This is a genomic window from Brevibacillus centrosporus (assembly GCF_046622605.1).
Taxonomy (GTDB): Bacteria; Bacillota; Bacilli; order Brevibacillales; family Brevibacillaceae; genus Brevibacillus; species Brevibacillus centrosporus.
The window spans coordinates 2,622,499-2,680,169 of sequence record NZ_CP176856.1 but is presented as its reverse complement, the minus strand read 5'-3'; the positions used below and the strand labels follow the sequence as shown (position 1 = coordinate 2,680,169).

The following is a 57,671-nucleotide window of genomic DNA, read 5'->3' as shown; positions in this document are numbered from 1 at the left end:
CGCCAGCTGCGATGATGCCGTGGTCGATCTGATCACGCGCAGGGAACATATACCCCGCCCGCTTCCCGATATTCGTTACATAGGAGTCACCGTAGTCGTAAATAAAGGCGGGATTGGGGATCGGCACAACTTGCAAACGAGCCATCCTTTCCATCAAGTCCGGGGCTGATACACCTGCATGCTCAATCCGATGCCGGTGATTTTCACGCGGATGCGCTGCCAACGCCGCCTCAAAGCAGTTCAGCAGCATCTCAATCGCTTTGTCCCCTTGCGCATGCGCTGTGATCTGGAAACCTTTCGCATGCGCCTCTCCTAAAATCGTATTCAACTCGTCCTGTTCGTAGTAGAGAATTCCGCAATCATCCGGTCTGCTGTCGAAAGGTTCGCGCATCGCCATCGTGGGTGCAATGCTCGCCCCGTCTGTAAAGACCTTCGCTGGCCCGATTCGAAAGCGTTCATCTCCGGTGCCGGTCACCATTCCCGCATCAATCATCTTGCGAACGAAATCCTCCGATTGATTGAGCGCACATATCATGGCGTAAATCCTCACCTTTACGTCCCCTGCTTGGACTGCCTTTTGCATCGCCCTGTAGTTGTCCGGCCCGTACCCGCCCGCGTCATGCACACTCGTGATGCCGTGAGCGACAAAATCCTCGGAGGCCAATCGCAGCCCTTCTTTGTACTCTTCTTCTGTAAAGGCCGCGAGCTCAAACATCTTCATATGCGCCGTTTCAACGAGAAAACCTGTCAATGCTCCGGCTGCATCCCGATCAATTCTTCCCCCTTGGGGATCAGGTGTATCCCGGTCGTATCCCGCGATTCCCATCGCCATGGAATTGGCAATGGAGTGATGTGCGCATGTCCGCATGACAAAAATCGGATGCTCTGTCGACACTTCGTCCAGCTCTGCTAGGGTGGGATAGCGTTTTTCGATCATGAGGCTCTCATCAAAGCCGCATGCTCTGACCCACTGGCCTTTTGGAGTCTTTTGTGCTTGGTCCCTGAGAGCCTCCAGCAGGTCGCTAATCGAAGCGATGGAACGAGCCTTGCAATCTACCCCGAGCTTGTTCGTACCGTAGATCGTGATGTGCAGGTGAGCATCGATAAAGCCTGGCAGGAGGCTCTTCCCTTGCAAATCTATGACCTTCGTCCGGGGGCTGATATAGGACTCCACTTCGGCGTTGGTCCCGACAGCTATAATCCGGTTGCCACGTACCGCGACCGCTTCTGCCACGGAATTGTCTTGCGCCACAGTAATGACTTGTCCATTGAGAAACACAGTATCTGCCATTTATTTACCTCTCCTTTTCACTGCCTCGTTTTTATCGTCGGAAGATCAGATTTCGGGGTCCCCTTCGTATTCGCCAGCTTGATCAAACTGTCGGGGTCCCCTCCGTATTCGCCGGATGACGGCCAGTTGTGAGCAACGTGCGCGTCACGAACGTCACACCAAACATGACGATGATATTGACCAACAGAGCAATCACTCCGATGTTTAGATCCTGGATCACAGCCGGCCAGTTCGGAAATACGCTGGCGATCGTCACTTTCGAAATCGTCACGTACGCTACAGTCAGCACACCGGCTGTTATACCGGCAAAGGCTCCGTATTTATTGACCCATGGCTGCCTATGAAGGCTAAACAGCAAGGCGGGAAACAGCTGTGTGACCAGACTGTACCCCATCAACAGCAGCGTCACGAGGGTATCCCCACCGCTTAGCGTAAAATACAGAGAGATTAGAGACAGGACTGGCACCAACAGCTTCGCTACCTTGGCTACCCGTGCCTCCGAAGCTGTAGGGGCCATGACTTTGTATACATTCTTCGCAAGCAGTGTGGCTGCGGTCATGAGCAGCATCGATCCCGGTACGAGTGCAGTCAAGAGTCCTGCCGCTCCAATCACACCGACGATCCACGGATCAAAGGTCTTTAAAGACAGCCGCAAAAGGGACAGGTCGCCATCTGCACCTTTCAGTCCAGGAACTTGCAGAATCGCAGTAAAGCCGACGAAAAAAACAAACAGCAGCATGATCGTATACAGCGGAAGCATCACCGTATTTTTGCGAAATACATTTTCGTTCTTCGCGGAGAAAACGGAACCAAAAGTGTGGGGCCACATGTAAAAACCAAAAACCGTCACCAGCACAGTGGAAATGTACCAAGAGACGCTCAGCCCTTCATCAGGGAACGTCAGGAACCCGGGATTTGCCGCTTCCACTGCTTCAAACATGGGTTTTATCCCACCGTAGTAGTGAAAAGGCAAGTACAGACCCATGAAGACCACGACAAAAAAGATCAGAATATCTTTGATAGCAGCCGTCCACGCGGAGCCATGGATACCGGAGATCATGACGTAGATGGTAACGCCGATTACACCGATCCATACCGCTGCCGCCGGTGAAATGGATCCATAGGAAGCTTCGGAGACGATGATGCCAAGTCCCTTAAACTGCAGGATCAAATAGGGGATGATCGCGATAACCCCTACGGCCGCGACCAAAATGCCGAGAATGGGACTGTTGTATTTGCTGACAAAAAAATCCGATTGGGAGACGAGTCTGTGCTGCTTGGCATAGCGCCAGATCGGCGGCAGGAGCCAGTAGGAAATGACGTAGGCAAGTGCAATGTAGGACAAAACGTAATAGGAGGGGGCTCCTTTGGAGTAGGCCCAGCCACTGCCGCCAAGGAACGTGAATGTGGTGTAAATCTCACCGGCCACGAGCAGAAAAATGAAGATCGAACCAAAGCCTCTTCCGCCTACAGTCCACTGCTCCATGGTCATTTCTTTTCCCTTTTGTGCGCGGATGCCTGAATAAATCGCCAGAAGAAGAACCGCAAAAATGATGATCAGTGCACTGTTCATCCGTGGTGCTCCTCCTCTCTTGTACGAGGGTCGAGCCGATTCACGATCGCCATGATCACGGACGTCAATACGACCCACAGCACGATCCAAAACAGGACAAACGGCATTCCGAGCACGTATGGTTCGACTTGATTCACAAACGGTACGCCGCCCAGCATCCCTACGAACGGAAGTACGCCCAGCCAGTCTCTAGCTTTCATGCAAATCCCCCTGTTTTGTACGATTTGTCCCATTGCTGTTAGACACTTGGGACATGTAATCTAAGATTATCGAAAGATTCGCTCTTTTCCTTTGTTCGATTTGCCAGAAAAACGGTCTTCCCTTTGTCCATTTCCGATAAATGAACGAAACGAGAGGAGGATAGGAATGATCACTGTACGTGAACTCATAGCAGTCGGAGGCTTTGACGAAAATGCAATCCTCGCTGGCGATGCCTTTTTGGAAAAAGAGCTGCTGGGCGTTACCTCTTTCGACTCGCCTGACGGCCATCGCTGGCTGCGCCAAGGAGAGTTTGTCCTGACAACCGGCTTTCCTTTTCTCTCGCAAACGGAAACGATTGAAGCAGGACTGATCCAGCTCATCGATTCCCTAGCCGATGTAGGAACACCCGGCCTCGCGATCAAACTGGGGCGCTATATCGAGTCCCTCCCTTTCGCTGTCATCGAACATGCAGCCCAGAAGCAGATGCCCATTCTCTCTTTTCCCATGGAAAAAGCTTGGTCAGACGTAATCGTCCCAGTGGTACGCTACATCGTTGACAAGCAGCGATCCGAGCTCGAGCAGACCCATGCCATTTACGAGCGGTTTCATCGGCATCTGACGATCGGTGCCCCCGTCTGCCAGCTCGCGAAGCTGCTGCAAGAAGCATTGAACACGTCCGTCACCATTTATTCGCCATCCCATCGGTGGAACTGGACATCCCCTTTTTCAGAGCTGTCCCAGAACATCGCCTGGATCGAGAGACAATGTGGTCACCCCGCTCCCCCTGCCATCATGAATCAACCGCTTGTACCTCTGGAAAATGGCTCCTACCTCCGCTGGTTGCTATGCGGACAACACAAACAGGGTGGCATTTTAATCGATGGCCTGCATCGCGATTTGCATAGCTGGGAAAAGGTCGCCATCGAGCAAAGTGCTGCACTGCTCTCGCTCGAAATGCAGCGCCAGCAAACGGTGAATGAGACCTATCAGCGCTTCCGCAACGATTTTTTGCAATGGCTGGTAAGCGGACATGCCGGCCCTCGCAGTGTGGTGACTCGCAGGGCACAAGAAGTAGGCTGGGAGCTTGATGATCACTATTTCGCCGTATTACTTCGTGCCGATGTGGCAAGCCTGACGACCTTGACCTCCTGGCAGGAAAATCATTCGCTGCTCGAGCTGATCAACAGGTATTTCTCCAAAACACCCCATCGCATTTTATCAGGACTCGATCGAAACAATCACCTTCTGCTGCTCGTCCCCTTCGCTGAACAGCAAGCCCGCCATGCGGACAGCGAAATCTTCTCCTTGTTGCAGCAAGCGCTCTTGTCCACCGACGTAATACCAGCAATATCGATTGGCATCGGTCGCCATCACCTCGGCTGGGAAGGCATCTCGGAAAGCTATCGGGAAGCACAGATCAGCTTGCGTACCGCGTTTCATACAAACAGCCATACGCATACTATGGGCGATCACTCCCCGCTGCGTATGCAATCCTATCGGGACCTCGCTCTGGAGCGCATCCTGTTTGCCGAACAGCCGAACGTAGAAGCCCGCGTGCTCGCAGAGGAGTGCCTCAGTAAAATCGTCCAATACGACGCTGAGAAAAACGGGCAGCTGCTGCAAACACTGCAAGTCTTTATTCAGGCGAATGGCAATCATGTCGATGCAGCCAAAAGTCTCTTTGTACACAAAAACACGATCAAGTATCGTCTGCAGCTCATTCGCGATCTGACAGGGCTTCATCCCGAAAGCGGACAGGACCAACTGCTGTTTCGGATCGCCTTGACGGTCCATGCCGTTGGGCGTCATTCTTAAGTCTGCTATAATGGGTGCATGTGATGAGCAGGAGGAAAAAAGATGGATGATTGGTTGAACAAACCGGTGAAGACACGAGAGCGGCCGAAAAAGCGTGGCATTGTGGAATATGTCGATGCAGAGCACATCGTGGTTTACTTTACGGCTCCACGAAAAGAACGGCTCATTTTTACGAGCAAAGAAGCTTTTTTGCACAAGCTAGAATTCATTGAGGAAACACCAACCTAAACGGCGTACGACGTACATAGAAAAGAAGCCCTCAACCGTAAATTGGTCTTACCCCTGTCAAGTAGACAGTTTGAAACAAGCCCTCGTTTAGGTGTTCGTTGAAAATTGAGTTTTAGACTATGACCAATACATGAAACAGCGGCGACTTAAGACCTGATAATAAAGTCTTAAGCTCACCGCTGTTTTTATTAAACTATCGAGCCTGTTAGTTGAATTACTTTTTATCGATAATGATTTTGGTAAAAACACCCAATTTATGTTATGTTTAGATGTGAAATGGCAATAGTTAGAAAAGGGTGGGGATTAATGAAATTACCAACTTCTTGTCTAGTATTCCTATTTTTATTTGGTTGTGAAACCGTTGATCGCTTTAATTCAATGAATGTTAATTCTGCTATTGATCGGGATAAACTTGTAGATCAATATTCCATGATTCATGACTTTAATTCTGGTGAGGAGTTCGAGATAGAAAAGCTTATAGAATTACAGGATGAATCAGATCGGAAAGATTATAAAAAAGTACTCGGAAATTTTTTCGCACAATATTTGCAAAAAGAAATCGAATCTTTCCAAACAATCAATAAGAGCGGACATGATCGCCACATACTAGTTATAACAAAGGACAGATGGTTATATAGAGTGGACATAAAACAATGGCTAGATTACGGTAATATTTGGACTGTTGATATGTATGGTGGTTTTTTACTAACTCAGTAGCATTCAAGATCCTAACATGTAGTGGTCTTCTCTTAAACCGCAATGTGTCCCAAGGATCGCTTATCATGGACCGTGCGTATTCGTTATTTGGTGTTTTATTAATCTCGTTATATGTAGCCCCTTGTTCAAATTTTTCCACTACATGGTGTTTGAATTCAAGGGAGTAGCTCTTTTTTATTTGGCCCATAAAAATTCCCCTCCAAGTTAAACAGTAAAGGGCTTTCTAATTACTGTCTACTTAAAGGGGATACTATCAAATGGTAGAGGGCTTTTTGGGCCAAGCGCAGCAAAGACTCCGCCACAAACCTGGCAGAGTCCGCTCCTAACGAAATGGCAGCTTATGCGTAATGCTCTTCGCGCAAACGATTGATTTCGTCGCTCTCGAGGTATTCATCGTAGGTCATCATTTTGTCGATGATGCCTTTTGGCGTGAATTCGATAATGCGATTCGCAATGGTCTGTACGAACTGATGGTCATGAGATACGAACAGCAGTGTGCCATCGAAATCGATCAATCCGTTGTTCAGTGCGGTAATGGACTCGAGGTCCAAGTGGTTCGTCGGTTCATCCATGATGAGGACGTTGGCGCTAGCCAGCATCATTTTGGACAGCATGCAACGAACTTTTTCTCCCCCGGACAATACGTTTGCCTTTTTCAGCGCTTCATCCCCGGAGAACAGCATGCGTCCCAGGAACCCGCGGATAAAGGTTTCGTCTTGCTCTTTGGAGTATTGACGGAGCCAGTCAACCAGGTTGAGATCCGTCTGGAAATACTCGGCATTGTCTTTAGGGAAATAAGCCTGGGAGGTCGTAACGCCCCATTCGAACGTACCGCTGTCTGGCTGAATCTCGCCCATCAGCACTTGGAAGAAGGTCGTTTTTGCCAGCTCATTTGGTCCGACAAATGCAACTTTATCTCCTTTGTTGATCGCAAGGTGCAGCTTGTCAAACAGCTTTTCGCCTTCAATCGTTTTGCTCAAGCCTTCGATTTGCAGCAGGTTTTTGCCCGCTTCACGCTCAGGCTTGAAGTTGATGAATGGATACTTACGGCTGGACGGACGGATGTCTTCCAGTGTAATTTTCTCCAACAGCTTTTTACGCGACGTCGCCTGCTTGGACTTGGAAGCATTGGCGGAGAAACGCGCGATAAACTCTTGCAGCTCCTTCATCTTTTCTTCTTTTTTCTTATTCTGATCACGAACCATTTTCAATGCCAATTGGCTGGACTCGTACCAGAAATCGTAGTTACCCACGTACATTTGAATCTTGCCGAAGTCGATATCGGCGATGTGCGTGCACACTTTATTCAGGAAGTGACGGTCATGGGAAACGACGATTACTGTGTTTTCGTAGTCAGCTAGGAAGTTTTCCAGCCAGCGAATCGACTCGATGTCCAAGTGGTTCGTCGGCTCGTCAAGCAGGAGGACATGTGGGTTTCCGAACAGAGCTTGCGCCAGGAGCACACGTACTTTTTCCGTACCAGACAGATCCTTCATCAGCTTGTCGTGCAGATCTGTCGAAATGCCCAGACCGATCAACAGGCTCGCTGCATCCGCTTCCGCCATCCAACCGTTGAGCTCCTCGAACTCCCCTTCCAGCTGGGAAGCGCGGTTACCATCGGCTTCAGAGAAGTCCTCTTTCATGTACAGTGCTGTTTTCTCTTCCATGATTTCATAGAGTCGCTTGTGACCCATGATTACCGTCTTCAGCACTTCAAATTCGTCAAACTCAAAGTGATTTTGTTTCAATACTGCAATCCGTTCGCCTGGAGTTACAGAGACATGTCCACTGGTAGGGTCAATCTCTCCGGAGAGAATTTTGACAAAGGTGGACTTACCCGCACCGTTCGCGCCGATGAGGCCGTAACAGTTACCTGGGGTAAACTTAATGGATACATCTTCAAACAGTGCGCGTTTGCCGTAGCGCAGCGTCACGTTCTGAGTGCTTATCATCGTCGCAATACCTGCCTTTTTTGAATCGTTCAAACACTTATCTTACCAGAGTTGACCGGATAATGCAAAAATCGCGGAGCATTTTATCAATAGAAGGAAGCAAACAAGGGAAAGCTAGCACAGAACTTCCAATCCAGCAAGAAAGAGGTAAGGAATATGTCCAAGAAAAATGGCGTGAAAAATGAAATGGGCAACAAGGAAAACCCTTCTCAAACCCGTTCATCCAACACCCTTGGAAAAGAACAGACCCAGTCCAAGCAGCGCGGCGAATAACACAAGCCATCGACACAGGAAGAACCGGATTGCACACAAGCAGTCCGGTTCTCTCTTTTCTATATACTCGCCTGCAGCGGGATAAAGGCCGGCGACGGTGCTTGAGCAGGTTGGGAATCTACGTAAAACGACAGATTGTGCAAGGTTACGTAGACGATTGCTTTTTCTGCGAGCCCAAGCTCTGTAAAACGTTGACGAGTCAGCTCTGCTTCGAACACTTCTTCTGTATCGAGTCTTTTCAAATCCAGACGGACAATCGGACCGAGCGGGGAAATATGCCGGATTTGTGCTTGCACTGACTGCTCCCACTTCGGTGTCAGGGAGACCTCTACATCGTGTGGCCGCATATAGCCAATGGCAGGGTATTCGCCTGGCTGTTGTACACTGTCCGTCTCGAATTCTGCTTCTCCCAGCTTCACGATGCCATTCTGGATTCTTCCCCGAAACAAATTCACTCGTCCCAGGAAGCTGTAGACAAACGGGTTTGCCGGATAGTTGTAGATTTCTTCAGGCGGCCCTACCTGCTCGATTCTCCCCTCATTCATGACCACTACCTGATCAGCCAGCTCCATCGCTTCCTCCTGATCGTGCGTGACGAACAGAATGGTCAGTCCGAGCTTTCCATGCAAATGACGCAGCCATCGTCTCAATTCCTGCCTGACCTTTGTGTCCAAGGCACCGAACGGTTCGTCGAGCAGCAGGAATTTGGGCTCTACCGCGAGTGCACGCGCCAATGCCACCCGCTGCCGCTGTCCTCCAGACAGTTGAGACGGATAGCGATGTGCCAATCCTTCCAGTTGGACCAGCTTGAGCAAGGAATGGACGCGCTCGTGAATTTCTTGCTTGCTCGGCCGTGTCTTGCGCGAACGGACTGTCAAGCCAAACGCGATGTTGTCAAAGATGTTCATGTGCCGAAACAAAGCGTAATGCTGAAACACAAAGCCGACTCTCCGTTCCCGCACATCCCGATCTGTGTTGTCCTCGCCATTGAAGAGAATGCTGCCTTGCTCCGGCTGTTCCAATCCGGCAATCAGTCGAAGCAATGTCGTTTTTCCTGACCCGGAAGGACCGAGCAGAGCCACCAGCTCACCCTCGGGTATTTGCAGGCTGACATCCTTCAATGCCGTAAAGTTCTTATAGGATTTGGTAATGTTGACAACCTCTATGCTCATACGGCCCTCTCTCCTGACCCCTCGTAGTGATAATGCTCTTCCTCGGTGGCGTGCTGTCGCTCAGTCCTCCACTCAATCAGGCTTTTGACGATTAGCGTCACGAGTGCCAGCACGGCGAGAAGTGTGGCTACGGCAAAGGAAGCCGCAAACTGATATTCGTTGTACAAAATTTCAACATGCAGAGGGAGCGTATTCGTCATGCCCCGAATATGTCCCGACACGACCGATACTGCTCCGAACTCTCCCATCGCACGGGCATTGCACAATATGACGCCGTACAAAAGGCCCCACTTCACATTGGGCAGCGTCACGCGGAGGAAGGTTTTAAAACCGCTAGCTCCAAGCGAGACAGCTGCTTCCTCCTCATCCTTTCCTTGCGCTTCCATGATTGGAATCAGCTCGCGGGCAACAAAAGGAAACGTCACGAAGGTGGTCGCCAGTACAATCCCCGGTACGGCAAAAATGATCTTGATGTCGTACACTTCAAGCAATGGGCCGAGTACGCCCTGACTCCCGAACAAGAGCACAAAGATCAGACCCGCAATAACGGGGGAAACAGCGAAAGGAAGATCAATGAGCGTCAGCAGCACGTTTTTTCCAGGAAAGGAAAATTTGGCAATGGCCCATGCCGCCGCTATGCCAAAGACGACATTGAGCGGGACGCTGATGGCAGCCACGAACAGCGTCAGCTTAACGGCAGAAAGTGTCTCAGGCTCCGCTATGGAATCCAGGAAAACTTGGGCTCCCTGCTTGAATGCTTCTGTAAATACGGCGATCAACGGCAATATCAGAAACAAGGCGAGAAATATAAAGGCTATCCCAGTCAGCAGCCAGCGAATGTAACGCGGCTCGGTCAAATGCTTCAAAATTTGCACCTCCTATCGTGCGGCGTCAAATTTGTTGATTCTCCACTGCAGGTAGTTGATGATGAGCAGCATCACGAAGGAAGCGATCAGCATCACCGCTGCAATCGCCGTTGCCCCTGCGTAATCAAATTGCTCCAGCTTGGTCATGATCAGCAAAGGAACAATCTCCGTCTTTAATGGCATATTGCCGGAAATAAAGACGACCGAGCCGTATTCTCCGAGCGCACGGGCAAAAGCAAGCGCAAAGCCGGTGAGAATGGCGGGCATCAGATGCGGCAGGATCACACGCACAAAGGTACGCAAGCGGCTCGCTCCCAAGGTCGCTGCGGCCTCCTCCATCTGGAGGTCCCAGTCTTGGAGAACCGGCTGGACGGTACGCACCACAAACGGCAGCCCAATGAAGGTCAAGGCTACCCAAATGCCCAAGGGAGTGTACGCAACCTTTATCCCCCACTCCGCCAAATACTGTCCGATCCAGCCGTTTTCCGCATAAATTGAAGTCAGCGCGATCCCGCCGACCGCCGTAGGCAAGGCAAAAGGCAGGTCTACAATCCCATCGATGATTCGTTTTCCGAAAAACTGATAGCGTGCCAGAACCCAGGCTACCAATACGCCAAACACAGCATTTACACAGGCAGCGAAGAAAGAAGTCAGGATGCTTACACGAATAGAAGCAAGCACCCTGCTATCGAGGATCGTGCCAACAAAATGTTCCCAGCTCATGGTCGTCGCCTTTAAAAACAATACAGACAGAGGGATCAACACCAGCAAACTAAGGTAGACGATCGTATAGCCCATCGTCATTCCAAAGCCAGGCAAAAACCCTCTGTTGCGTAATGATTTTCTCATGGAGATAACTCCTCTGATGGTTTAGATGATTAAGGCTTGTAGATTTGGTCGAAGATGCCTTGATCCGAGAAATGATCCTTTTGGGCTTTTGTCCATCCACCGAACCATTCGTCGATGGTGTACAGCTTGATCTCTGGAAATGCAGGGGTATGTGCCTTAAGCACTTCTTTGTCACGTGGTCGGTAATAGTGTTTGGCTGCAAGCTCCTGCCCTTTTTTGGTGTACAGGAATTGCAGATACGCATCAGCCACTTCTCTTGTCTTGTGTTTGTCGGTATATTTGTCGACCACAGTTACAGGTGGCTCTGCGAGAATGCTCAGCGACGGATTAATAATCTCAAACTTGTCTTTGCCCAGCTCGTTTACAGCGAGATACGCTTCATTTTCCCATGCGATCAGTACATCCCCGATCCCGCGTTCCACAAAGGTCGTGGTCGAACCACGTGCACCAGAGTCCAAAACGGGAACATTTTTAAAGAGGTTTGTCACAAATTCCTTGGCTTTTGCCTCGTCATGGTTATTCTTTTCCAAAGCATATCCCCAGGCAGCCAAATAGTTCCAGCGTGCTCCCCCAGAGGTCTTTGGATTCGGAGTGATGACGGAAATGCCCGGCTTGATCAAATCATCCCAATCTTTGATCTGCTTCGGATTTCCTTTTCGCACGAGAAAAACAATCGTCGATGTATAAGGAGAGCTGTTGTCAGGAAGCTTCTGTTGCCAGTCATTCGGAATCAAGCCTCTCTCTGCGATCGCATCGATGTCGTAGGCGAGTGCGAGTGTGACAACGTCGGCTTCCAGTCCATCGATAACAGAGCGGGATTGCTTACCAGAACCGCCGTGAGATTGCTTGATGGTGACTGTCTGACCCGTTTTCTGTTTCCATTCCGCTGCGAACTCCGTATTCACATCCTGGTAAAATTCGCGGGTCGGATCGTAAGAAACATTCAACAGCTCAACCGCAGGAGCAGCAGCCGCATCCGTGGTTTTGGTTTCTCCTCCCGTCGGAGCTGTTGACGAGCACCCACCAATGGCAGCTGCCAATAAAATAAATCCTGCTCGTTTCCACCACTTCTGGATGGGACTGATTGCTTTGCTCATGTAGGTTTTTTCACTCCTCTTTAATCTATACTATTTTAATCGGAATACTTAGTTATTAAGAATTATACCTGCCTTTTTCTTCCTGTCAATCATATTTCCATGTACATTATGCCGAAGCCCTAGGCAAAGTTCGGGTGGCATTTGCCTAGGGAAGAAAATTAGGCGCATTCCGGGGACAGGAGCAAGTCGAGTGCAAAAGTGCAAAAAAACTCCTCCGCAAGCGAAGGAGCTCTTCGTAGTTAAGCTTTGGTACTCATGATCAGCGCGTCCTGCAATTCTCGAATTTCCCTTTCCAGCTGTGGGAATCCACTGATTAGCGGGATCGTTTTTTTAGCGAAAGAGGTTTGTCTCTCCGCTGATTTCGCCATGTTCTCAAAGACGAGCAAAAGCTGTGATAGCGTTTGGTCCGGGAGAATGGGGCACTGAGCCGATTTCAAACAGGATTCGAGCAGGTAGCCGATCTGCTCGATGGAGAAAATGACAGGCCAGAGAAATTCCAGCTTCGTTTTATCACTGGGGATTTCTCCTGTTGCTGTCGTATAAACAATCCGCAAATTGCTCAGGTTCGTCTGCATTTTTCTTCGTTCCATCGACGCTCTGAGATCGGAATGATTTTTCTGCTCGGAAAAAAGCGTTAACAAATATTGCTGCTGGCTGCGAATCGTTTTAGCGATATAGTGCGGCAGTAATGCTGATGCCTGGCGCCTCCCGATAAGCAAGGTCCCAACAAGTCCAATCGCACAGCCCAAAAGCACATCGATGAGCCGTGCCGAAGCATAAAACGAGAGGCTTTGTTGCTGTCCCATACTCTCTGCCAAAAGCAAGGCATTTGGTGTAAGAAAGAAGGCAGCAAGCCCGTAGTTGAGGACGATTGACAGCTCCGTCAATGCGGTCAGAAGCATGATGAATACGGCGATGAGAAGTCCGTGTGGATGCGCAGCCAAAACGATGATAGCCACTAGAATTCCGACGACTGTACCGATCGACCGTTGAATCGCACGATGAAATGTGGCAATAATCGTCGAACCGGACATCACCGCTGCACAGGTTAACGTCACCCAATACGATCGGTTCAGCTCAAAGGAATAGGCGAGAATCGCTGCGACTGCTAATATTAGTCCAAAGCGAACCGATGTGAGAAACACAATCGAATTCTTATCAAATGAACCGCCAAGCACCACCCAAAAGGATGGCCGCCTCCCGATCCTCTCTTGCTCCAGAGCGGCGACAGGTGCCTCCAGCACCGCCAACGCCTCACGGATACTGGCCTGCAGACGTTCTGTCACCTCGCTTTGCTCATATGGCTCTTCTCGCTGCTTCTCCTCTTGCTGCTGCCTTTTTTCTTTTCCCCCAGTGCAGATGCTATCGCTCGTACAGACCGTCCCAAATGCGTGGGGAGCCTGTCCTTCGATTGATCCATATGGGCAAGGATGTCAAGGAAAATGGCATTGGCCTGATCATTCAAGGAATGAAGACGCAGGTATTCACCGGATTGCTGCCAGGAGACGTGCCCAGCATACAACGTTTCCTCAGCTGATTTGAGTAACAGTACCAGTTTTTGCCTCTCCTCTTGTGCCTCTGCACTGCCTACTGAGTCCATAAATTTGGCGAGCTCCAAATAAACCTTTTTCATCGCGGTAGTCTCCGGTCCATGTGGATTGCGGAGCCAACCACTCATGCCCATCACCCAAGCCAAGGCTCCCCCAAGCAAGACCAGCCCTGCCCGAAGCGGAGCTGCCGACTGGTCAATCGGCATTCCGGTTGCAAGGGAGAAGCCCAAGACAAAAAAAATAGCAGCAGGTCCCGCTACTTTGTATGCTCCAAAGATAAAGGTTGCAACGGCGCCGATCCATCCCACTGTAATCGCTGCCGCCAAGGGGTGGGGAGCCACCAACGTCCCCAAGCCGACAGAAAAGGCGAATCCGAGCATGACAAACAACAGTCTTTTTGCACGTTGGGCGTAAGGAATATTGAATACGTACAAATATGTAAAGCTGCCGATCCCGGCGAGCATCCCGTAGGGCAGATTTCCCGCTAGCAATCCAAGCAATACGGGGATTCCGGAGCAAATACCAGCGCCGATCACCCTGCCCCACGGAAGCGGGTTCTTTTTCAATTGGAAGGCTTGCGAAATGGTCGTAAGAAGAGCTGTGTACCATTGTTTGGAGGGCACGATACATCTTTTTTTGTGCATGCTCTTTTGCATAGACCTACCCCCTCCCCGCGAGAAAAGATAGACCTATCTTGACTCATTCCAACTCCTTCTATTCACCGTCCCCTCCCCAACCCAAACAGCGCGTGCACTCGGGTTCCCATCCGAAAGCTCGCGCTGCTTGGTGATAGAAGCACCTATTCCGTGACATGCTTCCATACGTTGATCGCAAAAAGCAGAATGCCTATCCCGAGTACCAAAGAACCAATAATGGCCCCCACAACGAAGGATTCTGTCCCCGTTAGGATCATGAGGAACAAGGATCCCTGCATAACCGGCAGGCCGAGATTGTGCAGCCAAAAATGCCAATTCGCAAGCCTGCTCCCAGCTGCTTGGGGATAAGCTTTGTAAATCAGTCCGATGATTGCAAGCGTGACCCACCCCGCCAGATTCAGGTGGGCGTGGACAGATGCATAGGCAAAAACATGCGTGATTCCCATACCGATTCCTAAAATAATGGCTAGAACAAAGTAAATGGTAGCGATTTTCAAAAAGCGAGCCGCCATATCTTCACCTCCTTTCGCGGTCACACTCTAACCTTATTTCCGATCCTAGGAACTAAGTACCAGAAAACGTTGCCTTCCCCGATTCTTTTGCCCAGCACAAAAAAACGGATTGTCGCTCTTGACGAAATCCGTTAGAAATGGCTCGGCTTTGGGGCGGATGAAGCGAATTTCGGGCGATCAAAGGAGAACAGGGCTGCGTCTGCATTTTCTCCCTTCACAATCAAATCGGCAATGATCTGCCCGCCAATCGTTGAATAGACAGTGCCATTTCCCCCATAGCCAAGCGAAAACAGGCAATTCGGGTAGTTTTCTTGTTCCCCGAACATAGGCAGGCCATCGTGGGTGGAAGCGAATGCAGCGGACCAGTAATACTCCACTTCCAGAGATAGCTGCGGAAATAAAGCCTGTACCTTGTCAAGCAGCAGATCTCGCTTGCTCAGCACTGTCATTTCTCGATGTTTGGGGTCTGTATTCGGCTCGTCCAATCCTCCTACGATGATGCGTCCTTCCTCGTTTGCCCGTATGTACATGTAGGGTCGGGCTGTCTCCCAGATTAGGCAGGCTTTCGGCCATCCGAGAAAGCTTTTGACAGGCTTCGTCACAATCGCAGAGGTGCTGGATCGGATTGCGTTTGGGTTGCGTTTCAAGACCTGTGCTTCATAGCCGGTGGCAAATACAATCCGTTTGCACCGGATCCGGCTTCCCTTTCCTGTCAGGATGAGCATATCTCCTGCTTCCTCTTTTTGATGGACGACCTCTGTATGCTCGTATACCCGCATGCCTTGAGCAGCAGCATCGGCTATCAATCCCACGGTCAGCTTGTATGGATTGATCTGCGCATCTCCCTTGGAATAAATGGCCGCGGGCTTGGAGAAGGAAAAATGGCTCTCGATCTCTTCCTGCCCCCAGTAAGAGACGGGGAATCCATGCTGGATCAGGTTTTCGTACTCGGTACGAAGCGACTCGATATCCTGCGGCTGACTCGCAAAATAAAGGCTGTCTTTGCGTTGAAAATCAGGAAAAATCGTCAAGGAACGGGAGATGATCTCGAGCTGATCAAGTGCTTGACGGCATAATTGATAAAATCGCCTTCCTCTCTCCTCCCCAAAGGAGCGCATACAGGAAGTCAACGATTTATCATTTGCGAATTGCAGCATCCCCAAGTTGGCTCGGCTGCTTCCTTCCCCAATCCATCCTTTTTCTATTAACACGACATCCACATCGTGCTTCATCAAATAAAGGGCGCATAGACCTCCGGCAATCCCTCCGCCCACGATCACGACATCGCAAAGCAAGTCTTCCGAAAGTTCTGGGTATCGTGGCGGCACGGCAAGTGTTGTCGGCCAATACAATTTTCCTGTCATCAGGTTCATGTCCATGTCCCCTCATTCGTGATCCCTTTTAGGATAACCAACGCCCAATGGCTAATCCGTTGCTATCGCGCCTTTTGTCCTTTTCGGGTATGATGAAGGTCAAAGGAGTGGTCGAGCATGATTCACGTGTACGTCAAACGCCCGCACGAAGCAGCCTTTTCCTACGAGGTAAACGGACAGGACGAGCTGCAGGAGTTGGTTGGAGGTGAGATCGAAGTCGTAGTAGACGACAGTCTTGCCGGAATCTCCCTGGTCGTCAATGAAGATGCACGCGGAGTGAAAGCCAATAATTTTCCAGTCACCTCAGAGGGGTATCTGGATTGGGTATATGGCACCTGTGTTTTTGTCAAAGAGGATGGGCGATCCCTGTCCGAAGAAGACCTGCTGCGGATCAATCAATTTTTGACAGCGAAAGTTTAACCGGCGAAACAGGAAAGCCCCTTACATCGGTAAGGGGCTTTTGTCATGCTGATTGAGTTAAAAGGCACGCCTAGCCTTTGATGCCGCTGCTTCCAAAGCCGCCTGTACCACGCTCGGTCTCATCGAGCTCGTCAACGAGTTCAAACTGGGCAACCGGAACAATCGCGATCACACCTTGAGCGAGTCGGTCCCCTTTTTTGATCAAATAGCTATGCGTGTCCACTTCTTGATCTACAGTGACTTCTTTTTCGCTAGCATCCAGACAAACGTTTTTGTACGTTCGGCTAGCTTCCCTTGTATTGTCAACGAGAATGGCCACTTCCCCGCGATAACCGGCATCGATCGTTCCTGGCGCATTGGATAGGCGCAGCTTTGTTTTTGCACTGATTCCCGAACGGGGACGTACCTGCAGCTCAAAACCTTCTGGCAAGGCAAATGCCAAACCAGTCGGTACCTTCACTGATTCGCCCGGTGCAACCAAGACATCCTCTACTGCCACCAAGTCAAAGCCCGCATCCATTGCGCGTGCATACTGCGGGATGACTGCATCGGGATGAAGCTTCTTTATTTTTACCTGTGCGGTTACGCGTTCACCTGTTACCATCATGATTCGTCTCTCCTTTTTCTCTACCTATGATCCTCTCATAGTGTACAAGAAGGCTCTTCTCCCAGCAAGGCAGCTTTTCCACACATTTTTTTCATAGAAAGCTCACAAATCCCTGTCTTTTTCTACGCATTTTCACATTCGGTGTGGTATACTCTCCGTTGTATCAAAAAAATTAATATCGCTAAAGAAAGGTGGATTGTACCTTGCAAGTACAAAAACCATATCGCATTCTCCTGTATTACAAGTATACTCCGATTGAAAATTACGAGGAGTACGCTGCCGAGCATTTGCAGTTCTGCAAAGACAACGGCCTCTTGGGACGGATTATCGTCGCTCCGGAAGGAATTAACGGAACGGTTTCCGGTACCATTGAACAAACAGAAGCTTACATGGAATACGTACGCAAAGACCCGCGCTTCGCGGATATGTGGTTTAAAATAGATGAGTCGGATGAGCATGCCTTCAAAAAAATCTTCGTCCGTCCAAAGAAAGAGCTCGTTACCTGGCGTCTGGAAAATGACGTAGATCCTAACGAGAAGACAGGGAAGTACCTCAGCCCAAAAGAGTTTTACGAAATGCTGCAGCAAGATGACGTAGTTGTCCTCGATGGCCGCAACTACTACGAGTATGATCTCGGTCATTTCCGTGGCGCGATTCGCCCTGAGGTGGATTCCTCCCGTGAATTCCCTGAGTGGATCCGCGATAACATGAGCCAATTCAAGGACAAAAAAGTACTGACCTACTGCACTGGCGGTATTCGTTGCGAAAAGCTAACAGGTGTGCTGCTGGATCAAGGCTTTGAAAATGTGTATCAGCTTCACGGCGGAATTGTCACTTACGGGAAGGATCCGGAAGTTCAAGGTCGCCTGTGGGATGGCAAGTGCTACGTGTTTGACGAGCGCATTTCCGTGCCGATCAACCACACGGAAGAAGATGTTGTCATCGCACGCTGCTACTACTGCGGCAAGGTGGAAGACCGCTATGTAAACTGCGCGAACCCATTCTGCAACAAACAGCATTTCTGCTGCCCTGAGTGCGAGCAAACCTACAAGCGTTCTTGCTCGGATGAATGCCGTGAGCATCCTCGCAACCGTTTCGTGGAAGCGGAAGAAAAAGCGAAGCTCGAGGCTGCCGGAGTAAGTAAATAAATAGAAGTGTACACCCAGCTGATTCCTTTTCGGAGTCAGCTTTTTTTATACCTCTTCTCTTACCCTGAAAATCGTTACAATCCTCTTCTTCTTTAGTAAAATAGAAACTGTCAAAACTGAATGAAAAAGGTGAAAAAAATGGAGCTTAGCCATGAGTCTACGATACGGGAATGGCAACAAGCAATGGAAGCAGGAACGACCACTTCTCGGGAAATGACCCTCCTGTTTTTAAAGAGAATCGCCCAATACGACAAGCAAGGAATCGCCGTCAATGCGATCAGTGAAATCAATCCGGATGCCCTCCATATTGCAGAAGCTCTCGATCGGGAGCGGGTGGAAAAAGGCAGCCGCGGCCCACTTCACGGTATTCCTGTCTTGATTAAGGACAACATCGCAACCGGCGATTCCATGCACACAACGGCAGGCTCACTCGCCCTAGCAGATTCCTATGCTGCTGCTGATTCGTCCGTTGCCGCTCGCCTACGCGAGGCAGGGGCTGTGCTTTTGGGGAAAACGAACTTGACCGAGTGGGCCAACTACATGACGGAGAATATGACAAACGGCTACAGCTCTCGCGGCGGACAAGTCTTGAATCCATATGGCCCTGGTCAGCTGGACGTCGGGGGGTCCAGCTCAGGCTCTGGTTCTGCGATCGCTTCCGGCTTTGCTGTTGTTTCAGTCGGGACGGAAACATCCGGCTCCATCCTGCACCCTTCTGTCAAAAACTCACTGGTCGGCATCAAACCGACTGTAGGACTCATCAGCCGAAGAGGAATCATCCCTATTTCAACAAGTCAGGATACTGCCGGCCCCATGGCTCGCACGGTGGAAGATGCGGCCATTTTACTCGGCGCCCTCACAGGTGTAGACGAACAAGATCCTGTAACAGGCAAAAGTCTCGGCCTCTCCCATGCGGACTATCAGCCTTTCCTTGATGTGAATGGCTTACAGGGCGCTCGTATCGGGATCATCCGCTCCTTCTTTTTGGACAGGTACGATGATGAGGAAAAGAAATTGTACGAGGATGCCATCAACCATTTGCGGCAAGCTGGTGCTACTGTCATCGATGCCGTAACTATCCCAGCCGAAAACGCGGAATGGGGGCCGAGTGTGCTCCTGCATGAATTCAAATCCGGTGTAAACGCCTACCTGAAAACGTTGCCCGCTTCTTACCCTATTCGAACGCTGTCAGATGTCATTGCCTTTAACCGTGAGCATGAGGAACGAGCGCTGCGATTCGGGCAAGTTTTGCTGGAGCGAGCCAATGAGACGAGTGGAACCTTGACGGAAGCTGCCTATCTGAACCAGCGGGCCTACGATCTGGAAATGTCGCAGGACAAAGGAATCAATGCCGTGTTGACTGAGCACAACCTGGATTGTATCCTCTTCCCAGGCAGCGAAGGATACGGAATTGCAGCACGCGCAGGCTATCCTTCTGTAACGGTACCGTCGGGCTACACCTCCGCAGGAAAACCGTTCGGAATCATGTTCACCGGCCTTGCCTTCTCCGAGCCGGCATTACTTCGTATGGCGTATGCCTATGAGCAAGCAACCCGCCTGCGCATTCCACCGCAAATGGAATCATAGGAGTAGCGATACATGCAAAAAGACGCAGCTCTCTCACAGGAGGCTGCGTCTTCCTTTTGTTTTTCAGCTGCTACAAAGCCGTTCCTTCTTGTTCCGCTTTTCCCAGTCGATCCTCAAACATTTTGCCTAGCTGACCGATGTCGACTTCCCATTTCTCGTCTTTGTAATAGACGGTGGCTTTCGACTCGCCTCTTTTCCCAACAATCCGAATACTCGCTGTCCTTACTTCGTAGGTGCCATCCGGCTGAAAATCAATGTCCGCATCCTTCAGTTCCCCATCCAGCACAGGCTTGATCGTTTTGTCAACGACTTCCTGCGTAGCGGAAACTGCCTGACGCCCCATCTGTATCACTTCTTCAGGACTGAATTGGAAGAAGAGGACCAGAACGACCCCAATCACCACAAGCAGCGAAATAATCCGAAACAGACTGCGCAGCATCCACTGAGCTGCCATGACCACCACGATGATGCAAAGCGCAACCGGCCAATAATCTTTCGCCAATTGAAGCAGTTGTTCCACGCTCATCACTCCTTCTCTCCCCATTGTCGCCAAAAATTGGGGGGACGTATTCAAGCGATCGGGAACGGCGAAAGATTATATTCGCGATGAAGTTCGACATTTCCTGCTTTTTTTCGCGTGCGCGCTATCCCAGTTATCCCCAGAGCAGCACCCCTGCACTGAAAATAACCCCCACCCACAGCATCATGATGACCAGATAGCCCATGATGTCTTTCAATTTCAGGTTGGAAATTGCCAGCACGGGAAGGATCCAGAACGGTTGGATCAAATCATTCCAAGCGTTCCCCAGCATGACAGACATGGAGACCTGATTGAAGGGCGCCCCCAGCTGTTTGGCTGCTTCAATCATGAAAGGGCCTTGCACCACCCAGTGACCTCCCCCAGACGGCGCGAAGAAGTTGATGATGTACGAACTCCACAGCCCCCACAGCGGCAACGTGGAAGCATCAGACAGTTTCACGAAAATAGCAGAAATGGTGTCTACCAGGCCAGATCCGGCCATGATGGCCATGATTCCCGCATAAAACGGATATTGCAGGAGGATACCTGAGACCGTTTTGATCCCTTCGTTCAGCTGAGTCACGTAGTTAGCAGGCGTCCCGAGCAGCAAAATCCCGCCAAAGAGGATGATAAAATTGATAATGTTAAAGTCCAGCGAGCCGCCTGTGGCGAAATGATAAATGATGTAGGTGAATCCCAGCAAACCGATGAGCAGGCTAAGGATGCGGCTGTTGTTCAGCTTCGTAGCCAGCGTGACGTTCTCTTGCTGAAGGGTCAGCTCGACTCCTGCCGCTGCTTCCCGTTGGGCACTCGCCTCCAGCTTGTACTCGATTACCTCTTCCTTCTTTTTCGGGTGAAGCCAGGCATTCAGCAGAGGTAGTGTTACGATCGTCACGACAGTTGTAATCACCATCGGCCAGGCAAAAATCGTATCGCTCAACGGCACGACGCCCATAGCCTTTTCCAGCGGATGGCCAGGAGTCGATACGAGAACGGGCACGCTGGACGAAAGCCCCATCCCGTATAGGCTAAAGCCGCTATACGCAGCGGCGATAATCAACGGATAATGGACACCTTTTACTTTGGACGCTAGCTTGGTCGCTACGATTCCTCCAATCACAAGCCCAAAAGCCCAGTTCAGATAGCTGCCGATCGCGCCCACCAATGTGGCTGCGATGATCGCTGTTCTCGGCGTGTGCACCAGATTGACGAGCCGATCCAGCAGCCTGTCCACAATCGGCGCTCTCGCCAAAACGTATCCCATCGCGAGCATCACAGCAACCTGTGTTGTAAAAGCGAGCAAATTCCAAAAACCTTTTCCCCAGTCTGCTGCCGTAGCCACGATATTTTGCCCTTCTACCAGTACCGCCAGCAGAACAGCCAATAGCGTCAATCCTATGGCAAAAACAAAAGGATCGGGCAAATACTTTCTCATCAGTACAGTAAAGAAATTGGTAAGTCTCGCCATGCTGCTTCCTCCTTAGTCAACAATTGCCAACGCCCGAACTTGCCCGCCTGTACCACCCAAATACGGAATCGGCGCTCCCGAAAACAAAAAACGGGACTTGGGAATCCGGTTGATATTGACCAGATTCTCAATGATGGCAATAAACGCATCATTGCCTAACCCGAGACTACGCGGACGCAAAAAGTTCATGTGAACAGGCAGCGTCAGCTCGCCTGGCGCATCCACATTGCACGTATCGATTCCCACCGTTTTCACTTGTTTTTCACGCAGCCATTCTCCAGCATCAATCGATAAGCCCATATGGTCGAGGGCATAGCTCGCCGGGTCCTGGATCGCCGACCAGCCTGTAAAAATGAGCACGATATCTCCTTTGCGGACGGATGTCCCCGTTTTCGCTTCCGCTTCCTTCAGATCTTTGGCGGTAATTCGCGCTTTCGGCCCGAAGCGATGCGAGACGTCAAGCCAGATCGCGTCGCCAAAGCCGCATTCAATCGGCATTTTGTCGATGGTGTACGGCGATTCAGGATCTCCGTGAAAGCAGGAATCCATGTGCGTGCCTGTGTGTCCGCAGACGATGATGTTCTCATTTTGAAACGACACCAGATCCTCTTCGTTATAGTAATTTTTCCGGCTAAACGACCTCCACACGTCATGGGTCCTCGTGCCTGTCAGAAACATCGGTGTCCTTCCGTGAGAAGGATGCTGAGGCATTCCTTCATAAATGGGCATTGTCAAGTCGATGATTTTATTCATGTCTATACTCTCCTGTCCTGTATTACTGAAGCTGCAACGGTTCAACCTGCAGGGCATCTGCCAGCTTGTTTAATTCAGCCACGACATTGTCACTGACGGGAATGCCTGTCTGCATCCGCTTTCCTTCTGTGGACAATTCGATTTCACCAGGCAAGTACAGTTGCTCGACTCCGTTTGCTTTGACAGCGTCTTTCACGTAGGAAGAAAGAACCGTTGACAGCTCTTTAAACCGTTCTACTTCCATGAAGGAAGAAATGTTGATCGCCAGCATGAAATGGGCGATGGCTTGCGTTTGCGTGAGATCGTACATCGACGGAATCATTTTGGAGAACGCTCCGCCGGACAAGACACCTGTCAACAGCTCTACCATCAGCGCGAGGCCGAAGCCTTTGGGACCGCCTACCGGTAGAATAAAGCCGCCATTGAGGACAGCGGAAGGATCCGTCGTAGGGTTTCCATTCCGGTCTGCACCCCAGCCAGCTGGAATATCCGTGCCTTTTGTTTGAGCGTAAAGGATTTTCCCTAACGCTACGTTGCTCAGCGCCATATCCAAAAGGAGTGGGAATTCTCTCAGCGTCGGAGCAGCAATGGCGAGAGGATTGTTTCCCAGCACTTTTTCCGCTCCTCCTGTTGGGGGCATCAACGGGGCCGTATTGCTCATGACGATTCCCACCATGTCTTGCTGACTCGCCATCAACGCGTAGTGCGCAGCGATGCCAAAATGATTGCTGTTTCTCGCGCTGACAATTCCGACGCCATATTCTTTTGCTTTCGTGATCGCCAGCTCCATTGCCTGGGTCGCCACTACCTGGCCTGCCGAGCCATTGCCATCCATGACCGCGATGGACTTGGAATCGTTCACGACCAGAACGTTGGAAGCTTTTTTGACCAGTTCTTTTTCCATTCTCTCTATGTAAATCGGGAGTCGCATGAGTCCGTGGCTGTGGATTCCTCTCGCATCCGCCTCGATCATCGTCTCTGTAATGATTTTTGCTTCGCGTTGTGGCACGCCGATTTTCACGAGGCACGAATTGGAAAATTCAGTTAGTTTTTGCCAATTGAATTCCATTTTTCATCCTTCTTTCTCCTCTATGGGAATCCATTTATATTTCCAGATCTCCTGCCAGCATATCTTTCTTGTTTTTCATGCCCGCCCATACACTGACCAGCAGGATCACCACCGTCACGACGAGCAAACCTGCCGCAATCGGACGGGTGAAAAAAATGTCTGCGCTTCCTTTGGAGATCGCCAGGGACTGCAGCAGAGAGCTTTCGATTTGCGATCCGAGCACCAGCGTCAAAACCGTGGCAGCGATGGGAATGTCGAGCTTTTTCATAACGTAGCCGATCAGTCCAAATACGATCATCATTCCGACATCGAACATATTATTGCGAACGGTGTAGGCTCCTACCATGGTAAACATGACAATTAACGGCAGCAGCACATTATAGGGAACAAGCGCGATTTTTGCCCATACGTTGGCAAGAGGGAGATTCATGACAAGCAAAACAATATTGCCGATAAACATGCTGGCAATGACGGCCCAGGCAAAGTCTGCATGTTCCGTAAATAATCGAGGTCCAGGCTGCAGGCCGTGCATGATAAACGCTCCCATGATGACGGCAACTGTCGGTGAGCTGGGTAAACCCAGTGTGAACAGCGGAATTAAAGCGCTTCCCGAGCACGCGTTGTTGGCTGTCTCCGGACCTGCAACCCCTTCAATGGCCCCCTTCCCGAAGCGTTCCGGGTTTTTGGCGATTCTTTTCTCCAGCGAATAGGATGCGATCGATGCGAGCACGGCATTGGCTCCTGGGATTAATCCGATCAGGAAGCCGAGCGCGGTCCCCCGTCCGATCGATTTGGAGGTGGGAGCCCACTCGCCTTTGCGCGGCAGCAGCCCCGTTACTTTCTCCGGTTTTTCCAGCTTGTTCTGACCCTCGGCATTCATGAGGATTTCCGATACCCCAAACAATCCCATGGCTACGATCACAAAATCGATCCCGCCCAAAAAGTCCTGCACGCCAAACGTTAGCCTGGTGGAGCCTGAGATCGGATCGATCCCGACCAAGGAAAGCAAAAGTCCAAAGGCAGCCGCAATAAATCCTTTCACCAGCGACTTGCCCATCAAGCCAATCAGCATGACCAGTCCAAGGATCATGAGGGCAAAATATTCGGGTGGGCCGAAAGTCAGCGCCAGCTTCGTGAGCGGAATCGCCATGAACGAGAGCCCGAGCAAGGCTGTTATGCCGCCCACAAACGACCCGATAGCCGATACGCCCAACGCCAGCCCCGCTCTTCCCTTGCGCGCCAGCTGGTGGCCGTCGATACAGGTAATGACGGACGCCGCCTCGCCCGGTATATTGATCAATACGGAAGTAATCGTCCCCCCGTACATCGCGCCGTAATAAATACCAGACAGCATGATAATCGCCGACGTAGGATCCATTCCGTATGTGATCGGAATGAGGATGGCCGTTCCCGCTACTGGCCCCAAGCCTGGCATGACACCGACAAACATCCCGACCGAAACCCCGATAATACAGAAAAGCAGGTTTTCCCAGGTCGCTGCATGAGCGAAGCCGCTGATCAGAGAATCCAATGCTTCCATATCTCCACTCCTTTACCACCCAAATGAATTAACCGGCAACGGCACAGACAATGCTTTCACAAAGATGAAGAACAACAAGAGCGAAATTCCGATCGAGAACCCCACTGCAACGCCCTTACTAAATGCTCGATAAACGAGCAAAAATACAGAAATCGTTCCAGCGGCGATGAAGCCGATCCACTCTGCTGTCAAAACGAACAAAGCCATCGCCACGAGAATGAGCAGAAATTCCCGAAGCGCTTTGTTTTTCGGAAGCATTTCCTTGATGGAAATCCGTTCTTTTCTCGTTTGGAACAAGTATGCGATGGACAAAACGATCATTAAAATGCTCAGCCAGAATGGAAAAAACCCTGGACCAAAGCCAAGTGCATTCTGATTTTCCATCCCCCGCGACTGCCACAGGATAAGTGCCGAAAAGATCAAGAGGACAACAGCTGCCCAGCTGCCTGCGTTTCGCACTCGAACACCCCTTTTGGAGAAAACCGAAAGACGTACCCGTTTTGCACGTCTTTCGCCCCTTCTTTATTTTTTCAAGCCGATCGCTTGCAAAACTTCCCCGTTCGTTTGGTAATCCTGCTCGATAATCGCTTTAAAATCAGCCGGTCCTTTGTAGACAGGGGCTGCCCCAATCTTTTTAAACTGATCGACTACGGCCGGATCCTCCAGAGCTTTTTTGAACGAATCGTGCAAAATCGTGACGATCTCATCAGGAACATCTTTCGGAACGGCAATTCCTGTCCAAACATCGCCGCGAACATCAATTTTCTTGTCAGAAAGCATCGGCACATCTTTGAGCTCTTCCGGTTTGAAAGTGCCTGCCACAAAAAGCGGACGAGCCGTTCCATCGAGAATGTATGGCATCGCTTCGGTCGTCTGTACAAATGCTCCGGCAACGTTGCCGCCCAGCATGGCCATGATCGCAGGAGAGCCTCCGTTGAACGGAACATGCGTCAATTTCGTTCCCGTTTTTACTTGAATGCTCTCCATGGTAATGTGCTGCGTGAGGCCGGTTCCCGTCGTGGAGTAATTGAAGTCACCTGGATTTGCTTTTACATAATCCAGCCATTCGTCAAAGCTTTTCCAGGGAGAATCCGATTTCACGATCAATACATTGGGGGTTGCCACGACTTCCAGCACTGGCTTGAAATCTTCCGGCTTGTAAGCGACTTGCCCGCCATGTGGCTTGATCGTCATCGGTCCGGACGTCACCATGCCGATCGTGTAGCCATCCCCTTTGGCCTGGAAGAGCTCGGATACTCCGATGGTTCCCCCACCGCCGTCTTTGTTGATAACAGCCACCGTCTGGCCATTAGGCATGTATTTATTGATGACACCTGCAAGCGCTCTGGCCGCGATGTCCGTCGTGCCGCCCGGCGTAAAGGGTACGATCATTTGAATCGGTTTGTCTGGGTAGTTGGCCGTGCCGCCCGATGTCTGACTGGCACCTGAACAGCCTGCCAAACCGATAACGAGTGAAAGAGCCAGCCCTGCCAGTGTTACAAGCTTCCTTTTGTTCATCAAGAGACCCTCCGTTTTTTTATAGCTTGTTGGCCACTACATTTTTCAGCGTACCGATCCCCTCAATTTCCACTTCGACGACATCGCCAGCGTGCATCGGGGAAACACCCGATGGAGTCCCCGTGATGATGATGTCTCCTGGCTCAAGGGTCATGACTTTGGAAACAAACGAGATCAATTCAGCAGTAGGGAAGATCATGTCGCTCGTGTTGGAATCCTGCCGGACCTCTCCATTCACCCGGACGCGAATCGGCAGGTCATCCGGATTGACGTCTGTCACGATCGCGGGACCGAGCGGCTTGTAGGTTTCAAACGATTTTGCCCGTGTAAACTGACCGTCTTTCTTCTGCAGGATCCGGTCGGACACATCATTGCAACAGGTATAGCCGAGCACATAGTCAAGGGCTTCATCAGTAGAAACGTCTTTCGCCCGTTTTCCTATCACGATCGCCAGCTCTCCCTCATGCTCATTTCTGTGTTCCGGCTGGGCCAGCAAAATTCGTTCATCCGGACCGATGACCGCAGACGGTGCCACGAGGAACATCATCGGTTCTTCTGGCAAAGGCTTGTTCACTTCTTCCGCATGTTTCTTGTAATTCAACCCGATCGCCACGATTTTTCCTGGCTGCACGGGAGCAAGCAGGTGAACTTGATTGAGAGCATATTTTTCGTCTGTTTTTTCGTAGGATGCAAATATCGATCCCGTCAGCTTGATGACTTCGTCTCCCTCTACAAGACCGTAAGAAACGGAAGCGTTTTCAGAAAATCGTACGTACTTCATGCGTGTTCTCCCTCCATTGCCTTCTATCGTTGAGGCTCGAGCAAGAAGCAACTCCTGCTGCTTCTTGCTTGTTGCCACTCCCTAAACCTCTACGTAGACTTTGCTGTCTTCTACGGAGACTTCATAGGTTTTGACCCGCACCTTGTCTGGATCGAACAAGGAGCATCCTGTTTTGATGTCGAACTCCCAGCTATGCCACGGACACCTCAGTACATCTTTGTCCGGTTCAAAAATATACTCTCCTACCTCTTTTCCCGCGCAGCTTTTATCCAGCATGCCTTCAGACAAGCAAGGTCCTTTATGCGGGCAAACATCGCGAAGGGCATACACGTCGCCACTTTCCGAGCGGACGACGACAATCGGCTTTCGATCAATCGAAACTGACTTTTTTTGGGTCAGCAGCAGATCGTCGTAATGACACACGAGGTGCTTCATTTTTGATCAGTTCCTTTCTTCAACGCCCAAGTTGCTAATAATCTACAAGCGGTAAAAATCACGCGCATTTTCATAAAGGATCTTTTGCTTTAACGAATCAGAAATTTGATGGGGCATCGTACGTTCAGGCGGATCAAAATCCCAGTGCGGATAGTCCGAAGCGTACATAATCATGTCTTCCGAGCCCATCATGTCAATTACATTCATGAACTCCCGGGCAGTAAGATCATCCCATGGCTGTGTGGTGAACCGCATGTTGTCGCGGAAATAATCGCTTGGCATTCGCTTGACCCATGGCGTCTCTTGTCTCAGAGCTTTGTACGCAGAGTCCATGCGGTGCATCATGAACGGCACCCATTCAAAGCCGCCTTCCACCAATGCGACCTTCAGATCCGGAAACTTATCGAATATGCCGTTCGTAATTAAGCTGATCACCTGGGTCATATACGCTTGCGGATGCAGAGAGCGCCACGCTACGTAATAACGGAGGAAGTCTCCCCCTTGAGCGGTGATGCTCGCGGACAGGTGCATGGCGATCGGCAGTCCGTGCCGGTTTGCCGCTTCAAAAATGGGGTGGAAATAAGGATCTCCCCACGCGAAGTCCCCGATCGGAAGCATGACTTGAGCCATTTGCGGATGTGCCGCCATCCGGTCGATTTCTCGCACGGCCGCTTCAGGCTCTCTGGGGATCGTAATGGAACCAAGCAAGCGCTTATCCTTCGACAGCCATTTGTCTACCGTAAAATCGTTGTAGGCAGAGGCCCGCGCTGCTGCAAACTCATACCAGCCCTTCGCTACGGTAGCCTCGTAAAACCAACCGGTCAGTACGGCATACGACATATCATGCTTGTCGAGCAGCTGTTCTTTCAGCAGATCAAAGTTGGAGCCTGGCGTCGCTCCGTCTTCCGGAATGGAATCCATCCGGTATTTCGTATTTTTGCGCACCTGATTGAATGGAATCGCTCTTTCTGGCACCCATCCATACTCTGCAATATAACGTTTCCATTGATCCGGCAGGTAAGGAAGCAGATCTCTCGTTGAACGAATCTCGTGATGGACGTCCGTATCAATGATTTTTTGTTTTGTACTCACAACCGGCCCTCCTCGTATGTTCGATCTAGCAGCTTCATTAGCTAGAAACTGCGCCCGACGATAAAATACTCACTGTTCTCACTAGCAGGAAAATGATTCGCGCTGCCTAAAGATGTGGCAAACTAATTTCACAACTATCTAATTAGATTGTGTCAAGAGTTTGCTGACCACTCTTCCCCTTGCCGCTACACCATGAATCGCCCACCATTTACATCACGGCTCCCGTGATGAAGCTTGACTGCTCGGAAATCAAAAATCCGATCGCCTTGGCCACTTCATCCGGTGTGCCTAACCTGCGCAATGGCGTATTGTTCGCAGCATTCTCGTTTACCTCGGAAGCGACATCCCAAATCATCGGGGTGTCAATTCGCCCAGGCGCTACAGCGTTTACATAGATCCCGTCCGGCCCTACTTCTCCTGCCAGCTGGCGAGTCAGCGAGATCATTGCTGCTTTACTCGCGGCGTAATGTGCCCCTGTGATCGGACTGTATGTACGGCCAGCGGAAGAAGCTATGTTGACGATATGGCCCTTTTTGTGTTTTTTCATGAGCTTGACTGCTACCTGACTACAGTAGAAGGTACCATTCAAATTAATATCCAATACCTTTCTCCAAATCGCCGGGTCCATGTCCTCCACAAGAATTCGCCCATTCTCCCCTTTCGGCGAAATCCCTGCACCGTTTACGAGAACGTCCAAACGACCAAACGTGCTCTCTATTTTTTCACCGGCCAATCTTACCTCTTGCTGATCGGATACATCCAGCACGATCGGTAAAATTTGCGTTTGCTCGTTTTTCAGCTCCTTGCAAAGCTCATACAGTTTTTCTTCGTTCGCATCCGATACGACCAGATGACCTCCGTTGGCCATAATCAGCGAACATACAGCTTTACCGATTCCCCCCGCAGCGCCTGTTACCCAGCAAACAGCCTGGTTCAACTCGTTCATCCTGCTCCCCCTCATCGCTTGCTTTTGTCATGAAACTTGTTTGATCAATGAGTTTTCTTACTTTCTAAAACCAAGAACGCGTCTGCTTGTAGAAAGCGCATTCACAATTGGTTTACTGAATTGTTTATATTGTATTTCATTTCTGTCTCCTGATAAAATACAGGTTAGTCATATTGGTATGAGATTTTGTCATACTGGAGGGTGCCAAGTGAATATTGAACAGCTACAGTATTTAGTAGAAACAACCAGAACGGGCTCCATTTCAGCTACTGCCCAAAATCTTCACGTCTCTCAATCCGCTGTCAGCAAATCGATCTCGCGCATGGAGCAGGACCTGGGCTTTACTTTGTTCATTCGTTCTCGAACAGGTATCGTGCCTACACCAGCCGGATGGAAGCTGATCCAGAAAGCCGAGGAAATCTTGAGCAAAGTCAGTGAGTTCAATGAGATTGCGGATGAGCACGGGCCAAAAGCAAAACGGGAACTCAAACTCGCCTCTGTTCCAATGTTCATGCTGATCCTGAACCAATCTCTGGAAACCATTATGAGCGAGCACCCTTCTACACAAATCGAAGTTGCAGAAAAAAGCTCGAAGGAAATTATTTATGAAGTGCGAAACAACCTGGTCGATCTGGGCTTTTTGATCCTGAATGACGAGATTCGGCAAGACCCAGAGCTGGATTATCAGGTGCTGATGTCATCCAATACTTTTGTCTGTATCAATAAAGACTCTCCTCTTGCCAAGAAAGAGTCTTTATCTCCCGAAGAAGTGATCGATCAGCGCATCGTCATTTATAATGGCAGTATCAAGGAGTGGTTCCGCAACTACTTCAACAAAAGTGATTACTTTAAGTACTCTTTGACCACCAACAATATCGAGGCCATTAAGAGCAGAGTCGTCAACGGGACGAGCATCACTTTTCTCTCTGAGCTTTCGATTCGCAACCACGCCTTTTTGGATGACGGCGAAATCGTGGTGGTCCCGCTGTTGATGAACGGTGAGCAAATCAAGATGCAGATCGCCTGGGTCAAAAAGAAAAAAACCTCCTTGACCAAGACGTCCAAGGAGCTTTTGCGGCTTTTGAGACAGCACATCGAGAAAGGCGAAAAATGATCATTAAAGGAGTGACTGACATGGAAATTAAACCATTGCCTGCTTCCTGCCCTATCCCGCTAGACTTGCTCTTGCTGGCAGATCCTTCGCAAAAGCTGGTAGAAGAATATATCAAACGGGGCGTATGCTATATCGCCCAGGAAGCTGATGCCATCTACGGCGTTTATGTGCTGCTGCCGACCCGCCCGGATACGATCGAGCTGGTCAATGTCGCTGTCGCAGAGGCCAGGCAAGGACAAGGTCTCGGCAAACGTCTGGTCCAGCATGCAATTGAGCAGGCGAAGCTGCTCGGATATCGCACGCTGGAGATCGGTACGGGAAATTCAAGCGTTGGACAGCTCGCCCTTTACCAAAAATGCGGCTTTCGCATCACAGGAGTGGACCGGGACTTTTTTCTCCGCCATTACGACGAGCCGATCTTTGAAAATGGCATTCAGGTGATCGATATGGTTCGTCTGTCCCAGGACCTGTTTTAATCGAAAAGTTGCCCCCTACGACTGCCGTTACCTGCTGGTTTCATTGTGAAATAAGTTTACATAATAAGTATTATGTATCTTTCCAATTGCTCCCTTTCTCGCACAATGGCAAATGAAAAAACCGGACCTGCTGCTGGTCCGGCTTTTCCTGTCATTCACGCTCATTTTTTAGTTTTGGAATCGAATCGTACAGGTCCGAAGCTTTCCTTCCCCCTGCATTTTGTCCCCTCGCCTCACCGCCTGGCGGATACGCGGGAATACTTTTTCTCTTTCTCTTCCTGTCCTTTCGTGCGAGCCAAATACATCGCGTATTCGATTGGTCTCGAAATGGCCTGTTTGTACTGCTGCACGGCCCCCATTTCCCGGAATACCTCGCGAGCAGGCTTCGGATTCACCTCGATCAGCCACGCACGTCCGTTTACATCAATGCCGATATCAAGGCCGAACTCCACCATCCGGCCAAAGTGATTCTCCAGGGATTCTGCCGTCTGATTGGCCAGCTGCTCGCAGTCTCGCACGATTTCCACGGTGCGTGCATCCCCAAATCGCGGACGCAAAAACTCCTGAACGGGCATTGCCTTTCCGCCGCCGTGCAGGTTCGATGTGGCGCTGCGCTCTCCCCCGACACGCATCCCGTGCCCCGTAACCCTCCAATCGCCATTGCCGTCCTTTTGAATCAGAAGGCGCATGTCGACAGCCCGTTTCGGGACGAGCTGTAGCCGAAGTCCTTGCTGCACAATATACTTTTCTGCCCTCGTCCAGCGATCGACATAACGCAAAACAGCATCCACCTGTTTGACGACGGTAGATATTTTCGATCGCTGCCTGTCTCGTCCCAGCAGGCGGTAGCCCTGATCCGTCTTTTCAATGCAAAGGATGTTGCGCCCCCCTGTACCGTTCAACGGCTTGACGTACAAAAAGGAATGCCTGCCCAGCATTTTAACGAAGTTGGCACGGTTGTACAAAAAGGTCTCCGGCAGCCAGCGATGCATCCGCTCATCCCGATACAACACCTCATGCACGCGCCATTTATTCGCCAAGCGATTGTTGGCATAGAGGAAATTGCTCGTGCGGCGAAACGCGACATAGTCTTTAAAAGCTTGCGTTGGCGTATAGCGGTATCGATCAAAAACGGCATCCGGCCGGTCGAACATCCGCGCCTGCCAGTTGCCATTTGCGTCAAGAATAAAACCTCTCACCTGTTTTCCTTGTGCCAGCACATCCTTGGGAGAAAACAAAAAAACCGTGCTGCCCAGCTCCTGTCCTGCCCGGAGAAGACGCCGGAAGTACGCCGGCTCTGCAAATCGTTTGCCTTCGCGCCAGGTCAGAACACCGATCGTGGGTCGTTTCATCACACCACCCTCTCTCGATTCCTCCCTGGCAGTTTATTCACCTACGACAGCATTGGCACTTATCTGAGTCTCTTTTCCAGCTCCACCAGATCGGCTGGCAGATCGGCATGCACTTTGACAGTTTCATTTCCAAATGGATGCGTAAATTGCAGGACTTCTGCGTGCAGAGCCTGACGCAAGATCCCGTCGCGCTTGCCTCCGTACAAGGTATCGCCGATCAATGGATGTCCGATGTAGCTGAGATGAACCCGAATCTGATGGGTCCTCCCTGTTTCCAGACTGCATTCGACTTTGGTTGCGTTGCGATACTTCTCTCGTACCGTATAGTGCGTAATGGCTGATTCCCCATTTGGCGTCACTCTTCTACGTGTGGCGTGATTGCGGTCTTTTCCGATCGGTTGATTGATCTTCCCGCTCTCTTTGGTCACCTGCCCATGTACGAAGGCCACATACGTCCGTTTGATGAGCCTCTCGCGCAGCATTTCATCCAAAACGGCGGACGCCCAAGGGTGCTTGGCGTACAGCACGACACCAGAGGTATCCTGATCCAGCCTGTGGACATGCCGTACTTTTGCCTGCTGCCCTGTGCGGAAAAAGTGGCCCGCAACCAGATGATCCAACGTCAAATGGTGGTGTGGCTCTGTTGGATGCAGCAGGATTCCTGCCTGCTTTTCAACGATTAGCAGATGGTCGTCCTCGTACAAGACGTCGAGTGGCTCTTCTACCGGCTCGATCCCAAACGGCTCCGGCTGGCATAGACGCAGCCGGATTTCTTGCCCTTCTTCCACCTTTGCATGCTGCGGCACAGGCTGACCATCGATGAAAACTTCTTTGTGCTGAAACAAAAGATGGACCTGCTTGCGAGGCAGCTTCCATCCCTCTCTAAGCAGGTTCCCAATCGGGGTGGCTGCATCAGCGGCAGTCAAGCTCGCTACAAGCCACTCCCCTTCTTTTTTCATGGTTTGCATGGCGTTCGATTCTCCCTGGCATTTCTACTCAAGACTTAGGCTTGCTCCAGCCCTTTTCCTACTTGGATGACGCGATCCAGGAAATGCTCGATTTCTTCACGGCTTTTGCCCAGCTTGCTAACAAAGCGAATCAGTTCTTTTCCTTCCTGAAAGGCAATGAAGCTTGGGATTCCAAATACATCCAGCTTTTGGGACAGCTCTGGCAAAGTGTCGCGGTTTACCGAAATCATGTCCAGCTCTGCTTGATACTTTTCTTCAACTGCTGGCATGAATGGGTCGATCCGATGACAGTCTGGGCACCAATCTGTGAAGAACTTCACGACAACTGGCTTCGATGCGGAGATTGCTTGCTCAAAATCTGCTTCTGTTTTTACTTCTCTCATGGTTGTTTCCCTCCCAGAATGATTTGGAAATAGTGTATCACAACCTTGCCGATCTTGCGTAACTGGAAGTGTAGCCGCAGGGACTTCGCGGGCAAAAAAGGCTCGCCTTTTGCTTTAGATATGTTCTCCCTGTTCTACGAGATTTTGCACGAACACCTCAGCAGGACGAGACAGCGGTCTGTCCTTGCGATACGCCACGACGAGCGTCCGGTACGGCTTGGCTGTCATGCGGACGTAGACAGGCGGCTCGACGGTGCCAGGTGCCAGCGTAATCATTTTGGGAGCAAAGGAAAGCCCCATTCCCGCTGCCACTAAAGACTGCACCGTCTGGATGTTGCTGCTCTCGAAAACGATCTTGGGACGAAAGCCTGCCTGCTCACAGAGACGCAGGGAAATGGTGCGGAAGCCTTGTCCTTCTTTTAGCAAAATAAAGGGCTGGTCCGCTACTTCCGCCAAATCGATTTCCTTCCGATCGGCCAGAGGATGACTAGGAGGCAGCGCCAAGAATATTTCCTCATTGATCGCCGGAATAATCTCCAGGGAAGGATCACTGATTGGCATGGTCAATAGACTCACATCGATTTTCCCTCGCACGAGTAGCTGCTCCAAATGACTGGAAGTATCCTCCATCAGCTGCAGCTCTACACCCGGAAACTGCTTGGTAAAGGCAGAAATGACGCGCGGCAGGACGTAGGCTCCCGTGATCGGCAAGCTACCGACGAGCAGCTTGCCGCTCTCCCCGACCGCGTACGCACGCATCTCGCGCTCCAAGCCCTCTGACATATCGACCAATGTTTGGGCGACTTGCACAAAACGTTGTCCTGCATCCGTCAGCTCCACATGTTGGGGCAGCCGATGAAACAAGCTCACTCCGAGCAATTTTTCTAGTTTGGCGATCTGTTGGCTAAGCGATGGCTGAGCCAGATGTAATCGGTTTGCTGCTCGCGAAAAACTGCGTTCTTCTGCGACTGCAAGCACATAGCGAACTTGTCGTAACTCCATAAAAACCTCCCGATAGGCAAAAACTATCCTTCTCATAATTATTATATCTTTGAACTATTTTCTTTACCATGATACAACCTTGATAAGAGTTTCGAACGAAGGAGGAATCGTCATTATGAAAGCTCGCACCATGTTTGAAAAGATTTGGGACAATCACGCGATTCACGAGGAAGCAGGAAAACCTAGCCTTTTGTACATCGACCTGCATTTGGTTCACGAGGTTACCTCTCCACAGGCATTTGAAGGGCTCCGCTTGGCTGGTCGCAAGGTTCGCCGTCCTGAGCTCACTTTCGCTACGATGGACCACAACGTTCCTACAGCAGACCGCTTCAATGTAAAAGATCCAATCTCCCGTCAGCAAATGGAAACATTGACTGAGAACTGCCAAGAGTTTGGCATCACCCTCGCTGACCTGAACAGCCCTGACCAAGGGATCGTACACGTCATCGGTCCTGAGCTCGGTCTGACTCACCCAGGGAAAACGATTGTTTGCGGGGACAGCCACACGTCTACACACGGAGCATTCGGTGCCCTGGCATTCGGGATCGGCACCAGCGAGGTTGAACACGTACTGGCGACCCAGTGCCTCCAGCAGCTCAAGCCAAAAACGATGGAAGTGCGCGTAAATGGCGATTTGCCATTCGGAGTCAGCGCAAAAGACTTAATTTTGGCGATTATCGCAAAATACGGAACTGACTTCGCTACTGGCTATGTTATCGAGTATACAGGTGCTGCCATCCGTAAGCTGACCATGGAAGAGCGTATGACAGTTTGCAACATGACGATTGAAGGCGGCGCTCGCGCGGGTCTGATCGCTCCTGACGAGACTACGTTTAACTACCTGAAAGGCAAGCGTTATGTACCACAGGGTGAAGACTTCCTGGCTGCCGTAGAAGCGTGGAAACAGCTTGTCACAGACGAAGGTGCGACGTACGACACAGTGGTAGAAATCGATGCTACACAAATCGCTCCGCAAGTGACATGGGGTACTAGTCCTGGAATGGGTACCAACATCACAAGCACCGTTCCAAATCCAGAGTCCTTCGAGACCACTGCACAACGCAAAGCTGCGCAAGACGCGCTCGCTTACATGGGTCTTGAGCCTGGCACACCGATGAATGAAATCAAAATCGATCGCGTGTTTATCGGCTCCTGTACGAACGGTCGGATCGAAGACCTTCGCAAAGCAGCTGAGGTGGCAAAAGGACGCAAGGTCTCCCCTGCTGTTCATGCCATGGTAGTTCCTGGTTCTCAATCGGTGAAACAGCTCGCCGAACAAGAAGGCTTGCACCTCATTTTCCAAGAAGCTGGCTTTGACTGGCGCGAGTCCGGCTGCTCGATGTGCCTCGCGATGAACCCTGACATCCTCTCGGAGGGCGAACGCTGCGCTTCTACCTCTAACCGGAACTTCGAAGGTCGTCAAGGACGCGGTGGACGCACACATCTGGTGAGCCCGGAAATGGCTGCAGCTGCGGCGATTGCTGGCCACTTCGTAGACGTACGTGAATGGAAAAATGAGAACGTGAGCAAGGAGGTATTCCAATGAATCCATTTGTCATCCACACAGGTCAGGTAGCCCCTCTCGACCGTGTAAACGTAGATACAGACGCCATCATCCCAAAACAATTCCTGAAACGGATCGAGCGCAGTGGCTTTGGCCAGTTCCTGTTCTTTGAATGGCGCTTTAACGTAGACGGCACACCGATTGACTCGTTCATCCTGAATACGCCAGCGTACAAGGATTCTACCATTCTTCTCGCCCGCAACAACTTCGGCTGCGGCTCCTCCCGTGAGCATGCACCTTGGGCGCTTACGGACTACGGATTCCGTGCGGTCATCGCACCATCTTTTGCGGATATTTTCTACAACAACTGCTTCAAGAACGGCTTCTTGCCGATCAAGCTGAGCGAAGAACAAGTCGACGAGCTGTTCAAACGGGCAGAAAGCCGCGAAAACTACCAGTTGACAATCGACTTGCAGGAGCAGGTTGTGAAAGACAACGAGGGTCTTTCCTATCCGTTTGAAGTGGATCCCTATCGTCGTTACTGCCTGCTGAACGGACTCGATGACATCGGCCTGACGCTGCAGTACGAAGACAAAATCTCCGCATACGAAGCACAACGCTCCTAATAGAAAAGAGAGGCGAAGGCACGGGTTCCATGCCTTCGCTTTCTTGTTTCCGAAGCCCCTCTTCTCTTCGATCTATTCGATTAGCATGTACATATGCGTTTCATCGAAGTAGTGCTCCCCTACCTTCAGCGCTCTTTTCTCGAATCCATAGGTTTGGAAGCCCATTTTCTCGTAAAAGCGAACCGCTGCCGGATTCGTGGTAACGACAGCTAGCTGTACCTGATCTACATCTCCCAATCCGCGGATGTAGTCGAGTGCCGCATGCATTAAGCCCGCAGCCACCCCGCTGCCACGATGTACTTCCCTTACGTACATGGAAACAATAGCGCCTTTATGTCTGACTTTCCTTCCCTTATGTCGGAAGAAGCCGATGGTTCCTACGATTTCTCCCTTTTCAAAAGCGCCAAAGAATGCGTTTTCTCCCGGTGTCTGGGTCAGCCTCTCCTGCCATTCCTCCAGCGTGCGATTCCTTTCGTCCTCGTAGGTCGACCCGAATGCATCCGGATCCTTTTGCAGCGCATCTAATCTGCATGCTGCAAAAGCTTGTGCATCCTCTGGTCCCAGCTGTCTGATCTCCATCCCTGCTGCCCCTCTCCCTGCATTTCCCATCAATGATAGAGGAGACCTGCACGAATGTAAAGACTTGCAGATCAGCTTATGCTGTTTCGATACCCGTATCTCCCTGCAGTCCTAGCGACTGGATGGCTTGCTCACGCAGTTTGAATTTTTGTATCTTTCCAGAAGCAGTCATCGGGTACTCGTCAACTACCTGAATGTAGCGCGGAATTTTAAAGCGGGCGATTTTCCCATGGCAATACTCGAGCACCTCTTCTTCGGTCAGGGCCTCTCCCGGCTTCACACGAATGCACGCCAGCACCTGCTCCCCGTATTTCGGGTCCGGCACCCCAACCACCTGGATGTCGAGAACTTTGGGATGAGTGTAAAGAAACTCCTCTACCTCCCGCGGATAAATGTTCTCTCCCCCACGTATAATCATGTCCTTCAGGCGGCCAGTAATTTGAAAATAGCCGTCCTCGTCCATGGTTGCCAAATCGCCGGTATGCAGCCAGCCTTCAGCGTCGATCGCTTGCGCCGTTTGCTCAGGCATGTTGTAGTAGCCTTTCATCACGAGATACCCGCGCGTGCACAGCTCGCCTTGCACTCCTTGTGGCAGGCTCTCACCCGTGACCGGGTCGATGACCTTCGCCTCGACTCCTGCGTGCGGTCGTCCCACTGTGGATACCTTCCGCTCGATGGAATCCTCTGGGACTGTCTGTGTAATAACGGGTGAAGACTCCGTCTGTCCGTAAGCAATCGTGATATCTCGAATGCCCATTTTATGGACGACGTTTTTCATGACCTCGATCGGGCACAACGAGCCTGCCATGATACCCGTCCGCAGCGAGCTTAGATCCCGCTCGGCAAAGGTCGGATGGTTCAGCTCTGCGATAAACATTGTGGGTACACCGTATAGGGCCGTGCATCGTTCTTTTTCCACCACAAGCAGCACGATACCCGGATCGAATGCGATGACAGGAACCATCGTCGCCCCTGTAGCGACACACGCCAAGGTTCCCATGACGCAGCCAAAGCAATGAAAGAAGGGAACAGGGATACATACGCGATCCTGCACGCCAAGTCGCTGGCATTCGGCTACCTTGATCGCATTGTTGACAATATTCGTATGGGAAAGCATGACACCCTTGGGAAAGCCCGTGGTCCCGGAGGTGTACTGCATATTGATCACATCATCAGGTGCTAGGCTTTGCTGCCTGGCGATCCGCTCTTCCTCCTGGATCAGATTTGCCCGCTCCATCAGATCCTGCCATAAAAACATCCCTGGCTGCCGTTCTTCCCCGATATAAATCACATTTTTCAAATGAGGAAGCCGTGCTGAATGCAGCTTGCCTGGCTCGCAGGTGTCAAGCTCTGGACAAATCTCCCGAAGCATCCCCAAATAGTTCGCATCGCGATAGGAGTCGATCAAGAGCAGGGTCGTCGATTCCGACTGTCTCAGCAAATACTCCAATTCATGCGTTCGGTAACTCGTATTGACTGTTACCAGAACGCCTCCCATTTTTGCCGTGGCGTACTGGGAGATGACCCATTCTGGGACATTCGTTGCCCAGATCGCGATGTTCTCTCCTTTTTGAATCCCTAAAGACAGAAATCCTCGCGCTGCCTGATTGCAAATGTCCTGAAATTGAGCAAACGAATAGCGAAGTCCCCTCTCATGATAAACGAGGGCCTCTTTCTCTGGATACTGACCCGCCGTTTCATCCAATAAATCTCCGATTGTGATTTCACGCAGCATGCAAAACACCTCCGAATATTCAGACAAATCGACCTTGCCATTGGAAAAATTCTCTCTCTTCCAGCATATTCCTGCTCTTCTCCAAAAAGAAAAGCGTCCCGCAATTGGAACGCTTTCTGCTTACTTCACGACAAACTTTTGAGTCGTTTCGACCTTATAGGGGAGGTGATTGCTGTAGTTCAATTCTACACGCAGCTCATGCTCTCCTTTTGGCAGCTTCTTTAAAAGAAACTCGGGGTGGTAGATCATGCCCTTCGCTTCTCCATCCAAATACAGATGAGCGTGACCTTGACCAAATACTGCTTGCTGGCTCATATCGCCATTTTCCTGTGTAAACTGGAAATTCTGCGTGAGCAACGTTACTTCCGCTGTCGTACCGTCTACCGAAATGTCCATGTTCAGCGAGGGCTTTTCCGAACCGACGGGCTGAGTTACGGGAACCGAGGAAGCCGGTACGCTTTCTTCAGTCGGTCGATACGAATCCGATACGTGCAAAGGATCTTTTACTAATAACACGATGCCCGCTACCAGGACGATCAGGACGACGATTCCACCCAAAATGAGATTGCGCATACTGACGATAAAGACCTTCATGTCTCTACTCTCCCTTTCGCTCAAGCTTGTCACTTATTTGTACATGCATACGCGAAATTATAGAGAGTTAGAAGCAAAACTTTTCTAGCATTTATCGATAGTTGATAAATTGCACGTCCAGTGGAAGGTCTGACTTGCGAATGGCAAGGATGATCTGCTGGAGCTCATCCTTGCTTTTTCCGGTCACGCGAATCTGATCGTCCTGGATTTGGGTTTTCACTTTCAATCCGGCATCCTTGATGATGGTGTTGATTTTTTTCGCGTTTTCCTTGTCGATCCCCTGAACCAGCTTGACACGTTGGCGCACCGTCCCCCCAGCGGCTGGCTCTACCTTGCCATAATCCAGATTTTTAATGGGAACTTCCCGTTTCACGAGCTTCCCGATCAAAATATCCTTGACCTGCCCGAGCTTGAATTCGTCATCGGATACGAGGACAAGCTCTTCCTTTTCCAGCGTGATTTTACTTTTGCTGCCCTTGAAATCAAATCGGTTTTCAATTTCCTTCAGTGCAGTCTGGATGGCATTGTTAACCTCAGACAAATCCACTTTGGAGACAATATCAAACGAACTTTCTTTGCTCATGGAAAAACCCCTTTCTACGTCTACTTTTTTTCAACAGGCTAAAAAACGCTAGATTGCACGTACAAGCCCGCCATCTACGAGGAAGGATTGACCCGTCACATAGCTGTTGGCAGGGGATGCGAGGAACGTAACCATACGCGCAAACTCGTCCGGTTGACCGTAACGTCCAAGCGGGATCGATTTCTCAAAAAAGCTGCGCACTTCGTCTGCACTGGAATCCAGCTTCTGCGCGTCCATCTCATCGAGCTGTCTCACACGATCGGTGGCAATTCGTCCCGGTCCTACCGTATTGATCAGAATGCCGTCCGGGCCGAGTTCAGCAGACAGTGTTTTTGCGAGGCCGAGCACACCAGTCCGAAATGTATTGGAGAGGATCAGGTTCTCCAACGGTTGCTTAAAAGAGGATGAAGCAAAGTTGATGATGCGCCCGAACTGATTGGCGCGCATATGCGGCAACACGGCGCGAATCGCCCGAACATAGCTGAGAAGGTTCAATTCAAATGCCTTGACCCAGTGCTCGTCACTGAGTTGATCGAATGTACCAGGAGTCGGTCCGCCCGAGTTGTTGATTAAAATATGTACACTGCCAAAATGACGAACCGTTTCGTCTACAACACGTTTGATGTCTTCTTCTTTGGTCACATCAACAGTGACTGCCAGTGGAGACTTCCCTGTCGCTTGCTCGATCTCATCCCGTACGGAGGCCAATGCGGCTTCATCGCGACCGCAGATTGTGACATTTGCCCCTTCTTGTGCGAGACAAATGGCGGTTGCTCTTCCCAACCCTTTTGACGATGCGAGTACGATCGCTGTCTTTCCCTGCAATTGCAAATCCATAACCATTCTCCCTTCATGATGCCCATCAGTCAAATCTTATGGCTCTCTCTTTATTCTACAGAACTTTCTGAAGTACGAAAAGCAAAAGAGAAGAGGGATCATGCACTCCTCTTCTCTCTTTCTTCCTTTTACATTTGTGTCGGCTGCAGATTGGCTTTCTCTGCTTTCTTCTCCTGGCGCTTGGCTTGTCGTGCCAGTCTGCGGGCGAGCCGCTTCTCTTTTGCTCCTTCAAACAAGGAGTACAAGACAGGCACGAGAACAAGCGTCACGATCGTGTGGAATACGAGGCCTGAGATGACCGCTGTCGCGAGCGGAGCCTCCAGATCGGAGCCCTCTGCCATGGCAAGACCCATCGGGAGCATCCCTAGTATCGCCGTCAGTTTGGTCATGATGACGGGACGCACACGCTCCTTGGTCCCTTGCACTATCGCCTCTGCCAAGTTCATACCGCGACCGCGCAGCAGGTTGATACGGTCAATGAGCAAAATGGCGTTCGACACCACGATCCCCACGAGCATGATAATCCCAATCATGGCCATCTCACCGAATACGCGCTGGGTCAGAACAAAGCCAATCACGACTCCAACCAGTGCCATCGGTATCGTCAGCAAGATGATAAACGGCTGAGACAGTCTTCCGAACTGCGCGACCATGACGACGTAAATCAGTGCGAGCACGCCGGCGAATACGAAGATTCCTTGGGTCATATTAGCGCTCTGCTCTTTCAGCTTCCCTGCAATTTCAATGCTATAGCCAGCAGGCACAGCTAGCGTAGGGAGCTTTTCCGTTACCTGTCTGCCAACTGCCCCCAAGTCGGTTCCTTGCATTTCTGCTGAAACCGTCACGATTCGCTCACCCTTGTCGTGGGTGATGACCACTGGCGATTTGCTGTACGTCCAATCTACCAATTCGGATAAAGGTACTTGTGACCCACTTTTGCTCGTAATCATCATGTGCTTTAGCTGATCAGGGTGCTTTAGCCAATTGTCAGGGAGCTTGGCGACGACATCTATGTCAATCCCGTCTTTCGTGATGGACGTAATCGGCTGATCCCCAATCATCGTGCTGAGCTGCTGCAGCAGGGAACGAGGATCGACGTTCAGGCGGGACATCGCTTCCTGCTTGGGTACGAGGGTCACTTTTTCCTTGCCCTCTTTAAAGTCGTTACGGATGTTGTCAACACCTGGGATCGTGGCGAGCATGCCTTCTACATCGGAAGCGATCTTGCGCATTTGCTCCATGTCATCCCCGACGATATCCAGCTGGATCGGTGCATCCGTACCTTGCCCACCAAAGTTTGTGGAAATGGAATCAATACCCGGTATCGCTTTGAGGCGCTCATTCACATCTGCTGTCAGTGCTTCCTTGTCTCGCTGACGCTCACTTTTCGGGCGCAGGGAGATAAAGATTTCCGAGCTTTCTTTGGAAGAGAAGAAGAAAACATCTTTAACCTCGGGAATCTCGCGCAAAGCTACCTCTCCAGCCAAAGCGGCCTTTTGCGTTTTTTCCAGCGTTGAGCCTGTCGGCATCTCGATGGTGGCAAACACCAGATTTTCGTTGGCATCGATGCCTTGCCCCATCTTCATGAGCGGCATCATCGTTCCTGCTACGACGAAAGTGGCGACGGCTACCAGCAACGTTTTCACCCGGTGACGCAGGGCCAGCTGCAGCAGCTTGCTGAACCACCGAACGATAACATGCTCTTTGACCTCTCCTTCCAGAGAAACTTTCTTATCCTTTTGCAAGAAGCGATCAGAGAAGACCGGCACGAAGAAAAACGCAGCGATGGTAGATGCAATAATGGCCGAGGAAACCGTAAAAGCAATCGTAGCTAAAATCGGTTTGAGCCAGTCTTCAAAATCTGCAAAAACCAGCGGGAGAAATACGATAATGATCGTCAATTGCGACGTAAAAACCGGAGTAAGTACTTCCCTGGTCCCTTTGACAATCGCTTGCGTCAAAGGCTCGCCCTTTTCTCTGAAGTGATAAATGCTCTCCAGAACCACGATGGCGGCGTCCACGATGAGACCTACGGATAGACTGAGAGAAAGCAAGCTCACCATGTCGATGTTGTATCCACCCAGCTTCATCGCGATAAAGGTCATGAGGGCAGACAATGGCAGTGTAGTCGCGATGACCAGTGTGACGCGCCAGTTGCGGAGGAAGACGAACAGGATGATAATGGCCAGCGCGCCGCCAATCATGACATCACGGCTGAGGTTTGTCACTGCGTGCTGAATATACGAGACGGCTTCTACCATGACCTTCAATTGGTATTGTCCGTTTGCCTCTGCCTGGATTTCACGGACGACTTCTTCGACCTTGCCTTGCGTCGTGATCAGATCACTGCCTTCTGCGCGTTTGACACTCAAGTGAACGAAGACATTTCCATCGGTCAGTGCTACCGATTCCTTGACCTTTCCGCGCAGGTCCTCAATCGTAGCGAGCTGGCTCAACGTGACTGTTCCATTTGGCGTTTCGATCGGGAGAACGGTCATTTCCTGTACCGTGCTGTACGTATCATCGACCATGACTACCGTATCAAACCCGGAGTTCTCCAATGTTCCGACGGCTTGCTTCCAGTTGGTTTGCTGCAGCTGACTTATGACCTCGGCAGGTGTAGTCCGAAAAGCGTTTAGCTGCTCGGGGCGGAGTGTGACGGCAATCTGATTTTCAAAGCTGCGGTCGGAAATCTCTACTTCCTTTACACCGGGAACAGCTTCAATGCGGTCTTTGATCGTCGTCTTGGCTAGGCTCAGCATCGCTTGCGGATCAGCACCAACCAGGGCATAGTCGATCAGGGCATCGTCACCAAAGCTCATTTGATTGACTTCCACCCGGTCCACTGCTTTTGGGAAGTCATTGCGCAGCCGGTTCACAGCATTTTGTACGTCAGATTTGACCTTTTCGCCTGTCCCTTCCTTTGCAGTAATTTGAATGTTTACGGAGCCAGAGCCTGTCGTCGATGTGTATTCCTTGATTTCCGTGATGGACTTTAATTCTTGCTCGATCTTTTTGGTGACTTTGTCTTCCATTTCCTCTGGTGGGATGGATCCACCCGATACGTTGACCGACAGAACAGGGAAGTTGGTTTTCGGTACCAGCTCGACGTTGAAGCTGGTTAGAGAGCCTATCCCTGCAATCACCAACAGAAACGTGAAGAGGTAGACAATGAGCCGACGCTTTAGCAAAAAGAGGATCATCTTGTTCATGCCGCTATTCTCCTCTCGCCTCTACTTTTTGCCCCTCTACGTAGAACGTAATGCCGGTGCGCAAAAGCTGATCCCCTTCTTTGATTCCGGACAGGATTTCAACCTGGTCCCCTGTCATCTGACCGACTTTGACTTCTTTACGGACAGTCAAGCCGTTCTCCACTGCCATGACGTAGTGCTGGGATTGGCTTACCCCGACACTCTCCAAAGGTACCAGGAAGCCGTTGATCTTACGTGGAACCTCCACCGTTGCAGTCATGCCTCCTCGCCAGTAGTTATCCGGGTTCGGGACGGTGACCTCGACGCGGTATTTACCCGTCTGCTTGTCGACGACGGGGGATACGAATGTTACCGTTCCTTCGCTTTTCTTCCCGTCATCTGAGACAGTTTGCACCTTTGCTTTTTCCTGGAACTGACCAATGCTGTCATTGGTAATATCCAATGTCACCTTTACCTCAGACAAATCGACTAGGTGGATGATCTGCTCACCCGGTGAGGCCTGCTCCCCGGATTGCTTGAAAACTTCTACGATTGTGCCTGCGAAAGGCGCTTCGATCTTCGCATCTTCCAGCGTCTTTTTCGCTCGATCTACCTGACCTGACGCCTGCTTGATGGATGCGTTGGCGACTGCCACGTCTTCTGGCTCGGCTCCACGCAACAGTTCGTCTAGCGCCAATTGTGCGTCTCTTACCGCGATTTCGGCTTGGGTCAGCGCCCGCTTCCGGTCATTTATTTCGCTCTGCGAAATAGCACCTCCAGCTAACAGCTTATCGCCTACTGTAACATCCTGCCGGGCTTTATCCAGCTGACTTTGCGCACTTTTTACCTGCAGGCGCTGCTGCTCGATCGCTTGCGTCGTCGCCCCTTTGAGCGTCTGTGTCTTGCGTGCCGCCGCTTCTGCGACCTGACTTGCCGCTACTTCCACTTCTTTTTGGTAGTATCGGGTATCAAGCGTCGCCAAAAGCTGCCCTTGACCGATTCTGGCTCCCTTGCTTACCTGGATGGCTGAGATCGTCCCCCCTGTCCCGAAAGGCAGAACAGCATCCCTCTTCGCTTCCACCATGCCCGTTACACTCAGCATGACAGGTTTTGCAGCCTTCTGTACTTTGATCACTTCCACTACTTTTGCCTTTGCTTCTGCCTGCTGAGGAGCTTCGGGAGCAGGGCCGCATCCCGTTGCTACGAGCAGCAAGGAAGCCAACATAATCGACGTTCTTTTTTTCACCTTGATTCCTCCACCTATTTCGCAATCATTTCCTTGCATCATTGTGCCAGTTTTTCCCTCCTGTGCAAAACAGCCAACGGGTGGAAATTCTCCTCCGTCCAAGGGCGGAGGGACAATATAGCGCAAGACATAAGTATATACGAAACAAATAGTCAGCCGTTACTTTTTTTCTCATTTTTTACAAAAAAATCAAACAAAAAAAACAGCCAAGGCGTATGCCCTGACTGCTTTCTCGGATCTGTGCCTTGCTCTTCTTTATCCTTTCGAGACCAGCTGCTCCATTTCTTCCAGCAGCTCTTTGAAGACCGCCAAGCCCTCGCGAATCGGATCGGGAGTCGTCATATCTACTCCTGCGTTTTTCAGCAGGTTCAGCGGATAGTCGGAGCTGCCGCCTTTCAGGAAATTGAGATAGCGATCGACGGCTGGCTGACCCTCCTCCAAAATTTGTTTGGAAAGGGAGGTTGCTGCAGAAAAACCGGTCGCGTACTTGTACACGTAGAAATTCCGATAAAAATGGGGAATTCGTGCCCATTCCAAATCAACCTGCTTGTCGACAACCATATCCGGCCCATGGTAAGCCACATTCAGCTCCCGGTAAATTTCGCTCAGTGAATCGGCTGTCAAAGGATCGCCCTTCTCTTCCTTTTCGTGAACGATCTTCTCGTACTCCGCGAACATCGTTTGACGGAAAACGGTTCCCCGGAATTGCTCCAGGTAGTAGTTGATCAGATACATTCTTTGCGCTTTGTCGGTAGTCGTCTCCAGAAGATGATGCATGAGCAGCGCCTCGTTGAGTGTAGAAGCGACTTCTGCTACGAAAATCTTGTAATCGGCGTACGTATACGGCTGTGCGTGGTTGGAATGGTAGCTGTGCAGGGCGTGCCCCATCTCATGTGCGAGCGTAAACATGTTGTTCACATTGTCCTGATAGTTCATCAGCACAAACGGATGCGTGGTATACGCCCCCCAAGAGTAGGCGCCACTTGTCTTGCCTTCGTTTTCATACACGTCAATCCAGCCTTCGGAGAAGCCTTCCGCAAGCACCCGCCCGTACTCCTCCCCAAGCGGTTTCAGTGCGGCCTTGATCGTCTCAACCGCCTGATCATAAGGAATTTTCATGTCTACTTCTGGCACGATTGGCACGTACAGATCGTACATGTGGAGCTCATCGACCTCGAGCAGCTTTTTCCGCAAAGCGATATAGCGATGCATCAGCGGCAAATGCTCATGAATAGTCGCAATCAGGTTGTCGTATACGGAAAGGTCTACATTATCCGCAAACAGAGCCGCATACAGCGCAGATGGATACTTGCGAGTCCGCGCGTAGAACACATCGCCTTTCACAGCCGACGTAAGGGAAGCTGCAATCGTATTGCGGAATTTCCCGAACGTCTCGTACAGCGCATCAAACGCCTCTTTTCGCACGCGCCGGTCTTTGCTTTCCATAAACTGCGTATAGCGGCCTTTGGTCAGCTCGACTTCTTCCCCGTTTTCATCCGTGATCATCGGGAATTTCATGTCCGCATTGGACAGCATGCCGTAAATTTTGTTTGGCGCCGACGCCAATTCGCTCATATTGGCCAAGAGGGCTTCTTCCTCGGAAGACAGCGTATGAGGCTTGAAGCGCGTAATTTCGTCCAGCAAAATACGGTAATGAGCAAGGCCGGATACTTCGTTGATCCATTTTTCCAGCTCGTCTGTAGGGATCTCCAATATTTCCGGCTGTATGTAAGAAATCGCGCCGTACGCCTGGGTGCTCAGACTCGTAGCTCGGTCTGTCAATCCTTGGTACGTGCTGTTGGTATTGTCCTCGTCTCGTCTCATCCGTGCATAGACGAAGACTTGATCGAGGGTCTGGAGAAGCTCATCTTGCAGCTTCAATGCAGCCAGCAGGTCATTTCCGGATTGTCCGAGCTTGCCCTTCAGCCCTGCCAGCTGATCTGCGAGCTGCTTGGCTTTTTGCACATCCTTTTCCCAATCGGAATCACTGGGATAAATATCTTCGAGACGCCATTTGTATTCGACAGGGACATCACTGCGTTTAGGCAGTGTTTTGCTTTTGTTCACCGTGATCACTCCCTCGTGGTTTGCTTATTGGTGAAATCATCCATATGATTATCCTATCGTATTATGCCGCTCTGTTCAAATCAACCAAAGAAAAAGCTAACCTTCCCAGTATGGAAAAGTCAGCTTCTGCCTACCCCTGTGTACACAAACCCGACATCCTTCAGAAGATTGCCCGGCCAAGCGTTACGTCCATCGAACAAAATCGGAGCCGCCATGCTCGCTTTGATCTCCTTCCAATCCAGCTGGACACATTCTTTCCATTCGGTGATCAGCATGGCTGCGTGCGCCCCTTTGAATGCGGCAGCCGGATGCTTCACGTAATCGACGTTTGGAAACTGAGCTCCTACGATCGCCGAGGCAACCGGATCATAAGCCGCGATAGAAGCTCCTTTTTTCTGCAAAGCCTCCAGCACCTTCAGAGATGGCGCTTCGCGAATGTCATCAGTGTCCGGCTTAAATACGAGACCTAAGACGGCGATCTTTTTCCCTGCCACCCCATGCAGCTGTTCCTCCAGCCTCTCCAAAAACCAAGCCGGCTGGGTTGTATTCACGTCGCGGACTTTATCCAAAATCGACAAGGATATCCCATGCTGACCAGCCAACTGAAGCAGGGCGATCGTGTCCTTCGGAAAACAGGAGCCACCGTACCCGACACCTGCCCGCAAAAACTCAGGTCCAATCCGACTGTCCAATCCCATTCCCTGCGCCACGGTTGTGATATCTGTCCCAAGGACCGTACTCAACCTGGCCAGCTCGTTCATGAAAGAAATTTTCGTCGCTAAAAATGCATTGGAAGCGTATTTGATAAATTCTGCGTTGGCTCTCGTCGTCGTCACTTTGGCAGCGTTTACGCCGTTGTAGAGCTGCTCGATCGCGGCAAACGCTGCTTCATGGTCTGCACCTATGACAATCCTCGAAGGCTTCAAAGCGTCTTGCATGGCGCTTCCTTCGCGAAGAAACTCTGGATTGGAGGCGACGTAAAGACCGTCGTACCCGCGAAGCTGCTCTGCGATTCTGTCTCCAGTTCCCACTGGGACTGTGCTTTTAATCACGATGACACGTTTACCAGTAGACGGTTGCTGCAGGGATGCTATATCCGAAACCGCAGCGAGCAAATAAGACAAATCCGCCGATCCATCCGAGGCTTCCGGCGTTCCTACGCAAATGAACATCATTTCGGCTTCTCTTGCATCCTTGATTTCTGTTGAAAATTGCAGGTTTCCCTGCTCTAGCATCTGCGCCAAGGCTTCTTCTAATCCTGGTTCGTAGATCGGCGACTTGCCCTGCCTGAGCTGGGCAATTTTCGCTGCAACCAGATCGATCCCCAGGATCTCATGGCCGTGCATCGCGAGTGAAACCGCAGTCGTTAAACCAACATACCCGGTACCGATAACGGCAACCTTCATTCTTTCACCCCATCATTTTTTCATCACGCGCAGATAGAGGTCTTCTAGCTTCGCGCGTTGCTTTTCGATGTTATGGTTGCGCTCTACCTTTTCTCTGGCGCGTGCGACGACCTCGCCCCATTCGGCCCGTGCGTCCAATACTTGGTTGATCATCCTGCCCAGTTTGGATGGAGATCGCTCAGGGACCAGGTACCCTGTCACTTTATGCTCAATCAGCTCGGGTATTCCAGAATGATAAGTCGAAACGACAGGACGCCCTGTGGCCATGGCTTCCATCAGGACATTCGGTATCCCCTCTTGATCACCGTTTCGTGCGGTCTTGCAGGCGATGATGAACAAATGGCACTTTGCCAGCTCGTGCTGAACCTCTTGATGTGGCAGGGCACCTTTGAGCACAACCTGCTTCCCGAGCTTGTATTTTTTGATCAGCCGTCGCAGCTTTCGCTTTTCCTCTCCCTCTCCCACGATGATAAGCTTGGCTCTGGGATGCTTCTTTCGCACGCTGGCAAAAGCTTTCACCAACGTGTCCATCCCTTTCTTTTCTGTCAAGCGGCCCACGCTAAGCAGGCGAAACTCCTCATTGGCAACAGTACGAGGCGCTTGCATAGGAAACTTCCTCAGGTCGATGCCGGAGCGTATCATCGTTATTTTTTTCGCGGGACACCCGAGACGGATTAACCGTTTTTTCATATGGCCGCTCACTACGGTAAATGCCTTTCCTCTGCGGAACAATTTCCGCAGTGCACGCCGGTATCCCGGATTTCCTTTTACCCGTTTCGTCGCATCAAAGCCATGAAACGAGGTAATCAGCGGCAAGCGCGTTTTTCGAGCGTATGGAAGCAGCTCCAAGCCCGCAGGTCCAAATCGCGCGTGCAAGCATCTGATTTTATGTTTTCTCAACCATGTGGAGAGGCCGGCCATATGCTTTCGCACATAGACCGGCGAGTAAGGAAATTGCTTGCGGTTAAACGGACGCTGTCTGGTCAAGACGACCGGCTTTACCTGGTTGTGACCTACCAGCTGTTCGTAAATAAACGTCTCACTTCTCGGAAGAAATTTTCTTCGATAGACCAGAACCCGATGCATGCAACTAGCCTCCCATTTCTTGAGAGTTATCCTTTGGCTTGTGAGCGCATATCTGCTAATTGCAAACGAAGACCTTCCTCGAGGGGAACTTGCGGTTTATATCCAAGACGTGTCTGAGCGAGCGTGATGTCGGCGCATGTACGCTTTGAATCACCTGCTGGACCACTTTGAAACGTGAGCTTGGGCGTGACGTTCAACAAGCCGCCCATGATCGCCAGGACGTCGAGAAGCTTGATTTCCCGATCGCCTCCCACGTTAAAAATTTCGCCTGGAGCGGCGCACTTCGCTGCCAAAATGTTGGCTTGCACCGCATCAGCCACATAAGTAAAGTCTCTCGATTGCTGACCATCTCCGAATATTGTTACTTGCTCCCCTTTCATCAGCTGGCGAAAGAATCGATGAAACGCCATATCCGGGCGTTGTCTGGGACCGTAGACCGTGAAGTAGCGCAGCATCGTAACACGCAAGCCATACGCTTTCACGTAGACCTGACATATTTGTTCCATCGACTCTTTGGTTACCCCGTACGGAGAAACCGGTCGCAGCGGCGCTGTCTCGTCGGTAAACGAACCTTGCATGGTACCGTATACCGACGAGGAGGAGGACACGACTACCGTAGGCGGTTTAGGTTGCTGCAAGCATGCTTCCAGCAGCATTTGCGTCGCCAGAATATTGTGGTTCACGTAGTCGGTAAAGGCTTTCCCCCAGCTATTGCGCACACCTGGGAGTGCAGCGAGGTGATAGACGACATCTACCCCTTCAAGCCAACCCTTCCAACGCTGCGCTTGCAGCATCGTTGAGTGAAAGGTGAAAGCGGGGTGACTGCCGATCTGTGCCAAATTACGAAGCTTTGCCGCCACATCGTAATTATCCAGAAATCCATCGATCCCGATCACGGTCACCCCTTCACTCAGCAGACGCTGCGTCAGATGGGATCCTATAAATCCCGCACACCCGGTGACCAGCGCTTTTGTCATCGCCGTCGCCGCCTCACTTTCCGTAAACGTTTGATGACCAGGTATCCATTTTTGTATCCATAGACGGGTTTAAACCTGTTTCCCCACCGCTTGAGGTAGTATTTAAAGGTCTTGCGCCGCAAATGGTTTCGTCTGCGTTTCATCTTGCCGTCTGTCAGCTGTCCCCTGTGCTTCGTGCGGTTGTACAGCTTTTTATTGATGAAGCGTACCCGATATTTTTCAATCAGGCGTAGGATAATGCGCCGGTCTTCCATAATGCGCCCTTCATACTTGTCGGAGGTATCCCATCCGCCCACTTCTCTGAGCGCGGCTACCCGGTAGCAGCGAGGTGCGACCATCCAGCGATTGTACTTGAGAAATTGGTACTTGTTGCGGAAATGTTTATGTTTGACAAGGAACGGATTGTAGTACCGCCCTCTCCGAACTCGCCAGATTTTCACATTGCCATAATACAACGCCGTGCTCGGCTTGCTTTTGCGAATGTATCTCTTCAGCACTTTCAAGGTTTTCCTCGGCAGCCAGTCATCAGAATCGAGCTGGACGAGGTAAGGTGTATCTACCATCGCTAGTGCTTGATTCATCACTTTCGAAATCCCTGAGTTTTTTTCCATGCGATAGTAGGAGATGTTCGGATGGAACAGGTATTTATCCACTTTTTGTCGCGTCTTGTCTGTTGAGGCGTCATCCATGATCAGCAGCTTCCAGTCTTTACAAGACTGCCTGATCACACTTCTAATCGCTTTGCGAATAAACTTGGCGCGATTATACGTCGGAATCACTACGGTAAAGGTCGGATTCATGGCTCCTCCCTCTTGTTGGCTGGAATGCGAATCGAGGATTTGTCACTCAAAATAAAGACGCCACTACTGTCGGTTGAATTTCCTGTCAGATGTGACGAACGCCCGAATACACTGTCTGAGATTTTCCATGCGACATCGCGCAGGGAGCTACTTTCCAATAAAATGCTGTTCTCAATATGCGCACAATTTTCTAAGTGAACACCGTCTTGAATGGAGACAAAGGGTCCTAGACGACAATTGCGGATCTGACATCCATCCCCTATCAAAACAGGTCCTTCAATTTCACAGTTTTCAACGATGGTATCTTTTCCTATTTGATGTAGTCGTCCCAGTTCACTTGTCAACATCCACCTGTTTGCCTCCAGCCATCTATCGATCGTCCCTACATCCGAGTACTTTCCACTCGCGACAGCATGGGCAATATGATAACCACGATGAATCAAGGATTGGATTGCGTCCGTGATCTCGTACTCACCACGGGCAGATGGCTGAAGTGTAGCAATCGACTCAAAAATGGGTTTGGTAAACAGGTATGCGCCAATAACCGCCAGATTGCTTTTCGGCTGGCGGGGTTTTTCCTCGACCGAAACCAGACGCCCTTCCTGTACTTCGGCGATCCCATAATCCTGTGGTCTCTCCACTTCACTTAGCATCACTACGCCGTCGGTTGCTGTTTCGGAAAACGCACGCGTAAGCCCGTGCAGCGAATCCATCAACAAATTGTCACCGAGTAACAAAATAAACGGTTCGTCATGCAAGAACGGTTGCGCTAATTGGACGGCATGGGCGATTCCCAAGGGTTCTTTCTGCTCGATAAACGTAATGGTAGCCCCGAATTGACTACCATCGCCTACCAAAGGAGGAATTTGCACTTGGGAAGGGTGAATGACGATCCCGATGTCATAGACACCCACTTCACGCAGTTTGCGGATGCAGTAGTGTAAAACCGGATGATTGGCCACAGGGAGGAGGGTTTTGGGCTGCGAATAGGAGAACGGATGAAGACGCGTACCCCGTCCAGCGCACAAGATTAACCCTTTCACAAGTATCACTCCCCAAAGGTGCTCTGCGATACTTATAAGGTATGCTCCTCTTGATTTCTGGACAGGGCAGACGTCCAGCCGAATGAAAGAAAGGGCAGGCACCTATAGGTCCTGCCGCGGGATTATCCTGTTTTACGCAGGTCTTGCTTCGTCGGAGGCGACGCTGCCTTGCGTTTCTTCAACGCCGTTTCAAACACTTCGAGATACCCTTGTGCCGTCGCGTACCAGGAGAACTGCTTGGCTCTCATCAAAGCATTTTTCCCCATTTCCGTACGAATGGCAGGTGCGCTCCAGAGCAGCTTCCACAGGGAGGGCAGCTCCGCTTTCCAGTCCTTGGGAGGGATTAAAAATCCGCTTCCTTGATGGGTCACGACCTCCCCTATGCCTCCCCTTGGAGTCGTGATGACCGGCTTTCCAGATGCCATCGCCTCGAGATTCACGCGGCAGAACGCTTCTTTCCAAACGGAAGGAGTCGCAACGATATCCCCTACCTGATAGTAAAGCGGCATCTGCGCGCTCGGCACGAAGTTGACGAACTTAACCTTGTCACCAAGCGGCTTAGCTAGCTGCTTCAGCTCGCGTACATAGGGATTCAAGCGATTGCTTCCATACCCCGTCCCCCCGACGATTACGAGGCGAGCCAGCGGATCCTGCTCACAAACTTCCCTGAACGCTTTGAGCAAGACATGAACACCCTTTGCCCGCATAAGCCTTCCCGCATAAAAAAGAACGCGGTCTTCCGGCTTTAAACCGATTTCCTTGCGTATTTTGCGGATCGAATAATGTATTTTGGCTACCTGATAAGGACTGACGTCTACGCCCAAATGAACCGCATGAATTTTATGGGCAGGTATCTTGCATGTTTTCATAAAATGACGACGCAAGAACTCGCTGTTCGTAAAAAAGCCGGAAGCCCTTCTAACCACCTTTTTCATTTTGTCTTTGCTGATCATACCCGGCGATCCATAGACATGGGAATGCATATTGACAAATACCGGGATTTTCGGAAAGTGTCTTTTCAAGGTCAGGACATAGATCGGCCGGTTTTCCACCATGATGACATCCGGCTTCCTCTTGCGAATATGGGAAATGATGCGCCGTAAGTATGGTTTTGGCCCATTGTAGGGGAAGCGAATGAACTGCCGGTTCTCCTCCACCGCTGATTTGGGATAAGTAGCGCAGGTTCGTGTGTAAATGGTGACCTGGTGCTCTGGATCGATCATCTTGGTGACTTCGTCGATATCATGCTCAACGGAGCTTCCTTTGACAGGCGGCACGGAGAATGGACCCGGACTAATGATGGCGATCTTCATTTCGCTCCCTCTCCCACTCCTTTTTCAGGGCAAGGACCACCTGATACAAGTATTGATGCTCCTTTGCCTGCTTTTCTTCGAACTCCTTCAACCGCTTTTCCCACGAGGCGACCTCTTCTTTTAAGGATGCAATTTCAAGCTCGAGTTTTTCCACATGATCGCGGAGGACCGATTCCTTTTGGGTCAAGATGATTTCAATAGGCTGCTCAGGTGTTGGCGGGGGGCTTTGCTTCAACGCAGTTTCCAACGCTGCCTCCACCATCAATTCCAGCGCTTCTTCATTTTCCGGCTCAGTTCCTTTTTCTACCGGCTTGACAATCGAGATACGCTCTACCGCTTCATCTACCACATAGTTGCCAGAAAAAACGCCTGGCATAACCCAATGAGGAAGATCCCATTTCTTCTTTTTTTCCACAGACATTCCCTCCAACTATGTTGCCCCTGCCATTCGAGATAACTGCTCGATTACAGGAGTAGCAACTGAACTCGTCATGTATGCTATAGGTTATGACGTACACGGAAAATGGGTACGTATCCGGTATCGCGGCAAAGAAAAAACCGCTTCGATTGGGATCAATCAAAGCGGTTGACGATTTCTGCGGAAATTCATACTGTAAAGCCGCGCTTGCTCCACGCTGGTGATTTGCTGCTTTTGCCATTCGAGCAAAATCCGGTCGATATAGCGGATGTGCAGCTTCCCTACCGTCGCTGCTTCACGCAAGGCAGTTAAAATCAATTCCTCCGAATAGCCGTCTTGTCCCGTCCACATATGAATGCTTTCCAGCTCAAAGGGTGACAGCGGGCGACCAAAGGCTTGCTCAAATCGGCTGTAGATAGCAATAGGTTCATCGTCAAGAGCCGCAGCGCTTTGACGGAATGGCTCGTGGATCGTCTCCATCACTTGCGGGGCTGCCAGCTGTTCACGCCAGGTTTGGTACAGCTTCCGATACAAAGGAGTCAGATTGTATTGCTCATGCCGCATTCCGGTTTGGGGGTCTACAAATTCGTCAATGCTAATCCACTCTTCCTTCAACAGCTTTTGCAAAGACTGGATTAATCGCATGTTAGACATGGACATTCTCTCTTCCAGCTCTGTCAAGGTTGGGAAACGATTCCCCTCCTGTTGAAAGGAAAGCAGGTGGATGAGCAGCATCATCTCGTCATCTGCCAATGACATGCGTTTATACATTTTCAAAAGCAGGTTGGAGACGGATGTTGCACCTTCTTGCAACAATTGCAATATTTGGGAGTCCATAAAACTGATTCACCTCTGTGTTGGAATGACAAGGGAGTACGTAAAATCGAGTAGGAGGGAGCGACTAACTCCCGTCCTCTCACACCACCGTACGTACCGTTCGGTATACGGCGGTTCATCAAGCTTGACGAATGACAGAATATCGTTGTAATAAGCTTTTCAGCCCTTGTTGTTGCCAATATGCAACTCCGAGGGCTTTGTGCATTTGAGGAGTCTTTGTGGTACGCCATGCACCCTTTCTGGTGTTTGCAATTTCTATTGCTTGGACGTGCGATAAACCCAGAGAGCGAAGTTCTCGATATCGGGTTCGTACTCGCTTCCACTGAGACCACAAGCAAAGTCGAAGTCTACGTCGTATCCATTCGTCGATAGATTGAAGGATTTTCTTTGCATCCGCAAGGGCAAAATATCCGATCCAACCCATGAGGTACTGGTTTAGCTTCCGAATCCTTTCATCCATAGAGATGCTCCATACCGGATTAGTGATGAAGCGGATTTTCTCTTTCAACTTCAGAAGTGATTTTGGATGAAGCCGAATCCTTGCTTGTTTTGCATTAGTGAAACCGAAACCGAGGAACTTACGCTTCCAAGGTCGATCCACTGCGCTCTTCTGCTCATTTACTTTAAGCTTAAGTACCTTCTCCAAGTAGCTTTGGATACTTTCTTTTACCCGTTCTCCCGCCCGCTTTGTTCTCACGTAGATATTGCTATCGTCTGCGTATCGACAAAAGCGATGTCCCCTCTTTTCCAGTTCTTTATCCAAATCGTCGAGCAAGATGTTCGCCAATAACGGACTAAGTGGACCACCTTGTGGTGTGCCCTCTACTGCCGAAAGGCAGATGCCATTGACCATGATGCCTGCTTGTAGATATGCGCGAACAAGTTTCAACAAAGCTTTATCTTTTACTTTTCGAGCAACCCGACTCATTAAAATATCGTGATTAACCCGGTCGAAGAATTTCTCTAAGTCCATATCCACGACAAAGCGATATCCTTCGGAAATATAAAATTGTGCTTGTCTCATGGCGTCATGCGCACCACGGTTCGGTCGGAATCCGAAACTGGATTCTGAGAAGTGGGGGTCAAATATAGGAGTAAGAACTTGGAGGATGGCTTGTTGAATAAAGCGATCTATCACGGTAGGAATACCTAATAACCTTACTCCTCCGTCAGATTTCGGGATTTCGACTCTGCGGACAGGGGAAGGTTTGTAGGTCCCTTTCATAATCTGCTTTTTAGTGGTCAACCAGTGTTCACGGATATAATCGCGCAGTTGTTCGGTTGAAACACCGTCGATTCCCGCCGATCCTTTGTTTCTTTCCACTCTTTCGAGTGCCACTAATAGATTTTCTCGTGACAGGACTTTCTCCAACAGCTCCATGACGATACCCTTCCTCCGCACGCATCCTTCTAGTCTTGCCGGACAATACTCAGCCCTCTCTTGTACCCTCAGGGCTTCACCCATTTTCTCCAAGAGTAGTTCCTTACAGAATTCTGCTTCACAGTATTATCACGAAAGTGATTA

55 protein-coding genes (1 of these 55 running past the window's edge) are annotated in these 57,671 nt (G+C 50.6%); 10 read left to right on the top strand and 45 right to left on the bottom strand.

The features are described from left to right. The 3 genes from ACLIN2_RS13770 to ACLIN2_RS13760 form a co-directional block, all read right to left on the bottom strand. Positions 1–1,291, bottom strand: the 5' portion of a protein-coding gene (locus ACLIN2_RS13770) for an amidohydrolase (protein ID WP_092272408.1). 332 nt of this gene lie to the left of the window's left edge; only the first 1,291 of its 1,623 coding nucleotides appear in the window; its start codon is at positions 1,289–1,291; its stop codon lies beyond the left edge, outside the window. A gap of 82 nt (positions 1,292–1,373) precedes the next feature. Further along, complete coding sequence (locus tag ACLIN2_RS13765) at positions 1,374–2,864, bottom strand: sodium:solute symporter family protein (protein ID WP_411504288.1); 1,491 nt, start codon at positions 2,862–2,864, stop codon at positions 1,374–1,376. Then, complete coding sequence (locus tag ACLIN2_RS13760) at positions 2,861–3,064, bottom strand: DUF3311 domain-containing protein (RefSeq protein WP_092272402.1); 204 nt, start codon at positions 3,062–3,064, stop codon at positions 2,861–2,863. Before ACLIN2_RS13760 ends, ACLIN2_RS13765 begins: the two co-directional genes overlap by 4 nt. A 166-nt stretch (positions 3,065–3,230) precedes the next feature. On the opposite strand from ACLIN2_RS13760, the gene ACLIN2_RS13755 reads away from it, so the two are divergent. The 3 genes from ACLIN2_RS13755 (at position 3,231) to ACLIN2_RS13745 (ending at position 5,825) form a co-directional block, all read left to right on the top strand. After that, the gene (locus tag ACLIN2_RS13755; RefSeq protein WP_411504287.1) at positions 3,231–4,880 is read left to right on the top strand and encodes a PucR family transcriptional regulator; all 1,650 of its coding nucleotides are present in this window, start codon (positions 3,231–3,233) and stop codon (positions 4,878–4,880) included. 42 nt (positions 4,881–4,922) lie between these two features. Next, positions 4,923–5,108, top strand: a complete 186-nt coding sequence (locus tag ACLIN2_RS13750; protein ID WP_122961426.1) for a hypothetical protein — start codon at positions 4,923–4,925, stop codon at positions 5,106–5,108. A 306-nt stretch (positions 5,109–5,414) separates the two neighbouring features. Then, positions 5,415–5,825 (top strand): hypothetical protein, encoded by a 411-nt coding sequence (locus ACLIN2_RS13745; protein WP_411504286.1) that lies wholly within the window; start codon positions 5,415–5,417, stop codon positions 5,823–5,825. A gap of 338 nt (positions 5,826–6,163) precedes the next feature. On the opposite strand, the gene ACLIN2_RS13740 is transcribed toward ACLIN2_RS13745, so the two are convergent. The 9 genes from ACLIN2_RS13740 to ACLIN2_RS13700 form a co-directional block, all read right to left on the bottom strand. Next, positions 6,164–7,777, bottom strand: coding sequence for an ABC-F family ATP-binding cassette domain-containing protein (locus tag ACLIN2_RS13740; protein WP_092272527.1), 1,614 nt, complete (start codon positions 7,775–7,777; stop codon positions 6,164–6,166). Between the two features lie 332 nt (positions 7,778–8,109). Further along, the gene (locus ACLIN2_RS13735; RefSeq protein WP_411504285.1) at positions 8,110–9,222 is read right to left on the bottom strand and encodes a sulfate/molybdate ABC transporter ATP-binding protein; all 1,113 of its coding nucleotides are present in this window, start codon (positions 9,220–9,222) and stop codon (positions 8,110–8,112) included. Beyond that, the gene (gene cysW / locus ACLIN2_RS13730; RefSeq protein WP_092272385.1) at positions 9,219–10,088 is read right to left on the bottom strand and encodes a sulfate ABC transporter permease subunit CysW; all 870 of its coding nucleotides are present in this window, start codon (positions 10,086–10,088) and stop codon (positions 9,219–9,221) included. The genes ACLIN2_RS13735 and cysW overlap by 4 nt, the downstream gene beginning before the upstream one ends. 12 nt (positions 10,089–10,100) lie before the next feature. Then, positions 10,101–10,937 (bottom strand): sulfate ABC transporter permease subunit CysT, encoded by an 837-nt coding sequence (cysT, locus tag ACLIN2_RS13725; RefSeq protein WP_327930269.1) that lies wholly within the window; start codon positions 10,935–10,937, stop codon positions 10,101–10,103. Between the two features lie 29 nt (positions 10,938–10,966). After that, positions 10,967–12,034 carry a sulfate ABC transporter substrate-binding protein gene (locus ACLIN2_RS13720; RefSeq protein ID WP_092272377.1) on the bottom strand — a complete coding sequence of 356 codons (1,068 nt, stop codon included), beginning with the start codon at positions 12,032–12,034 and terminating at the stop codon, positions 10,967–10,969. Positions 12,035–12,273: 239 nt separating this feature from the next. After that, positions 12,274–13,320, bottom strand: coding sequence for an FUSC family protein (locus tag ACLIN2_RS13715; RefSeq protein ID WP_411504284.1), 1,047 nt, complete (start codon positions 13,318–13,320; stop codon positions 12,274–12,276). Continuing rightward, a complete protein-coding gene (locus ACLIN2_RS13710) occupies positions 13,317–14,240 on the bottom strand; it encodes a hypothetical protein (RefSeq protein ID WP_411504283.1) in 924 nt (307 codons plus the stop codon). Before ACLIN2_RS13710 ends, ACLIN2_RS13715 begins: the two co-directional genes overlap by 4 nt. Before the next feature lie 143 nt (positions 14,241–14,383). Then, positions 14,384–14,752: a cytochrome-c oxidase gene (locus ACLIN2_RS13705; protein ID WP_092272374.1), complete on the bottom strand. Its 369-nt coding sequence runs from the start codon at positions 14,750–14,752 to the stop codon at positions 14,384–14,386. A gap of 131 nt (positions 14,753–14,883) precedes the next feature. Next, entirely contained in the window at positions 14,884–16,125 is a 1,242-nt protein-coding gene (locus tag ACLIN2_RS13700; protein ID WP_400581988.1) for an NAD(P)/FAD-dependent oxidoreductase, read from the bottom strand. Positions 16,126–16,242: 117 nt separating this feature from the next. Between ACLIN2_RS13700 and ACLIN2_RS13695 the strand changes: the two genes are divergently transcribed. Next, a complete protein-coding gene (locus ACLIN2_RS13695) occupies positions 16,243–16,545 on the top strand; it encodes a DUF3846 domain-containing protein (protein WP_400581990.1) in 303 nt (100 codons plus the stop codon). A 70-nt stretch (positions 16,546–16,615) separates the two neighbouring features. On the opposite strand, the gene dut is transcribed toward ACLIN2_RS13695, so the two are convergent. After that, positions 16,616–17,152, bottom strand: coding sequence for a dUTP diphosphatase (dut, locus tag ACLIN2_RS13690; RefSeq protein ID WP_411504282.1), 537 nt, complete (start codon positions 17,150–17,152; stop codon positions 16,616–16,618). A gap of 203 nt (positions 17,153–17,355) precedes the next feature. Here dut and ACLIN2_RS13685 point away from each other — a divergent pair, with 203 nt between their 5' ends. Together ACLIN2_RS13685 and ACLIN2_RS13680 are read left to right on the top strand one after the other, a co-directional pair. Next, positions 17,356–18,300, top strand: a complete 945-nt coding sequence (locus tag ACLIN2_RS13685) for a rhodanese-related sulfurtransferase (protein ID WP_400581992.1) — start codon at positions 17,356–17,358, stop codon at positions 18,298–18,300. 138 nt (positions 18,301–18,438) lie between these two features. After that, entirely contained in the window at positions 18,439–19,887 is a 1,449-nt protein-coding gene (locus tag ACLIN2_RS13680) for an amidase family protein (protein ID WP_411504281.1), read from the top strand. 70 nt (positions 19,888–19,957) lie between these two features. Here ACLIN2_RS13680 and ACLIN2_RS13675 read toward each other — a convergent pair whose 3' ends face one another. The 11 genes from ACLIN2_RS13675 to ACLIN2_RS13625 form a co-directional block, all read right to left on the bottom strand. Further along, positions 19,958–20,413, bottom strand: a complete 456-nt coding sequence (locus tag ACLIN2_RS13675) for a hypothetical protein (protein WP_246070877.1) — start codon at positions 20,411–20,413, stop codon at positions 19,958–19,960. 127 nt (positions 20,414–20,540) lie between these two features. Continuing rightward, the gene (locus ACLIN2_RS13670; protein WP_411504280.1) at positions 20,541–21,875 is read right to left on the bottom strand and encodes a short-chain fatty acid transporter; all 1,335 of its coding nucleotides are present in this window, start codon (positions 21,873–21,875) and stop codon (positions 20,541–20,543) included. 12 nt (positions 21,876–21,887) lie between these two features. Next, a complete protein-coding gene (locus tag ACLIN2_RS13665) occupies positions 21,888–22,628 on the bottom strand; it encodes a cyclase family protein (protein WP_170184355.1) in 741 nt (246 codons plus the stop codon). A 22-nt stretch (positions 22,629–22,650) separates the two neighbouring features. Continuing rightward, a complete protein-coding gene (locus ACLIN2_RS13660; RefSeq protein WP_411504279.1) occupies positions 22,651–23,697 on the bottom strand; it encodes an Ldh family oxidoreductase in 1,047 nt (348 codons plus the stop codon). A 34-nt stretch (positions 23,698–23,731) separates the two neighbouring features. Continuing rightward, positions 23,732–25,237, bottom strand: coding sequence for a tripartite tricarboxylate transporter permease (locus tag ACLIN2_RS13655; protein WP_411504278.1), 1,506 nt, complete (start codon positions 25,235–25,237; stop codon positions 23,732–23,734). Positions 25,238–25,249: 12 nt separating this feature from the next. After that, positions 25,250–25,696, bottom strand: a complete 447-nt coding sequence (locus tag ACLIN2_RS13650) for a tripartite tricarboxylate transporter TctB family protein (protein ID WP_411504277.1) — start codon at positions 25,694–25,696, stop codon at positions 25,250–25,252. A gap of 63 nt (positions 25,697–25,759) precedes the next feature. Continuing rightward, the gene (locus ACLIN2_RS13645) at positions 25,760–26,755 is read right to left on the bottom strand and encodes a Bug family tripartite tricarboxylate transporter substrate binding protein (protein WP_411504276.1); all 996 of its coding nucleotides are present in this window, start codon (positions 26,753–26,755) and stop codon (positions 25,760–25,762) included. A 19-nt stretch (positions 26,756–26,774) separates the two neighbouring features. Then, positions 26,775–27,536: a fumarylacetoacetate hydrolase family protein gene (locus ACLIN2_RS13640; protein ID WP_411504275.1), complete on the bottom strand. Its 762-nt coding sequence runs from the start codon at positions 27,534–27,536 to the stop codon at positions 26,775–26,777. 81 nt (positions 27,537–27,617) lie between these two features. Continuing rightward, on the bottom strand, positions 27,618–27,971 hold the full coding sequence (locus ACLIN2_RS13635) for a Rieske (2Fe-2S) protein (protein ID WP_411504274.1): 354 nt from the start codon (positions 27,969–27,971) through the stop codon (positions 27,618–27,620). Positions 27,972–28,013: 42 nt separating this feature from the next. Beyond that, positions 28,014–29,063, bottom strand: a complete 1,050-nt coding sequence (locus ACLIN2_RS13630; RefSeq protein ID WP_170184356.1) for an amidohydrolase family protein — start codon at positions 29,061–29,063, stop codon at positions 28,014–28,016. Between the two features lie 208 nt (positions 29,064–29,271). Continuing rightward, positions 29,272–30,009: an SDR family NAD(P)-dependent oxidoreductase gene (locus ACLIN2_RS13625; protein WP_411504273.1), complete on the bottom strand. Its 738-nt coding sequence runs from the start codon at positions 30,007–30,009 to the stop codon at positions 29,272–29,274. Positions 30,010–30,217: 208 nt separating this feature from the next. Between ACLIN2_RS13625 and ACLIN2_RS13620 the strand changes: the two genes are divergently transcribed. Further along, the gene (locus tag ACLIN2_RS13620) at positions 30,218–31,123 is read left to right on the top strand and encodes a LysR family transcriptional regulator (RefSeq protein WP_411504272.1); all 906 of its coding nucleotides are present in this window, start codon (positions 30,218–30,220) and stop codon (positions 31,121–31,123) included. Positions 31,124–31,143: 20 nt separating this feature from the next. After that, a complete protein-coding gene (locus ACLIN2_RS13615; protein ID WP_327930240.1) occupies positions 31,144–31,599 on the top strand; it encodes a GNAT family N-acetyltransferase in 456 nt (151 codons plus the stop codon). Positions 31,600–31,832: 233 nt separating this feature from the next. On the opposite strand, the gene ACLIN2_RS13610 is transcribed toward ACLIN2_RS13615, so the two are convergent. The 4 genes from ACLIN2_RS13610 to ACLIN2_RS13595 all read right to left on the bottom strand — a co-directional run bounded on the left by ACLIN2_RS13610 (position 31,833) and on the right by ACLIN2_RS13595 (position 35,304). Further along, positions 31,833–32,951: a YheC/YheD family protein gene (locus ACLIN2_RS13610; RefSeq protein WP_122961410.1), complete on the bottom strand. Its 1,119-nt coding sequence runs from the start codon at positions 32,949–32,951 to the stop codon at positions 31,833–31,835. 59 nt (positions 32,952–33,010) lie between these two features. Next, positions 33,011–33,919, bottom strand: a complete 909-nt coding sequence (locus ACLIN2_RS13605) for an RluA family pseudouridine synthase (RefSeq protein ID WP_411504271.1) — start codon at positions 33,917–33,919, stop codon at positions 33,011–33,013. Positions 33,920–33,954: 35 nt separating this feature from the next. Then, a complete protein-coding gene (locus ACLIN2_RS13600) occupies positions 33,955–34,302 on the bottom strand; it encodes a thioredoxin family protein (protein ID WP_411504270.1) in 348 nt (115 codons plus the stop codon). A gap of 114 nt (positions 34,303–34,416) precedes the next feature. Then, positions 34,417–35,304, bottom strand: coding sequence for a LysR family transcriptional regulator (locus tag ACLIN2_RS13595; RefSeq protein WP_092272342.1), 888 nt, complete (start codon positions 35,302–35,304; stop codon positions 34,417–34,419). A 115-nt stretch (positions 35,305–35,419) separates the two neighbouring features. On the opposite strand from ACLIN2_RS13595, the gene leuC reads away from it, so the two are divergent. After that, complete coding sequence (gene leuC / locus ACLIN2_RS13590; RefSeq protein ID WP_092272339.1) at positions 35,420–36,850, top strand: 3-isopropylmalate dehydratase large subunit; 1,431 nt, start codon at positions 35,420–35,422, stop codon at positions 36,848–36,850. After that, on the top strand, positions 36,847–37,434 hold the full coding sequence (gene leuD / locus ACLIN2_RS13585; protein ID WP_092272336.1) for a 3-isopropylmalate dehydratase small subunit: 588 nt from the start codon (positions 36,847–36,849) through the stop codon (positions 37,432–37,434). The genes leuC and leuD overlap by 4 nt, the downstream gene beginning before the upstream one ends. 72 nt (positions 37,435–37,506) lie before the next feature. Here the strand turns inward: leuD and ACLIN2_RS13580 are convergent, their stop codons facing one another. The 17 genes from ACLIN2_RS13580 to ltrA form a co-directional block, all read right to left on the bottom strand. Then, positions 37,507–38,013: a GNAT family N-acetyltransferase gene (locus ACLIN2_RS13580; RefSeq protein ID WP_411504269.1), complete on the bottom strand. Its 507-nt coding sequence runs from the start codon at positions 38,011–38,013 to the stop codon at positions 37,507–37,509. 76 nt (positions 38,014–38,089) lie between these two features. Further along, complete coding sequence (locus tag ACLIN2_RS13575) at positions 38,090–39,748, bottom strand: AMP-binding protein (protein WP_092272330.1); 1,659 nt, start codon at positions 39,746–39,748, stop codon at positions 38,090–38,092. 120 nt (positions 39,749–39,868) lie between these two features. Further along, complete coding sequence (locus ACLIN2_RS13570) at positions 39,869–40,342, bottom strand: hypothetical protein (protein ID WP_122923019.1); 474 nt, start codon at positions 40,340–40,342, stop codon at positions 39,869–39,871. A 91-nt stretch (positions 40,343–40,433) separates the two neighbouring features. Continuing rightward, entirely contained in the window at positions 40,434–40,925 is a 492-nt protein-coding gene (locus tag ACLIN2_RS13565) for a YajQ family cyclic di-GMP-binding protein (protein WP_092272324.1), read from the bottom strand. 48 nt (positions 40,926–40,973) lie between these two features. After that, a complete protein-coding gene (locus ACLIN2_RS13560) occupies positions 40,974–41,762 on the bottom strand; it encodes an SDR family oxidoreductase (RefSeq protein ID WP_400581999.1) in 789 nt (262 codons plus the stop codon). Between the two features lie 128 nt (positions 41,763–41,890). Further along, positions 41,891–44,974: an efflux RND transporter permease subunit gene (locus ACLIN2_RS13555; protein ID WP_411504268.1), complete on the bottom strand. Its 3,084-nt coding sequence runs from the start codon at positions 44,972–44,974 to the stop codon at positions 41,891–41,893. A gap of 4 nt (positions 44,975–44,978) precedes the next feature. Then, a complete protein-coding gene (locus tag ACLIN2_RS13550) occupies positions 44,979–46,199 on the bottom strand; it encodes an efflux RND transporter periplasmic adaptor subunit (RefSeq protein ID WP_092272518.1) in 1,221 nt (406 codons plus the stop codon). Positions 46,200–46,454: 255 nt separating this feature from the next. Further along, on the bottom strand, positions 46,455–48,266 hold the full coding sequence (gene pepF, locus ACLIN2_RS13545; protein ID WP_411504267.1) for an oligoendopeptidase F: 1,812 nt from the start codon (positions 48,264–48,266) through the stop codon (positions 46,455–46,457). A gap of 119 nt (positions 48,267–48,385) precedes the next feature. Beyond that, a complete protein-coding gene (locus ACLIN2_RS13540) occupies positions 48,386–49,672 on the bottom strand; it encodes a UDP-glucose dehydrogenase family protein (protein ID WP_411504266.1) in 1,287 nt (428 codons plus the stop codon). Positions 49,673–49,684: 12 nt separating this feature from the next. After that, entirely contained in the window at positions 49,685–50,758 is a 1,074-nt protein-coding gene (locus ACLIN2_RS13535) for a glycosyltransferase (RefSeq protein ID WP_411504265.1), read from the bottom strand. Positions 50,759–50,784: 26 nt separating this feature from the next. After that, a complete protein-coding gene (locus tag ACLIN2_RS13530; RefSeq protein ID WP_411504264.1) occupies positions 50,785–51,735 on the bottom strand; it encodes an NAD-dependent epimerase/dehydratase family protein in 951 nt (316 codons plus the stop codon). Continuing rightward, positions 51,732–52,535, bottom strand: a complete 804-nt coding sequence (locus ACLIN2_RS13525; protein WP_092272303.1) for a glycosyltransferase family 2 protein — start codon at positions 52,533–52,535, stop codon at positions 51,732–51,734. Before ACLIN2_RS13525 ends, ACLIN2_RS13530 begins: the two co-directional genes overlap by 4 nt. Continuing rightward, positions 52,532–53,578, bottom strand: a complete 1,047-nt coding sequence (locus ACLIN2_RS13520) for a glucose-1-phosphate thymidylyltransferase (RefSeq protein ID WP_411504263.1) — start codon at positions 53,576–53,578, stop codon at positions 52,532–52,534. Before ACLIN2_RS13520 ends, ACLIN2_RS13525 begins: the two co-directional genes overlap by 4 nt. A gap of 122 nt (positions 53,579–53,700) precedes the next feature. Continuing rightward, positions 53,701–54,891 carry a glycosyltransferase family 4 protein gene (locus ACLIN2_RS13515; protein WP_411504262.1) on the bottom strand — a complete coding sequence of 397 codons (1,191 nt, stop codon included), beginning with the start codon at positions 54,889–54,891 and terminating at the stop codon, positions 53,701–53,703. Continuing rightward, a complete protein-coding gene (locus ACLIN2_RS13510) occupies positions 54,872–55,312 on the bottom strand; it encodes a hypothetical protein (RefSeq protein ID WP_258957787.1) in 441 nt (146 codons plus the stop codon). The genes ACLIN2_RS13515 and ACLIN2_RS13510 overlap by 20 nt, the downstream gene beginning before the upstream one ends. Positions 55,313–55,468: 156 nt before the next feature. Beyond that, positions 55,469–56,146: a DnaD domain-containing protein gene (locus ACLIN2_RS13505; protein ID WP_411504261.1), complete on the bottom strand. Its 678-nt coding sequence runs from the start codon at positions 56,144–56,146 to the stop codon at positions 55,469–55,471. Between the two features lie 118 nt (positions 56,147–56,264). Continuing rightward, positions 56,265–57,527, bottom strand: coding sequence for a group II intron reverse transcriptase/maturase (gene ltrA / locus ACLIN2_RS13500; RefSeq protein ID WP_411501590.1), 1,263 nt, complete (start codon positions 57,525–57,527; stop codon positions 56,265–56,267). Between the last annotated feature and the right edge of the window lie 144 nt (positions 57,528–57,671).

Excerpts from the sequence above, each read along its gene's own strand:
- ACLIN2_RS13720 (WP_092272377.1), bottom strand. The coding sequence starts at position 12,034 with ATGAGCAAAGCAATCAGTCCCATCCAGAAGTGGTGGAAACGAGCAGGA.
- ACLIN2_RS13575 (WP_092272330.1), bottom strand. The coding sequence starts at position 39,748 with ATGCTGCGTGAAATCACAATCGGAGATTTATTGGATGAAACGGCGGGT.
- ACLIN2_RS13510 (WP_258957787.1), bottom strand. The coding sequence starts at position 55,312 with ATGTCTGTGGAAAAAAAGAAGAAATGGGATCTTCCTCATTGGGTTATG.
- ACLIN2_RS13765 (WP_411504288.1), bottom strand. The coding sequence starts at position 2,864 with ATGAACAGTGCACTGATCATCATTTTTGCGGTTCTTCTTCTGGCGATT.
- ACLIN2_RS13695 (WP_400581990.1), top strand. The coding sequence starts at position 16,243 with ATGATTCACGTGTACGTCAAACGCCCGCACGAAGCAGCCTTTTCCTAC.
- ACLIN2_RS13705 (WP_092272374.1), bottom strand. The coding sequence starts at position 14,752 with ATGGCGGCTCGCTTTTTGAAAATCGCTACCATTTACTTTGTTCTAGCC.
- ACLIN2_RS13600 (WP_411504270.1), bottom strand. The coding sequence starts at position 34,302 with ATGAGAGAAGTAAAAACAGAAGCAGATTTTGAGCAAGCAATCTCCGCA.
- cysT (WP_327930269.1), bottom strand. The coding sequence starts at position 10,937 with ATGAGAAAATCATTACGCAACAGAGGGTTTTTGCCTGGCTTTGGAATG.
- ACLIN2_RS13560 (WP_400581999.1), bottom strand. The coding sequence starts at position 41,762 with ATGGATTTGCAATTGCAGGGAAAGACAGCGATCGTACTCGCATCGTCA.
- ACLIN2_RS13595 (WP_092272342.1), bottom strand. The coding sequence starts at position 35,304 with ATGGAGTTACGACAAGTTCGCTATGTGCTTGCAGTCGCAGAAGAACGC.
- ACLIN2_RS13505 (WP_411504261.1), bottom strand. The coding sequence starts at position 56,146 with ATGGACTCCCAAATATTGCAATTGTTGCAAGAAGGTGCAACATCCGTC.
- ACLIN2_RS13710 (WP_411504283.1), bottom strand. The coding sequence starts at position 14,240 with ATGCAAAAGAGCATGCACAAAAAAAGATGTATCGTGCCCTCCAAACAA.
- ACLIN2_RS13745 (WP_411504286.1), top strand. The coding sequence starts at position 5,415 with ATGAAATTACCAACTTCTTGTCTAGTATTCCTATTTTTATTTGGTTGT.
- ACLIN2_RS13635 (WP_411504274.1), bottom strand. The coding sequence starts at position 27,971 with ATGAAGCACCTCGTGTGTCATTACGACGATCTGCTGCTGACCCAAAAA.
- ACLIN2_RS13525 (WP_092272303.1), bottom strand. The coding sequence starts at position 52,535 with ATGAATCCGACCTTTACCGTAGTGATTCCGACGTATAATCGCGCCAAG.
- leuC (WP_092272339.1), top strand. The coding sequence starts at position 35,420 with ATGAAAGCTCGCACCATGTTTGAAAAGATTTGGGACAATCACGCGATT.
- ACLIN2_RS13530 (WP_411504264.1), bottom strand. The coding sequence starts at position 51,735 with ATGACAAAAGCGCTGGTCACCGGGTGTGCGGGATTTATAGGATCCCAT.
- ACLIN2_RS13515 (WP_411504262.1), bottom strand. The coding sequence starts at position 54,891 with ATGAAGATCGCCATCATTAGTCCGGGTCCATTCTCCGTGCCGCCTGTC.
- ACLIN2_RS13675 (WP_246070877.1), bottom strand. The coding sequence starts at position 20,413 with ATGAGCGTGGAACAACTGCTTCAATTGGCGAAAGATTATTGGCCGGTT.
- ACLIN2_RS13700 (WP_400581988.1), bottom strand. The coding sequence starts at position 16,125 with ATGAACCTGATGACAGGAAAATTGTATTGGCCGACAACACTTGCCGTG.
- ACLIN2_RS13570 (WP_122923019.1), bottom strand. The coding sequence starts at position 40,342 with ATGAAGGTCTTTATCGTCAGTATGCGCAATCTCATTTTGGGTGGAATC.
- ACLIN2_RS13565 (WP_092272324.1), bottom strand. The coding sequence starts at position 40,925 with ATGAGCAAAGAAAGTTCGTTTGATATTGTCTCCAAAGTGGATTTGTCT.
- ACLIN2_RS13605 (WP_411504271.1), bottom strand. The coding sequence starts at position 33,919 with ATGCAAACCATGAAAAAAGAAGGGGAGTGGCTTGTAGCGAGCTTGACT.
- ACLIN2_RS13660 (WP_411504279.1), bottom strand. The coding sequence starts at position 23,697 with ATGGAATTCAATTGGCAAAAACTAACTGAATTTTCCAATTCGTGCCTC.
- ACLIN2_RS13610 (WP_122961410.1), bottom strand. The coding sequence starts at position 32,951 with ATGAAACGACCCACGATCGGTGTTCTGACCTGGCGCGAAGGCAAACGA.
- ACLIN2_RS13670 (WP_411504280.1), bottom strand. The coding sequence starts at position 21,875 with ATGGCGAGACTTACCAATTTCTTTACTGTACTGATGAGAAAGTATTTG.
- ACLIN2_RS13735 (WP_411504285.1), bottom strand. The coding sequence starts at position 9,222 with ATGAGCATAGAGGTTGTCAACATTACCAAATCCTATAAGAACTTTACG.
- ACLIN2_RS13665 (WP_170184355.1), bottom strand. The coding sequence starts at position 22,628 with ATGAATAAAATCATCGACTTGACAATGCCCATTTATGAAGGAATGCCT.
- ACLIN2_RS13535 (WP_411504265.1), bottom strand. The coding sequence starts at position 50,758 with ATGCATCGGGTTCTGGTCTATCGAAGAAAATTTCTTCCGAGAAGTGAG.
- ACLIN2_RS13655 (WP_411504278.1), bottom strand. The coding sequence starts at position 25,237 with ATGGAAGCATTGGATTCTCTGATCAGCGGCTTCGCTCATGCAGCGACC.
- ACLIN2_RS13580 (WP_411504269.1), bottom strand. The coding sequence starts at position 38,013 with ATGGAGATCAGACAGCTGGGACCAGAGGATGCACAAGCTTTTGCAGCA.
- ltrA (WP_411501590.1), bottom strand. The coding sequence starts at position 57,527 with ATGGAGCTGTTGGAGAAAGTCCTGTCACGAGAAAATCTATTAGTGGCA.
- ACLIN2_RS13760 (WP_092272402.1), bottom strand. The coding sequence starts at position 3,064 with ATGAAAGCTAGAGACTGGCTGGGCGTACTTCCGTTCGTAGGGATGCTG.
- ACLIN2_RS13540 (WP_411504266.1), bottom strand. The coding sequence starts at position 49,672 with ATGAAGGTTGCCGTTATCGGTACCGGGTATGTTGGTTTAACGACTGCG.
- ACLIN2_RS13645 (WP_411504276.1), bottom strand. The coding sequence starts at position 26,755 with ATGAACAAAAGGAAGCTTGTAACACTGGCAGGGCTGGCTCTTTCACTC.
- ACLIN2_RS13750 (WP_122961426.1), top strand. The coding sequence starts at position 4,923 with ATGGATGATTGGTTGAACAAACCGGTGAAGACACGAGAGCGGCCGAAA.
- ACLIN2_RS13740 (WP_092272527.1), bottom strand. The coding sequence starts at position 7,777 with ATGATAAGCACTCAGAACGTGACGCTGCGCTACGGCAAACGCGCACTG.
- ACLIN2_RS13555 (WP_411504268.1), bottom strand. The coding sequence starts at position 44,974 with ATGAACAAGATGATCCTCTTTTTGCTAAAGCGTCGGCTCATTGTCTAC.
- ACLIN2_RS13615 (WP_327930240.1), top strand. The coding sequence starts at position 31,144 with ATGGAAATTAAACCATTGCCTGCTTCCTGCCCTATCCCGCTAGACTTG.
- ACLIN2_RS13680 (WP_411504281.1), top strand. The coding sequence starts at position 18,439 with ATGGAGCTTAGCCATGAGTCTACGATACGGGAATGGCAACAAGCAATG.
- ACLIN2_RS13755 (WP_411504287.1), top strand. The coding sequence starts at position 3,231 with ATGATCACTGTACGTGAACTCATAGCAGTCGGAGGCTTTGACGAAAAT.
- dut (WP_411504282.1), bottom strand. The coding sequence starts at position 17,152 with ATGATGGTAACAGGTGAACGCGTAACCGCACAGGTAAAAATAAAGAAG.
- ACLIN2_RS13640 (WP_411504275.1), bottom strand. The coding sequence starts at position 27,536 with ATGAAGTACGTACGATTTTCTGAAAACGCTTCCGTTTCTTACGGTCTT.
- ACLIN2_RS13625 (WP_411504273.1), bottom strand. The coding sequence starts at position 30,009 with ATGAACGAGTTGAACCAGGCTGTTTGCTGGGTAACAGGCGCTGCGGGG.
- leuD (WP_092272336.1), top strand. The coding sequence starts at position 36,847 with ATGAATCCATTTGTCATCCACACAGGTCAGGTAGCCCCTCTCGACCGT.